Source organism: Flavobacterium piscisymbiosum, assembly GCF_020905295.1.
GTDB lineage: Bacteria > Bacteroidota > Bacteroidia > Flavobacteriales > Flavobacteriaceae > Flavobacterium > Flavobacterium piscisymbiosum.
This window is the reverse complement of record NZ_JAJJMM010000001.1, coordinates 1,902,558-1,960,228: the sequence shown is the minus strand read 5'-3', so window position 1 is coordinate 1,960,228 and position 57,671 is coordinate 1,902,558. Positions and strand designations below refer to the sequence as shown.

43 protein-coding genes (2 of these 43 cut by a window edge) are annotated in these 57,671 nt (G+C 34.3%); 23 read left to right on the top strand and 20 right to left on the bottom strand.

Going from position 1 to position 57,671, the window contains the following annotated elements:
- The 5 genes from LNP81_RS08700 to LNP81_RS08680 all read left to right on the top strand — a co-directional run.
- Positions 1-49, top strand: the 3' end of a protein-coding gene (locus tag LNP81_RS08700) for a GNAT family N-acetyltransferase (RefSeq protein WP_230035059.1). It extends 416 nt beyond the left edge of the window; only the last 49 of its 465 coding nucleotides appear in the window; its start codon lies off the left edge, out of view; it ends in the stop codon at positions 47-49.
- Between the two features lie 510 nt (positions 50-559).
- The gene (locus tag LNP81_RS08695; RefSeq protein ID WP_230035056.1) at positions 560-1,411 is read left to right on the top strand and encodes a bifunctional helix-turn-helix domain-containing protein/methylated-DNA--[protein]-cysteine S-methyltransferase; all 852 of its coding nucleotides are present in this window, start codon (positions 560-562) and stop codon (positions 1,409-1,411) included.
- Between the two features lie 166 nt (positions 1,412-1,577).
- Positions 1,578-2,291 (top strand): 2OG-Fe(II) oxygenase, encoded by a 714-nt coding sequence (locus LNP81_RS08690; protein ID WP_230035055.1) that lies wholly within the window; start codon positions 1,578-1,580, stop codon positions 2,289-2,291.
- A gap of 215 nt (positions 2,292-2,506) precedes the next feature.
- Positions 2,507-2,752, top strand: a complete 246-nt coding sequence (locus LNP81_RS08685) for an Ada metal-binding domain-containing protein (protein WP_230035053.1) — start codon at positions 2,507-2,509, stop codon at positions 2,750-2,752.
- The gene (locus LNP81_RS08680) at positions 2,739-3,350 is read left to right on the top strand and encodes an alpha-ketoglutarate-dependent dioxygenase AlkB family protein (RefSeq protein WP_230035051.1); all 612 of its coding nucleotides are present in this window, start codon (positions 2,739-2,741) and stop codon (positions 3,348-3,350) included. Before LNP81_RS08685 ends, LNP81_RS08680 begins: the two co-directional genes overlap by 14 nt.
- A gap of 73 nt (positions 3,351-3,423) precedes the next feature.
- Here the strand turns inward: LNP81_RS08680 and LNP81_RS08675 are convergent, their stop codons facing one another.
- Positions 3,424-4,179 (bottom strand): NUDIX hydrolase, encoded by a 756-nt coding sequence (locus LNP81_RS08675; RefSeq protein WP_230035049.1) that lies wholly within the window; start codon positions 4,177-4,179, stop codon positions 3,424-3,426.
- Positions 4,180-4,564: 385 nt separating this feature from the next.
- Here LNP81_RS08675 and LNP81_RS08670 point away from each other — a divergent pair, with 385 nt between their 5' ends.
- Both LNP81_RS08670 and LNP81_RS08665 read left to right on the top strand, forming a co-directional pair.
- On the top strand, positions 4,565-4,783 hold the full coding sequence (locus tag LNP81_RS08670) for a hypothetical protein (protein ID WP_230035047.1): 219 nt from the start codon (positions 4,565-4,567) through the stop codon (positions 4,781-4,783).
- Positions 4,784-5,142: 359 nt separating this feature from the next.
- Positions 5,143-7,164: a DUF3857 domain-containing protein gene (locus LNP81_RS08665; protein WP_230035045.1), complete on the top strand. Its 2,022-nt coding sequence runs from the start codon at positions 5,143-5,145 to the stop codon at positions 7,162-7,164.
- Positions 7,165-7,218: 54 nt separating this feature from the next.
- Here LNP81_RS08665 and LNP81_RS08660 read toward each other — a convergent pair whose 3' ends face one another.
- The 9 genes from LNP81_RS08660 to LNP81_RS08620 all read right to left on the bottom strand — a co-directional run bounded on the left by LNP81_RS08660 (position 7,219) and on the right by LNP81_RS08620 (position 22,254).
- Positions 7,219-9,444, bottom strand: coding sequence for a glycoside hydrolase family 3 N-terminal domain-containing protein (locus LNP81_RS08660; RefSeq protein WP_230035043.1), 2,226 nt, complete (start codon positions 9,442-9,444; stop codon positions 7,219-7,221).
- 89 nt (positions 9,445-9,533) lie between these two features.
- A complete protein-coding gene (locus tag LNP81_RS08655; protein ID WP_230035041.1) occupies positions 9,534-10,955 on the bottom strand; it encodes a glycoside hydrolase family 30 protein in 1,422 nt (473 codons plus the stop codon).
- Positions 10,956-10,957: 2 nt separating this feature from the next.
- Positions 10,958-11,797 carry an endonuclease/exonuclease/phosphatase family protein gene (locus LNP81_RS08650; RefSeq protein ID WP_230035039.1) on the bottom strand — a complete coding sequence of 280 codons (840 nt, stop codon included), beginning with the start codon at positions 11,795-11,797 and terminating at the stop codon, positions 10,958-10,960.
- A gap of 199 nt (positions 11,798-11,996) precedes the next feature.
- Positions 11,997-13,466: a glycoside hydrolase family 30 protein gene (locus LNP81_RS08645; RefSeq protein ID WP_230035037.1), complete on the bottom strand. Its 1,470-nt coding sequence runs from the start codon at positions 13,464-13,466 to the stop codon at positions 11,997-11,999.
- Between the two features lie 22 nt (positions 13,467-13,488).
- Positions 13,489-14,958, bottom strand: coding sequence for a glycoside hydrolase family 30 protein (locus LNP81_RS08640; RefSeq protein ID WP_230035035.1), 1,470 nt, complete (start codon positions 14,956-14,958; stop codon positions 13,489-13,491).
- 89 nt (positions 14,959-15,047) lie between these two features.
- Positions 15,048-16,502, bottom strand: a complete 1,455-nt coding sequence (locus tag LNP81_RS08635; RefSeq protein ID WP_230035033.1) for a glycoside hydrolase family 30 protein — start codon at positions 16,500-16,502, stop codon at positions 15,048-15,050.
- Positions 16,503-16,651: 149 nt separating this feature from the next.
- Positions 16,652-17,545, bottom strand: a complete 894-nt coding sequence (locus tag LNP81_RS08630; protein ID WP_230035031.1) for a hypothetical protein — start codon at positions 17,543-17,545, stop codon at positions 16,652-16,654.
- Between the two features lie 11 nt (positions 17,546-17,556).
- The gene (locus LNP81_RS08625) at positions 17,557-19,077 is read right to left on the bottom strand and encodes a RagB/SusD family nutrient uptake outer membrane protein (protein WP_230035030.1); all 1,521 of its coding nucleotides are present in this window, start codon (positions 19,075-19,077) and stop codon (positions 17,557-17,559) included.
- A 15-nt stretch (positions 19,078-19,092) separates the two neighbouring features.
- On the bottom strand, positions 19,093-22,254 hold the full coding sequence (locus LNP81_RS08620) for a SusC/RagA family TonB-linked outer membrane protein (RefSeq protein ID WP_230035029.1): 3,162 nt from the start codon (positions 22,252-22,254) through the stop codon (positions 19,093-19,095).
- 345 nt (positions 22,255-22,599) lie between these two features.
- On the opposite strand from LNP81_RS08620, the gene LNP81_RS08615 reads away from it, so the two are divergent.
- A complete protein-coding gene (locus LNP81_RS08615; RefSeq protein WP_230035028.1) occupies positions 22,600-25,470 on the top strand; it encodes a triple tyrosine motif-containing protein in 2,871 nt (956 codons plus the stop codon).
- A 34-nt stretch (positions 25,471-25,504) separates the two neighbouring features.
- Here LNP81_RS08615 and LNP81_RS08610 read toward each other — a convergent pair whose 3' ends face one another.
- Entirely contained in the window at positions 25,505-26,788 is a 1,284-nt protein-coding gene (locus LNP81_RS08610; protein WP_230035027.1) for a UDP-N-acetylmuramoyl-tripeptide--D-alanyl-D-alanine ligase, read from the bottom strand.
- 108 nt (positions 26,789-26,896) lie between these two features.
- Complete coding sequence (gldJ, locus tag LNP81_RS08605; RefSeq protein ID WP_230040890.1) at positions 26,897-28,582, bottom strand: gliding motility lipoprotein GldJ; 1,686 nt, start codon at positions 28,580-28,582, stop codon at positions 26,897-26,899.
- A 213-nt stretch (positions 28,583-28,795) separates the two neighbouring features.
- Here gldJ and porU point away from each other — a divergent pair, with 213 nt between their 5' ends.
- The 8 genes from porU to LNP81_RS08565 all read left to right on the top strand — a co-directional run bounded on the left by porU (position 28,796) and on the right by LNP81_RS08565 (position 41,029).
- Positions 28,796-32,635 (top strand): type IX secretion system sortase PorU, encoded by a 3,840-nt coding sequence (gene porU, locus LNP81_RS08600; RefSeq protein WP_230035026.1) that lies wholly within the window; start codon positions 28,796-28,798, stop codon positions 32,633-32,635.
- Between the two features lie 40 nt (positions 32,636-32,675).
- A complete protein-coding gene (gene porV / locus LNP81_RS08595; RefSeq protein WP_230035025.1) occupies positions 32,676-33,881 on the top strand; it encodes a type IX secretion system outer membrane channel protein PorV in 1,206 nt (401 codons plus the stop codon).
- A gap of 77 nt (positions 33,882-33,958) precedes the next feature.
- The gene (gene cdd / locus LNP81_RS08590; RefSeq protein ID WP_230035024.1) at positions 33,959-34,441 is read left to right on the top strand and encodes a cytidine deaminase; all 483 of its coding nucleotides are present in this window, start codon (positions 33,959-33,961) and stop codon (positions 34,439-34,441) included.
- Positions 34,442-34,599: 158 nt separating this feature from the next.
- Complete coding sequence (pdhA, locus tag LNP81_RS08585; RefSeq protein WP_056190513.1) at positions 34,600-35,598, top strand: pyruvate dehydrogenase (acetyl-transferring) E1 component subunit alpha; 999 nt, start codon at positions 34,600-34,602, stop codon at positions 35,596-35,598.
- Positions 35,599-35,604: 6 nt separating this feature from the next.
- Positions 35,605-37,257, top strand: coding sequence for a dihydrolipoyl dehydrogenase family protein (locus tag LNP81_RS08580; RefSeq protein ID WP_230035023.1), 1,653 nt, complete (start codon positions 35,605-35,607; stop codon positions 37,255-37,257).
- A 137-nt stretch (positions 37,258-37,394) separates the two neighbouring features.
- Complete coding sequence (locus LNP81_RS08575; protein ID WP_230035020.1) at positions 37,395-39,242, top strand: hydrolase/aminopeptidase; 1,848 nt, start codon at positions 37,395-37,397, stop codon at positions 39,240-39,242.
- A gap of 275 nt (positions 39,243-39,517) precedes the next feature.
- The gene (locus LNP81_RS08570; protein WP_230035018.1) at positions 39,518-40,069 is read left to right on the top strand and encodes a carboxymuconolactone decarboxylase family protein; all 552 of its coding nucleotides are present in this window, start codon (positions 39,518-39,520) and stop codon (positions 40,067-40,069) included.
- Between the two features lie 81 nt (positions 40,070-40,150).
- On the top strand, positions 40,151-41,029 hold the full coding sequence (locus LNP81_RS08565; RefSeq protein WP_230035016.1) for a helix-turn-helix domain-containing protein: 879 nt from the start codon (positions 40,151-40,153) through the stop codon (positions 41,027-41,029).
- Here LNP81_RS08565 and LNP81_RS08560 read toward each other — a convergent pair.
- Complete coding sequence (locus LNP81_RS08560; RefSeq protein ID WP_230035013.1) at positions 41,026-42,270, bottom strand: glycosyltransferase family 4 protein; 1,245 nt, start codon at positions 42,268-42,270, stop codon at positions 41,026-41,028. The two genes, LNP81_RS08565 and LNP81_RS08560, sit on opposite strands and share 4 nt — an antisense overlap.
- Positions 42,271-42,385: 115 nt before the next feature.
- Here LNP81_RS08560 and LNP81_RS08555 point away from each other — a divergent pair, with 115 nt between their 5' ends.
- The 3 genes from LNP81_RS08555 (at position 42,386) to LNP81_RS08545 (ending at position 46,423) form a co-directional block, all read left to right on the top strand.
- Positions 42,386-42,967 carry a MiaE family protein gene (locus tag LNP81_RS08555; protein WP_213295077.1) on the top strand — a complete coding sequence of 194 codons (582 nt, stop codon included), beginning with the start codon at positions 42,386-42,388 and terminating at the stop codon, positions 42,965-42,967.
- 54 nt (positions 42,968-43,021) lie between these two features.
- Positions 43,022-45,784 (top strand): AsmA-like C-terminal region-containing protein, encoded by a 2,763-nt coding sequence (locus LNP81_RS08550; RefSeq protein WP_230035011.1) that lies wholly within the window; start codon positions 43,022-43,024, stop codon positions 45,782-45,784.
- A gap of 69 nt (positions 45,785-45,853) precedes the next feature.
- Positions 45,854-46,423 (top strand): ClbS/DfsB family four-helix bundle protein, encoded by a 570-nt coding sequence (locus LNP81_RS08545; RefSeq protein ID WP_305070234.1) that lies wholly within the window; start codon positions 45,854-45,856, stop codon positions 46,421-46,423.
- A 2-nt stretch (positions 46,424-46,425) separates the two neighbouring features.
- On the opposite strand, the gene LNP81_RS08540 is transcribed toward LNP81_RS08545, so the two are convergent.
- From LNP81_RS08540 to rplU, 3 genes are all read right to left on the bottom strand, one after another.
- Positions 46,426-47,712: a hypothetical protein gene (locus LNP81_RS08540; protein WP_230035009.1), complete on the bottom strand. Its 1,287-nt coding sequence runs from the start codon at positions 47,710-47,712 to the stop codon at positions 46,426-46,428.
- A gap of 220 nt (positions 47,713-47,932) precedes the next feature.
- A complete protein-coding gene (gene rpmA / locus LNP81_RS08535; protein ID WP_017497241.1) occupies positions 47,933-48,193 on the bottom strand; it encodes a 50S ribosomal protein L27 in 261 nt (86 codons plus the stop codon).
- A gap of 24 nt (positions 48,194-48,217) precedes the next feature.
- A complete protein-coding gene (gene rplU, locus LNP81_RS08530) occupies positions 48,218-48,661 on the bottom strand; it encodes a 50S ribosomal protein L21 (protein WP_194615983.1) in 444 nt (147 codons plus the stop codon).
- Positions 48,662-48,934: 273 nt separating this feature from the next.
- Between rplU and LNP81_RS08525 the strand changes: the two genes are divergently transcribed.
- The 3 genes from LNP81_RS08525 (at position 48,935) to LNP81_RS08515 (ending at position 53,804) form a co-directional block, all read left to right on the top strand.
- Positions 48,935-50,257: a M16 family metallopeptidase gene (locus LNP81_RS08525; protein WP_173969774.1), complete on the top strand. Its 1,323-nt coding sequence runs from the start codon at positions 48,935-48,937 to the stop codon at positions 50,255-50,257.
- Positions 50,258-50,269: 12 nt separating this feature from the next.
- Complete coding sequence (locus tag LNP81_RS08520) at positions 50,270-52,318, top strand: M16 family metallopeptidase (protein ID WP_230035007.1); 2,049 nt, start codon at positions 50,270-50,272, stop codon at positions 52,316-52,318.
- Positions 52,319-52,829: 511 nt separating this feature from the next.
- Positions 52,830-53,804: an IS110 family RNA-guided transposase gene (locus tag LNP81_RS08515; protein ID WP_230033283.1), complete on the top strand. Its 975-nt coding sequence runs from the start codon at positions 52,830-52,832 to the stop codon at positions 53,802-53,804.
- Between the two features lie 156 nt (positions 53,805-53,960).
- On the opposite strand, the gene LNP81_RS08510 is transcribed toward LNP81_RS08515, so the two are convergent.
- Positions 53,961-54,827: a DMT family transporter gene (locus tag LNP81_RS08510; RefSeq protein WP_230035005.1), complete on the bottom strand. Its 867-nt coding sequence runs from the start codon at positions 54,825-54,827 to the stop codon at positions 53,961-53,963.
- A gap of 103 nt (positions 54,828-54,930) precedes the next feature.
- Between LNP81_RS08510 and LNP81_RS08505 the strand changes: the two genes are divergently transcribed.
- The gene (locus LNP81_RS08505; protein WP_230035003.1) at positions 54,931-55,308 is read left to right on the top strand and encodes a heavy-metal-associated domain-containing protein; all 378 of its coding nucleotides are present in this window, start codon (positions 54,931-54,933) and stop codon (positions 55,306-55,308) included.
- A gap of 115 nt (positions 55,309-55,423) precedes the next feature.
- Here the strand turns inward: LNP81_RS08505 and gldD are convergent, their stop codons facing one another.
- The 3 genes in view from gldD to LNP81_RS08490 are tightly spaced (at most 23 nt apart) and all read right to left on the bottom strand, a layout consistent with a single transcriptional unit that may run on beyond the window.
- The gene (gene gldD / locus LNP81_RS08500) at positions 55,424-55,984 is read right to left on the bottom strand and encodes a gliding motility lipoprotein GldD (protein WP_230035001.1); all 561 of its coding nucleotides are present in this window, start codon (positions 55,982-55,984) and stop codon (positions 55,424-55,426) included.
- Positions 55,985-57,280, bottom strand: coding sequence for a gliding motility-associated protein GldE (locus tag LNP81_RS08495; protein WP_230034999.1), 1,296 nt, complete (start codon positions 57,278-57,280; stop codon positions 55,985-55,987).
- 23 nt (positions 57,281-57,303) lie between these two features.
- Positions 57,304-57,671, bottom strand: the 3' portion of a protein-coding gene (locus LNP81_RS08490; RefSeq protein ID WP_213295037.1) for a single-stranded DNA-binding protein. The gene runs 73 nt beyond the window's last position; only the last 368 of its 441 coding nucleotides appear in the window; its start codon lies beyond the right edge, outside the window — the gene reads right to left on this strand; its stop codon occupies positions 57,304-57,306.

Sequence of the window (57,671 nt, the reverse complement as noted above, 5' to 3'; positions counted from 1 at the left end):
ATTAGGTGTTGAGCTTATCAATTACAAAATGGAGAAAAGTTTGAAGTAGCTGTATAATCTCTCGCAAAGTCACGAAGTCGCAAAGTTTTAATTTTAAAGTTTAAGTTTAAGTTTAAGTTTAAGCCAATCTTTGTCGAGCTACTTTGCGTTCCTTCGACTTCGCTCAGGATGACAAAGAAAAAAACTTTGCGGCTGCGCTCCCGATAACCATCGGGATTGCGAGCAAAAAAACATAGCGGTCTTTGCGTAAACCTTTGCGCCCTTTGCGGTTAAAAAAAAAGATGACAATACTATGAAAAAAACTTTGCGACTTCGCGACTTTGCGAGCAAAAAAAACATAGCGTTCTTTGCGTAAACCTTTGCGACCTTTGCGGTTAAAAAAACAAAGATGACAATACTACGAAAAAAACTTTGCGACTTCGCGACTTTGCGAGCAAAAAAAACATAGCGTTCTTTGCGTAACCTTTGCGGCCATTGCGGTTAAAAAAAAAAGACAGCAAGTTTCGGATTTTATACCCGCAAAAACCGCTCGATATTTGCATTATAAAATTGAACGAAAATGAACACACAGGAAAACATCAATTATAATCGAATAGCCGATGCGATCGATTATATCAAAACAAACTTTAAGGAACAACCCAACTTAGATGAGGTTGCCGAAAAAGTGCATTTAAGTCCGTTTCACTTTCAGCGCTTGTTTACCGAATGGGCAGGAACAAGTCCGAAGAAATTTTTGCAATATATTAGTGTCGAACACGCCAAGAAAATCCTAAAAGAAAATAATAAAGCTACTTTATCTGATGCCGCTTTTGACACCGGATTATCAGGAACCAGCCGTTTGCATGATTTGTTTGTAAACATCGAAGGAATGACGCCGGCAGAATATAAAAATGGTGGCAAAAACCTTGAAATTAATTTCAGTTTTGCCGAAAGTCCGTTTGGGAATATTATTGTGGCGTCGACCAATAAAGGTGTTTGCTTTATGGCTTTCGCCGAAGATGAAGAAACCGGATTTGAAAATTTAAAACACAAATTCCCAAATGCAGCATTCTCCCGAAAACTCGATTTGTCACAACAAAATGCTTTGTTTATTTTTCAAAACGACTGGAGCAAATTATCCGAAATCAAACTGCATTTAAAAGGAACTGACTTTCAACTGAAAGTTTGGGAAACTTTACTTAAAATTCCAATGGGACAACTTTCGACTTATGGAACAATCGCACAACAAATCGAGAAACCAAATGCTTCTCGTGCTGTTGGAACTGCCATTGGGAGCAATCCTGTAGCCTTTTTAATTCCGTGTCATCGAGTGATTCAATCCTCAGGAACCTTCGGCGGTTATATGTGGGGAAATACGCGCAAAACGGCTATTATTGGTTGGGAAGGCGCGCAGGCAAACCTAATAATCTAAGATTACACAACACATATCCGAAGAGACGCACTGCAGTGCGTCTAAGATCACGTATTTCTGCGAAAATCTTTGTCGACAATCTTTGCGTAGACGCACTGCTGTGCGTCTCTACAATAAAAATGTGAAGATATGTGATCAATCCTATTTAATTCATTTAAACTTACTTATGCAAAATATACAATCAAAAATTGCGTCTCTTAATTGGGAAAGCATTACCGAATCTATGCATGAAAATGGGTTCGCCATTATTCCGAATGTACTAGATAACGAGCAATGTGAAGATTTAAAATTCGATTATGATAATCCCTCTTTATACCGAAAAACAGTCGTTATGGAACGTTATCGGTTTGGTTTGGGCGAATATAAATACTTTAATTATCCGTTGCCGGTTTTAATTCAAAACATTCGTACATCGATTTATCCTAAACTTGCACCAATCGCAAATACCTGGATGAAAGTTTTAAATATAAACACCAGTTTTCCTGAAACTCACGAAAAATTACTGGAACAATGTCATGCCAACAATCAGCTAAAAGCGACTGTTTTGATTTTAAAATATGGCAAAAGTGGTTTTAATACCTTACATCAGGATTTATATGGCGATGTTTATTTTCCTATTCAAATAGTAATTTTTCTCAACGAACCTGATGAAGATTTTACCGGTGGCGAATTTGTTTTAACACAGCAAACACCAAGGGCACAATCGAAAGTTATTGTTCTGAAACCTAAAAAAGGAGATGTATTGGTTTTTACAACTAATTTCAAACCTGTAAAAGGTACAAAAGGTTATTATCGTGTGAATATGAAACATGGCGTGAGCGAAATTCATTCTGGTGAGCGACATACGCTGGGGATTATTTTTCATGATGCGTTAAATTGAAGGTGCAGAGGTGCAGAGGTTTCAACACACAGTATATCTGTAGAGACGCACAGCAGTGCGTCTACGCAACGATTATCTACTCCAATATGATATTTTCACGCAGATTTAGCAGATATGGCAGATTTTAAAATCATTTTATTTAATCTGTAGCAAAAAACATACGTTGTGGGAGACGCACTGCTGTGCGCCTCTACGATAAAAAATGCGGTAAAAATATGACACAACACAATAAAATTTCAGATTCAAATCTTCGAAATAAAATTAAAAATGCGGAAATTTGCTTTGGTGGAAACCAAAAATTAAAAATCTACGGAACTTTAAAATGTTCGTCAGGAAAAAGAATGAAACGAGAAAATCGGGTTTTCTTTTTATCTGAAAATGAAGCCAGGCAAAATGGCTTCAGACCTTGCGGACATTGCATGAAAACCGAATATCAAAACTGGAAAAATGGACTTATTTAATCCCGAAACTGACGAAACGACGAACCTGCTTCCTAAAGACGGAACCGTAAATTACTATGGCAAATTATTTTCCAGAGAAGAATCGAATCGTTACTTGGATCTACTTTTGAATACTATTGAATGGAAAAATGACGAAGCAATTATCTTCGGAAAATTAATTCTTACGAAGCGAAAAGTTGCCTGGTACGGCGATTCGGGTTTTGAATATACGTATTCGAATACCACCAAAAAAGCGCTTCCCTGGACAAAGGAACTGCTGGAATTAAAAGCAGTTATTGAACAAGAAACAGGCGAAACCTTCAACTCTTGCCTGCTTAATTTATATCATTCCGGCGATGAAGGAATGGCGTGGCACAGCGATGCCGAAAAAGATTTAAAAAAGAATGGCGCCATTGGTTCGGTAAGTTTTGGTGCCGAAAGAAAGTTTGCTTTTAAACATAAAGAAACCAAAGAAACCGTTTCTTTAATTCTGGAACATGGCAGCTTATTGGTGATGAAAGATGAAACCCAAACGCATTGGCTACACAGATTACCGCCAACTAAAACAACATCAAAACCTCGTGTAAATTTGACTTTTAGAACGATTGTCTCACAATAGCAATTTATTGAACCATTAAGAGATTAAGGAAAATTAAGCTTTTAATAGTAAAAAAAAAACTTTAGCATTATTTTTACCAGCCCTGATTCAATCCGTTTTTAAGGACTTCTTCGTACTTGTCTTTATCAAAATTATATAGATTTGGTGCTTTGTGTGCTACATTACTTTTCTTTTCATCGAGTTTATTTAAGATTCCGATGTTGTTAATTTTACGCAGAAAGTTCCTTCTGTCCAGTTTTTTATCCAAAATCGTTTCATACAATTTTTGCAGCTCCGGCATCGTGAATTTTTCTGGTAATAAATTGTAACCTATCGGCATTAGATTCAATTCGATTCTAAGTGTGTTTAATGCTTTATCGAGAATTGCTGCATGATCTAAAATAAGTTCGGGCACTTCTTTATGATCAATCCATTCTATAACTTCTTCTTTATTGACAGATTTAGGAATTGTTTTTAAAAAATCGACAAGGGCATAATACCCAATGGTAACAAAACGCTGCGTGAGCCATTTTCCCTTTGCTTCTTCGATCTTTAAATATTCTAAAACTTCTTTGCTAAAATGCTGATCGTTGCGTTTTATTTTTCCAAAAGTGGCAAATTGTCTCAAAAATATACCTTCTACTCCGGTTCTTTCGTTTAAAACTGTCACTGCTGCAGTATCAATATCCTGATCGATTGGGATAAAACCGCCAGGTAATGACCACTTATTACTATGCGGAATTTTAATCAATAAAACCTTGAGCTGATTGTCGTGAAAACCAAAAATCACACAATCTATCGAAAGTCCGGGTTGATAATTTTGATTATTTTCTATAATGTCTTTTAACATCTAATTTTAATTAATTACAACTTTCATTTTTCGATTATACTGCAATTTAAAGCATTTTTATAAAACCGAAGCATTTTTCTTAAATCACATCCCTTTTTTATCACAAAATTCATTCTAAAAAAGGAAGTGTTAAAATCACAATTTTTATTTAAAAATAAAAAAACAGATTAAAAAAATAAGTACATTGCGTCATAATAACACATTATATAATTATTATGTGTTTTTTCAATAAAAAATCATCTTAAAAACAGGTAACATATTAATTAACAGTTTTTAATATCTTTTTTATTGTAACAAAAATTGAAATAGATAGTCTACTTAAGTATAGAAAAATAATGATTAAAATATGAGCATTCCAAATCTAGAAAACCTGAACAAGAAGTTTATGAAGAGAGTATATTCTTCTTTTGGATTAGTATCAAAAAATGATCTACTCGAAGCTTCTATAAAATATAGTGAGGAACAGGAAAGAATTTTCAACCAAATGATTATTGAAACCGAAGCAAAAGATAAAAAAGCAAAACGCGAAGCTTTTGATAAAGCATTATTGGCATCCTATAAAGGAATTGGCGCTATGGATTTTATAAATACTGTTTTAAAATAATTCCTAAATTCTAATCATCAGCACTTTTTCAGTACATGATCCTTTTAAAATCACAAATTAAAATATATGAACCTTGCTAAAAAGCGAGGTTTTTTCTTTTTATACAAAGCTCTCTGCATTAAAATATTATGTAGCTCAGTGGCTTTTTTTCATTTCAAATTAAAATTTAATAGTAATAAAAAATGACATTTTTTTTCAATTTCAATTGTCAATGTCAATAAAATGACGCAATTTTATTAAGAAAAATTAAACTAATTAATTTTAACAATCATTAAGTATTTCAAAATCGCATATTTTTGTGAGTTACAAAAGCATAAGATTATACTTGTATTAATTATTAAGATATTAAAAAAACATCGATGGAAAATCTTATTCAGTCAGAGAATTACAAAATTCAAAAACCAGCAGAATGGGCTACTAATATTAATGACAATCAACTTATTGAATACATTAAAGAATCAGATTTTGCAAGCAAACAAATAGATGAAGGTCGTGATTACTGCTATTTTTTAGATAAAATTTATTACACTAACGACGAAGAAAATAGTGAATATGCTTGTGTAGCTTATACACTAAATGAACCTGCAAATCTTGAAAATGCATCGGTAATGGATGTCGTGGTCGAAGAAAATGAAACTTATATCATACACAGAATAAGCGTTTTAAGAGAAGGCGTTTTGGTTGATAAAATCGCTGATACAAAAATTAAAGTTCTGGACAGCGAAAACCAAAGTGACGGCGGTGTTTTAAGCAGCAATAAAAAAATAAATATTACCATAAAAGATTTGCGCCTTTATGATGTTCTTATAATGGAGGATTCTCGTGTAAAGATATTTACAGAACGTGACTTTTTACGTAAAGAATTCTCTAAGTTTGTATGGGTTAGCCCAAGCACTTACTGGGCTTACGGAAGTTATAATTTTTCTTTTATCAATGATCGCAAGAAAAGAATTGCTTACAAAAAAACGTTCTTTAGAGATGAAGACGGAAATGTATTGCCTCCTGAAATTAATTACTTAGAAAAAGGGCAAAAATTTACGATCGAAAGAGAAAACTACATCAATTTTGTAGATAGTAATCGCGAAATTGCTCCTTTTATAGATTTTGCAACTGATAGTAACTGGATCGACTTGTCTAATTATATTTCTCCTTTATATGAGGAGGTTTATGCTAAATCTTCTCTACAGGAATTTGCTCCTAATCTGGTCGAAAAACTGGATGCCATTAACAACAAAGATGAACAATTGCAGTTTGCGATAGATTATGTGCAAAATCATGTTTACTATGTTTTTAATGCAGATGAAATGAACGGTCACAAACCGCAGGAACCGTCTATCACGTATCAAAACAAACAGGGAGATTGTAAGGCAAAATGTGTTTTACTAAAAGTGATTTTAGATTATATCAAGGTAGATTCGTCTGTAGTTTTGGTTAATTTTAATACAGATCATTACCTGAAATATTACTTGCCATCTTTATTGACTTTTAATCATGTAATTGTAAAAATCGATTATAAGGCTGAAACGTATTTTATTGATGCTACAAGTCGTGATGAATTTGGATTGATTGAAAATCGCGGTTTTATTTACTTCATGCATTATCTGGAGGTAAAACCAAATCAGGATTTACAAATAAAAAAATCGCATAAATTTCCTTATTATGGTATTAATGAAAAAGCTGATTTTAATGTTCAAAAAAACACTGGACAACTTTCGTTAACCACCACTTACAAAGGAAATCGTGCTAATTATATGCGTAAGTATTTTAAGAATACTAACAAAAGAGAAATCATTGACAGCTGGAATAATTTCTTCTTTTATACTTTGAACTATAACAATGACCGAAACGGCACGGATGTTCGAAATATATTTAAAGATGCTACAATTGAAACGCTGAGCGATGATAAAAAACTGAACGAATATACCATTCAGTACAAGGCGAATGTTGAAGATCCGTATTATACAGATGCACAAAAAAATCGTTTCTTAATGTATTTTGATCGAAATGTGATTAAAAATAATGCCCGTGACTTTTTGCATACCGATATTGCTTTCTGGCATAATTTTGATAACGAAAAATACGAAATCAACCTTTACACAGATCAAAGAATAGATGTAGAAGAGAAATTTACGACACAGGAAAGCACGATTAAAAATCCGTATTTTGATTATACCAGCCGTAAAAAAGTAACAAAAAATGGTGCTACAATAAATATAGATTTTACACCATTGGTGAATTTAGAAATTCCGCAAGCAGATTTTGAAGAATTTAGAAATGCGCATCATGAAGTTGCAGACAGCAATTTCGGACTGGGAATCGATATTATAGAACAAGGCTTTATGAATTTGATGAAATTTAATTTCAAGAAATTGGTGAAATAATTATAATAAAAACGGGCTTCAAATGAAGCCCGTTTTTATTTATAGATGAATTTCTTAAAGCAATTCAAAATTAGATTTTAGTTTGATATCTGCTGATGAAGCTCCAATCATTACTTCAAAATCTCCTGCTTCTGCAATAAATTCTAATTTATCATTATAGAAAGAAAGTTTCTCTTTGTCGATTGTAAATTCTATTGTTTTAGATTCCCCTGCATTTAATTTTACTTTTTGAAAATCTCTTAATTCTAAAATTGGTCTCACCACTGAGCCAAATTTATCTTTTAGATACAATTGTACTACTTCTTCTCCAGATACTTTTCCAACATTCGATAATTGAAAAGAAACTTTAATGGTTTCATTATTTTTCATTTTAGTCGAAGATAATTTCAAATCAGAATAATTGAATTTAGTATAACTCAAACCATATCCAAAAGGAAATTTAGGAGAGTTTTTAAGATCGATATAGGCTGAAACATAATTTTTTGAATCTTCGTCTTTTGCCGGTCTTCCTGTGCTATAGTGATTATAGTAAATTGGAATCTGCCCTACTTCTCTCGGGAAAGTCATTGGCAATTTTCCAGACGGATTATAATCTCCAAATAAAACATTCGCAATTGCGTTTCCTGCTTCTGTACCTAACCACCATGTGTATACAATTGCCGGAACGTTATCTGCAGTCCAATTAAAAATTAATGGTCTTCCTGCATTTACCAAAACTACAACTGGTTTTCCGGTAGCCTGAATCGCTTTTACTAAATCTTCCTGAACACCTGGTAAATGAATATCGCTTCGGCTTTTTGCTTCACCGCTCATATCGCGTTTTTCTCCTATACTTAAAATAACGACATCGGCTTGTTTGGCAGTGGCAACAGCTTCGGCAAAACCGTCTTTGTTGTCTCCGTCAACTTCACAACCTTTTGCGTAAAGCAACTTGGTATTTTTACCTACTTTATTTTGTAAACCGTCCCATTGCGAAACGATCCATTTATTGTAATCAACTTCAGGTAATTCTACAGACCAGAATCCCATGTTTTCTTTGTATTCTTTTACCATTGGCCCTATGAAAGCGATTGTTTTCAGGTTTTTAGAAAGTGGTAAAGTTTCGTTTTCATTTTTTAATAAAACAATACTTTTTTGTGCTACATCAAGAGCAGCTTTTCTGTGTTCCGGATTGTTCAACGCTTTATCGGCTCTTTTTTGATCTGAATATTTGTAAGGATCTTCAAATAATCCTAATTCGAATTTCTTGCGAAGAATTCTCTTTACAGCATCATCGATTAATTCAACAGGCACTTTTCCTTCTTTAACCAAATCAGCCAAATGATACCTGTAAGCATTACTTTCCATATCCATATCGCTTCCGGCTGTAATCGCAGAAAGTGCTGCTGCTTTAAGATCTTTAGAATATCCGTGTGCTACCATTTCTCCAATCGAGCCCCAGTCTGAAACTACGAATCCCTGAAAATTCCATTTTCCTTTTAAGATATCGCGTTGCAAATGTGCATTTCCTGTAGCAGGAATTCCGTTTAAGTCATTGAATGAATTCATAAAAGTTGCCGCACCTGCATCAAGAGCTGCTTTGAATGGCGGTAAATACGTTTCCCACAACATTCTTTCGCTCATATCTACTGAGTTGTAATCTCTTCCGCCAACAGCTGCTCCGTAAGCCGCAAAGTGTTTTACACAAGCCATAACCGAGTTTAAATCTCCCAGTTTATTTCCCTGAAAACCTTTTACTCTTGCATAAGCGATTTTAGATCCCAGGTACGTATCTTCTCCGGCACCTTCCATGACACGTCCCCAACGAGGATCACGGCTAATATCGACCATTGGTGCAAATGTCCAGTGGATTCCGCTTGCTGCAGCTTCTGTAGCAGCAACTCTTGCCGCCAGTTCAATTGCTGTTAAGTCCCAACTTGCAGCCTCGGCTAACGGAATTGGGAAAGTAGTTTTGTAACCGTGAATAACGTCCTGACCAAATAACAACGGAATTTTAAGACGTGATTGCATTGCCAGTTCCTGATATTGTCTGGTATATTTTGTACCCACAATATTTAGCATAGAACCTACAATACCTGCTTTTATCTCAGCTTGTTTGTTAGGATTAATAGTAATTGGTCCCGTTGCAGAATTATCCCCTGTATACTGATTAAGCTGACCAATTTTTTCTTCGATGGTCATTTTTTTCAATAGAGCATTAACTTTCTGATCTATTGTTTCTTGTTGTGCCATCGCAAAAACCGATACCATCAACAAGGCAAATGTGGTTAATTTTTTCATACTAATTTAATATATGCTTTTTAATGGAATCGCCATTCTTTATTCCTTTTTTATTTGGAGTCATGGCGATTTCATGAATTTAATTTTGATTACCAAACGTAAGTAGCCACAGCACCTGCGTTTAAGGTAGTTGAAATTTGTTTGTTATTGTATTTTATATTGAATGTTTCTGTTGTAGCTCCATCATTTTCTACAATTAAAACCGTTTGTCCTGATGGAGTTTTAAAAGCTACATTGTATAAATTTCCGGCAATATTACTTCCAATTCTTACTGATCCTTCAGGAACAAATTTTGATGCGTGACCAATAATATAATACCCTACTTCTCTTTTTATATTCTGAGCCTGATCGATCATCAGCGCTCCTTTACAAGTCGAACATCCGCCTGGAGTAAAAGGTTTGTAATACTCGTCATTTGCCAATCCCCATGATAGTGCATTTACACTCCAGTTACGCATAGAACCAATTACAACATTTTTTACACTCCATTTCAAATCAGATTCGAAACTACTTTTTGACCCTGTATATTGTTCGGTAAAATACAAATCTTTGTTTGGATATGCATCATGAACTGTAGATAATGCGCTGATATCTCCTTCGTATAAGTGAAATGCAGAACCGGCTACAAAAGGATTCGCTTTTGCATCTTTTAAAATCGTTAAAGGATATTCCGGTTTGTTGCAATTGTGATCGTAAATCACGATTTTGGTTTTGATTTTAGCTTTCGCGAAAGCGGGACCTAAATGATTCCCAATAAAATCTGCCTGTTGTTCTGCAAGCATTAATAAACTTGGGTTATTTCCCGGGTGCAATGGTTCGTTTTGAGGTGTAATCGCATCAATAACAATTCCGTGCGATTTCATTGCCTGAATATATTTTACAAAATATTCGGCATAAACCTGATAATATTTAGGCTGTAAACTTCCGCCTTTCGAGCTTCCGTTGTCTTTCATCCAAACCGGAGGTGACCACGGAGAACCCATAATTTTTATTTGAGGATTGATGGCTAAAATTTCTTTTAATAAAGGCACAACATCATTTAAATCAGGACCAAGATTAAATTTTTCCAGTTTTAAATCTGTTTCACCTTCCGGTAAATCATCATACGAAAAAACTTTTTCATTCAAATCAGAAGCTCCTATACTAATACGAAGATAACTCAACCCAATTGCATCTTCTTTTCTGGAAAACAATTCCTGAAGCAAAGCTTCTTTTTTTGCTTTATCCAGTTTTAAAATAGCCTGAGCACTTCCGCCTGTCAAAGAAAATCCAAAACCTTCGATGGTTTGAAATTTTTGAGAAGGATTTACTTCAATAGTTTGGTTTGAATTCGTTTCTGTATTAAAAACCAAATCATTTTGCTTTTGAAGTTTTAAAGACTCATCGGTTGTAGTGATCCACGATTCTGCTTTATTAGAAGTGGCTGAATTTTTTGAAGTTCCGCATTTTATCTGAACTGCAATAAGAGGCAGCAAAAGTAAAATTTGGAGTTTTTTGTTGATGTTTTTCATTTTTAATCTATTTCTATTAAGACAGGTAAATGATCCGAGGGATATTTTAAATCTTTAGAATCACTTAAAACTGCGTGTTTTTGAATTTTTAATCCACTGTTTTTTGAAACAAAAATATAATCGAGTAATAATGTTACCGGTTCGTTGTGTTTGAAATCGTTAAACGTTCCTGATGGTCCAAATGGTTTTTCTTTTGAAACATCTTTTGTATCATCCATTACTTTTTTAATTTCTGCAATTTGTTTTGTATCCGGTTCTGAATTGAAATCTCCCATTAAAAAAGCCGGGTATTTCTTTGTATTCAATTCGCTTATTTTTTTCAAAGCAAGCTGTACTCCTTTTATTCTTGCTTCTTCGCCCATGTGGTCCAGATGAAGATTAAAAACCCAAAATGTTTTTTTAGTTTTTAAATCTTTAAAAAGTCCATAGGTGCAAACTCTGTTACAAGCTGCATCCCAACCTCTTGAAACTACATTTGGAGTTTCTGATAACCAGAATGTATTAGACTGCTCTACTTTAAAGCGATCTTTTTTATAATAAATCGTACATGCCTCGCCTGTTCCTCCTTCTTCTCGCCCTACTCCAAATTTGTTATAATTTGGCAAAACCAATGCAATATCTGTTACCTGATTTGGTGTTGCTTCCTGAACTCCAAAAACATCCGGGCTATAAAATTGAATTTGCGAAGCAAAATAATCTTTTCGATTTGGCCATGCATTTTCTCCATCAGAAGCAACATCTAAACGGATGTTGTAGGTCATGATTTTTAAATTTTGACCATAAAATGATCCGCTTACAAAAAGTAGGAATACTACTAAAATAATTTTGTTTATCTTTTTCATCTTTAAAAAAATTTAGTCGGTAAAGCTAATGTTTCTCTAGCCTTAAAGAAAAAAACTTATTTAAAAGTTATGTTAATAATATAGCTGCAAATAGTTAATATTAAATATATCATCGTTGTTTGCTTAAAATATTTTTATTTTAAAATTCTTACAAAAAATTTTCCTTTTCTGTTTCCGGATAAACCTTTTGGGGTTTAAATTATTTCCAGGTATAAGTGGCTACAGATCCAGCTTGCAAAGAAGTAGTCACCCATTTATTGTCGAACTTGATATTAAATATTTCTGCTCCCGACCCATCATTTTCAACAATTAAAACTTTAGAACCTGAGGGCGTAATAAATGCTACATTTTGTAAATTTCCGCTAATATTACTTGCAATTCGTATTGATCCCGCCGGAACAAATTTAGAGGCATGTGCAATAATATAATAAGCTACATTACGCTGAAAAGATTCACTTGATGTTACTGTCAACGCTCCTTTGCAAGTACTACAACCGCCTGTTGTGTGAGGTCCAAAATCTCCGTTATTGGCCAAATTCCACTCTAGCGCATTCCTGCTCCAGTTGCGCATTGAACCAATAATTACATTTTTAAGATGCCATTTTAAATCACCTCCAAAATCTCCTGTTGAAGAAGTCCATTGTTCTGTGAAATAAATATTTTTATCCGGATATGCATTATACACATTTGAAAGTGCACTGATATCTCCGGCATATAAATGAAAAGCTGAACCATCAACAAAAGGGTTTGCTGCCGGATCTGCTAAAATTGTTTTTGGGTACTCTGGCTTATCACAATTATGATCGTATGCAATAATTTTTGCGGTAATATTCGCTGCTTTAAATGCTGGGCCTAAGTTATTTTTAATGAAATTGGTTTGCTCTAATGCTGACATTTCCATACTTGGATTATTTCCGCCGTGAAGGGGTTCGTTTTGAGGCGTTACGGCATCAATAACAATTCCTTCAGCTTTCATTTGCTGAATGTATTTTACAAAATATTTTGCGTAAACATCATAATATTGAGTTTGCAATCTTCCGCCAATAAAACTGTCTTTATCTTTCATCCAAAGTGGAGCTGACCAAGGCGTTGCTAAAATTAAGATCTTAGGATTAATGACTAATATCTCTTTCACTAGAGCAATTACTGTTTTATCTTTATCTAAACTAAATTTTGCAAGATCTAAATCGCTACTTCCTGTTGCAAGATCATCATAAGTAAAAGGAGATGCGCTAAGATCAGAAGCTCCAATACTGATCCTGATGTAGTTTACTCCTATTGAATTTTCTCCAGAACCAAAAAGTTCCTGCAAAAGTGCGCTTTTCTTTGTTGCTGTTAATTGATTGATTACATCAACACTTCCGCCGGTTAAAGTGTATCCAAAACCATCTACAGTTTGATACTTTTGAGATGCATTAACTTCAATATTTGCATAAGAGTTACTAGTTGTACCAAATCCTAAAACTCCGGTTTGTTTTGCTAATAGTGCACTTTGGTCTCCTTTTGTAAGCCAGAAATCAACATCGTTTGTTACCACTACCGGAGGATTTACTACCGGAGGATTTACCACTGGGTCGACAACATCACTCGATGAAGAGCATTTTGCCTGAGCAAATACGATCATCGCAAAAAACATTATTTTCGGGATGTTTTTAAAATTTAGTTTCATTTTTATAGTTTTAGTTGGGCAGCTAGTTTAATACAATTGTTTGTAAAGCATGTGCCGGGATAGTTATAGTGTTTTGCAAATCGTGGTTTTTTAGGGTATAAACAATCTCCTTATCTGATTGGTTCATGACAACTGTAATTACTTTGCCATCAGAATTTTTAAATGAAGTGCTTATTAAATTTTTGTCGCTTATTGTTTGAATTACTCTTTTTGCACCGGGACGAATAAATTTTGAGAAATGCCCAATATAATAATACATTGGTGTGTAGATTAACTCATCTTTTGTGGTATCGGCATGAATGGGTGCAAAACAAAAATTACCAACATGGTTTGGTCCTCCTTTTTGGTCTAAAAGAATGTTCCAGTCTGTCCAGGCAACGGTTCCGTTATTAAAATCGTTGATCATATTAAGGCCGTATCTTTCTGCATTTCCCCAGAACTGAAATTTAGTCGCATCAAATTTTTCGATACAGCCTTCTGTAAATATTAGATTTTTGTCAGGAAAAGCTTTGTGAACTTCGGCAACTGATTCAAATTTTGGTGTACCGCCGTTCCAGGTTTCGTACCAGTGAAATCCAATTCCCCAGGCATATTTCGATACTTCAGGATCAGAGAAAACAAGATTGGCTCTTGTGGTTAGCATATCACCACGATTATGATCCCAAATGATCACTTTTTTAGTACCAAGTCCTTCTTTTTCTAAAGTGGGTCCAAGAAAATTTTTCAGGAAATCTCTTTCTGCTTCGGGAGTATAAATACACGATTCCCAACGTTGTTTTGCCATTGGCTCGTTCTGGATCGTTAATCCCCAAACCGGAATTCCTTCTTTTTCATAAGCTTTTATAAACTTAGCATAATAATTTGCCCATGATTGTGCAAATTCAGGCAATAAAACGCCGCCGTGCAAAATGTCATTATTGTCTTTCATAAAAGCTGGGGGACTCCATGGGCTAACAAATAAAGTTAATTTCCCGCCGGCTGTTTCAATTGCTTTTTTAATGAGTGGAATTCTGTATTTTCTATCGTGATCGATATTGAAGGTTTTGAGTTCTTTGTCACCTTCCTGGACATAAGTATAACTGTCGCTGCTAAAATCGCAACTGTGAATGTTTGTTCTGGCAAGGGAATACCCTATTCCTTTATTCTTATCGTAGTAAGCGCTAAGAAATTCTTGTTGTTTTTTTGGTGATAGTTTGGCAAAAACCTCCGCACTTGCATCAGTTATAGCGCCACCAATTCCCAAAAAAGTCTGGTCTGTTTTATCAGGATCTAATTGTATAGAAACTGTTGAATTTGTTTGTTGTGAAGTTGGTTTTGAAATTAAATTATTAGATAATGATAATCTCAAATTTGTATTTTCGGCAGTAGTATAAACCTCTATTTTTTTATTTTTTTTGGATGTATGAGCATTTTGTCCAACAACGTTTGATGAAGAACAAATTAATTGTAGAACTGCTATTGGAACTATTAAAATTCTATTGATGATTTTCATAGTATTTTCAAAAAAAGATTTAATTTAAAATTAAAAATTGAGGGCTAATTTGGATGATTCAAATTAACCCTCTTTCTACTAACAAAACATTAATACACAAGCGTTTGTATTGCATGTGCAGGAATTTTAACTACTGCTTGTTCATCTCCTATAATCAATTTATAGTCCAATGCTTTATCTGTTTGGTTCATGACAACTGTGACCATTGTACCATCAGCATTCAAAAATGATGTACTTAACAAAGCACTTCTGCTTACTGCAGAACTTACTCTTTTTGCATTTAGGCGAATGAATTTTGAAAAATGCCCAATATAATAATATGACGGAGTGTAAATTAACTCTCCTGTTCTTGTATCAGCATGAATTGGCGCAAAGCAAAAATTACCCACATGGTTTGGTCCGCCGTTTTGATCTAAAAGAATGTTCCAGTCTGTCCATCCGGCAGTTCCATTATTAAAATCATTAATCATAGAGATTCCGTATCTTTCTCCGTTACCCCAAAATTGATATTTTGCAGCATCAAATTTTTCGACACAACCTTCTGTAAACATTAAACCTTTGTCAGGATATGCTTCGTTTACTTTTGCAACGTTATCAAACATTGATGCTCCTCCAGACCAGTTTTCGTACCAGTGAAATCCCATTCCCCAAACATATTTTGAAGCTTCCGGATCAGAGTAAATTACGTTTGCTCTGTAATTCATTAAATCACGATTATGATCCCAGGCGATGATTTTTACATTGCCCAGTTTCTCTTTTTTTAATGTTGGTCCAAGGAAGTTTTTTATAAAATCTCTTTCGTTTTCTGCTGTATAAATACAAGATTCCCAAGTTTGAACCGCCATTGGTTCATTTTGAGTAGAAGTACCCCAAATTGGAATTCCTTCTTTTTCATAAGCTTTTATAAATTTGGCATAAAAGTTTGCCCAGGTTTGATAATATTCCGGTAGTAATGATCCTCCTTTTAGAACATTTCCGTTACTTTTCATAAAAGCATTTGGAGACCAAGGTGCCACATACGTCATTAATTTACCGCCTGCAGTCTGGATGGCTTGCTTAATCAACGGAATACGAAATTGTCTGTCGTGATCAATAGTAAACGTTTTTAAATCTTTATCTCCTTCTTCGATATAAGAATAGCTTCCACTGCTAAAATCAGAACTTTGTATCGTGGTTCTTAGCAATGAATAGCCTATACCTTTTTGTTTGTCGTAGTAGGCGTTTAAAAATTCTGTTTGTTTTTCTTTTGAAAGTTTAGCAAATATTTCGGCACTCGCATCTGTAATAGCTCCTCCAATCCCTATAAAAGTCTGAAACTTCTTTGCAGGTTCTACAAAAACAGAGCTCTCTATTTCCAGAGGTTGCTTAGCTGCTGTAAAAGTGAGATGATCTGTAGATGTTAATCTTAAATTTGAATTTTCGGCTGTGGTATAAACCGTGATCTTTTTTCCATTGGTTGTAAACTCTTTTTTTGTTTTGGGTTGTTGGGCAAAAGCCGCTAACGAAAACAAAAAACATAGCGCTTTTAAACTATTTTTTTTCATTCTTTTCTAATTTTTTAAATTCTAAATTGAAACTCTTTGGTGAACTCTTCTTCACTAAAAAACTTTCTGGCAGCTTACGGATTTAAAAAATAGCCCATACTCATATTGATTATGGGCTATTTACAACCAAACTTAAACTTAACTTAAACTTATTTTCCTCTAAACTCTACTTCTGTAATTTTGATTCCGGTTGGAGTAAATTTATTACCACCGCTTTTAATTACTAAATAGACTTTACCACTTTCTGTAAATTTCACAACATTACTTACCTGATCGTCTGTAGCACTGTTTTTTACACATCCTACAGCTGATAGTTTTCCATCAAATGCTTCTTTTCCACAACCATCTTCAGAGCTTAACCCCATAACTTTGTTGTCTGTATAGTCAACTCCAGAAGTTGGAACTGTTTTTCCTGCATATACTTCAAACCAAAAATCTGCAGATCCGCTTGTTGCAGATACAACCATATCGATTATATATTCTTTATCTTTTACAACATCTATTTCCTGATAGATTGCTTCCTGATTCGAAGTATCTCCGCTTACATTTATAGTTGCAAATCCAGGAGTAAATGTCCATGAAGCTAATCCATTAGTATTAAGGTGTAAGTTTGTCCATTGCGCCTGATCAGCAGCATTTAAGAAGCTTGTTCCTTTTACTAAATTTCCTCTGTCAGGATCATTTGCAGCAACAATAATTTCTTTTGTTGCAGTATTAGTTTTTCCACCACTTCCTACAGCGGTATGTATTACTGCATATGTTCCTTTATCTGGTAAAAAAACCTCCAGCTCCATTTTTCCGTAAAACTCAGCTTTACCTACTTTCCAGTAAGAGTTCAGCACATCTTTTGTCCCGGATACTAATAAATAGGTATTATTTTTTCCTGCTACAGGAGTAATTGTAAATGAAGGATCGACATTTGCGTTTTCTAATCCGTTGCCTTCACCAGCTGTATCAGGTTCACAACTTACTATTATCGAACCTAATGCTGCCATAGCGACCATTAGGTATATGCTCTTTTTAAAAATTATATTTAAACTCATATGATTTTTATTTAATTGTTATAATTAGGGTTTTGAACAATTTTAGTGTTTTCTAATTCTTTGAAAGGAATTGGCCAAATTTCATTTTTACCTGCCTGGAAACCTTTAGATGCCAATGCAGCAGCAGCTTTACCTGTTCTTACTAAATCGAACCAACGGTGTCCTTCTCCAGCTAATTCTTTTCTTCTTTCTAATGCAATTGCATCCAAAGAAACCGGAATTGATCCTAAACCTACACGTGCTCTTACAGCATCAAATAATGCTTGTGCTCTTGATCCTGTACCGCCTAATGCTTCAGCTTCCATTAAATAAGTATCTGCCAAACGAATTGCGTACACATCTTGCTTATAATTTAAAGCTGTTGCTCCACTTCCTGTAGAAGTATCTGAGTTTAAAGGCATGAATTTTTTAAGGAAATATCCTGTATCATCATAGTTAGGTGCCCATTTTGCTTGTCCAGCTGCTTTCAATGCTTTCATATCAAGAATAGTAGCATCAAAACGAGGATCTCCTTTTAGAACATCATACAAACTTTGTCTTACGGTATTAAAACTCCATCCCGAAACATAATCCGGTGCAGTTGAACCATTAGTTCTATTGTATCCTCTAGGTCCTACCATGATACAAACAGAGTTTCCTTCATCTTTTCCATTACCCCAAAAATCCCAATTGGCATTACTTTTATCCGTGTGAACGATTTCAATAATAGCTTCTGAGTTAAATTTGTTACTTACTTTCCATAAATCAGCAAAATTAGCTACCAATTTATATCCGTACATACTTGTACCACCTGGAGTACCATTTACATCAGCAAATTGTGCTGCTGATAATGCGTTTTTTCCTTCGTATAAATACACTTTTCCTAGCAATGCTTTTGCTGCTCCCTGAGATAAACGACCAGCTTCGTCTGTCATATTTGTAATTATAACAGGTAAGCCCGGAATCGCTTCTTGCAAATCTTTTTCAACTTGTGCATATACCGCTTCTGGAGTCGACTGAACTACATTAAAAGTCTCTGAAGTTTTAATTGGCTGCAAGATTAACGGTATATTTCTGAAAGTACGAAGTAATTCAAAATAATAGTAAGCACGTAATGCTTTGGTTTCAGCTGTAAATCTTACTTTCTTAGCTTCATCCATAGGTACTGCCGGCAATTTTTCAAGCAATACGTTTGCTCTAAAAATTCCCTGATAAAAATCTCCCCAAAAACTACCTGGAATTGTAGACTGGCTAAGCGAATAATCAGCAAATGCGTGTATTCCCGCACCATCTGTAGCACCACCACCAGCTGCATTAAAATCATCTGAACCTGCGTTCATCATACAGATCATATTTTCAAAACCTTTAGACTGTTTACCAATTATATCATAAACAGCTACCAATCCTGCATAAGCCTGGCTTTCATTCTGGTAATAGTTGGACTCTAGTGAAGTTCCTTTCGGTTCTACGGTCAAAAAATCCTCACTGCACGAAAGGGCAGTAAATAGTGCTCCGCAAACAACAAGTGAATATTTTATATTTTTTAGTTTCATGATTCTTGTTTTTTATTAAAATTGTAAATTAACTCCCAACATGAAAGTTCTAGCCTGAGGATAAATACCTCTGTCTATACCCATTACATTTCCTGTGTTACTACTCGCTCCAATTTCAGGATCATATCCGGTATATTTAGTAAAAGTGAATAAATTCTCTCCTGTTAAATACACTCTTGTTTTATCTAAACCTATTTGACTAATTGTTTTAGTTGGCAATGAATATCCAAGCTGAATTGTTTTAATTCTTACGTAATCTCCTTTTTCAAGATAGAAATCAGAAGGATTATTAAAGTTTTTGTTTGTATCATCAGATGTTAATCTTGGATAAGTATTAGATGTACCTTCTCCTGTCCAGCGGCCTAAAGCTTTAGTCTGGTAGTTAGAGTTATCGATATCTAATCTACGTAACCCCTGGAAGATTTTGTTTCCTGCCGCTCCCTGAGTAAAAATCATTAAATCGAAGTTTTTGTAATCTAAATTAACTGTAAATCCAAAAGTATATTTTGGTATTGGGCTACCAAGATATGTTCTGTCATCTGAATTAATCTGACCATCTCCATTTATGTCTGTCCAACGGAAATCTCCTGGTTTAGCACCTGGCTGGATTAATCCTCCTGAAGCATTTTTATAAGCGTTGATTTCATTTTGATTTTGGAAAATACCTGCAGTTTTAAATCCGTAGAAAGATCCATAAGGTTGTCCTACTTGCGTTCTTGTAATGTCATAAGTCATTGCTTTAAATTGTTCTCCTGTTGAAAGGAAATTAACGCCGCGTCCTAAAAACGTTACTTCGTTTTTCAAATAAGATACGTTTCCGCTTAAACCAATGTTTACTTGTCCTAATTTTTTGCGCCATCCTAATTCTAAATCGATACCTTTATTTTGCATATCAGCAACGTTTCCGGTAGGATTTCCTGAACCAACATAACCTGGCAATACGATTTCTTGTAGAATTCCTGTAGTTTTCTTAACGTACCAGTCAAAAGATAAATTGAAATCAGAAAAAATAGTTGCATCAAAACCAATATTGGTTTGGCTTGTTTCTTCCCATTTTAAATCTGGATTTGAAGGTGCATTAGGGCTATTACCAATAGTTACAGATCCAGACGTACCAATTGTATAGTTACGACCGTCTCCAACAGTTGCCAAATATTTGAAATCTCCAATATTATCATTACCAGTTACACCGTAACCTCCTCTGAACTTTAATTGGTTTACTACTTTATTCTCAATCCAAAATGCTTCTTTTGAAGGTACCCATCCTAATGAGAACGAAGGGAATGTCCCGTATTTATTGTTTGATCCAAATCTTGAAGATCCATCTCTACGAATAATACCTGTTAATAAGTATTTTTCTTTAAAATCATAAGTCAATCTTGAGAATAATGAAGTTACTCTGTGCTCATTTCCTGTAGTTGCTGTAGCATTTATTTGATCTTTTGGAAGGTCAAAATTAAAAGATGCATCTTTATAACTGTCCACTGGCAAATTAGTATAAGTAATTGTAGTACCACTATTTCTATTGTCTACATACGCTCCCTGACCTACTAAAACGCTAAAATTATGATCACCTATACTTTTTGTATAAGAAGCAACATTTTCAATATTCCATCCAAAACCTTGGTTTGTATTTCTTGAAAGATTGTTTAATTGTGTAATATTTGTTGAGTTTAAATAAGCAACCGGTGTGAAGTTTTCAAAACCCCAATATGCTAATTTACCTCCTACAGTAGTTCTGAATTTTAGTCCTTTTATTGGCTCAATTTCTAAGTAAGCATTTCCAACGAAGTTATCTGCCCAGTTGTAATTTCCTAATCTTGTTTGTGTATAAGCTAATGGATTAGACATTTCCTGAGTCACAATAGTCGAAACTCCATAAGGATTACCGTTAGCATCTCTTAAAATTCCTTTACCACGACCATCAATACCTACTGAATAAGGTGGATTTGAAGCCATATTAGCATCGGTCACAATAGCAGGAGTAATTGGATCTAAGTTGATTGCAGAACTTAATGGTCCTCCAAATTCGCTGTTTGTATTTCCTAATCCTACTGTTTTCTCTCTCGAAAAACCTAAAGTCTGACCAAAAGTCATCCACTTAGTTATTTTATGAGTAGAGTTTAAACGAATGTTTTTTCTGTTGTAATGAGAAATATCTGTTGTCACAATACCTTCCTGATCCAAAAGACCGAAAGACACATAAAAAGTAGATACATCATTTCCTCCTGATAAACTTAATTCTTGACCAATACGTGCTGCACTGTCATTGAAAATCTCTGATTGCCAATTTGTACCTGTTCCATATGAACTTGGGGTATTAAACGGCAATGCGAAAGTATCTGTTGCATTTTTCTTAACATATCCGTTTGCATACTTTTCATTTTGTAAAGCTGCATATTGAGTTGCATTTAAAAGATCTAATTTTCTTGCCGGGCCAGAAAAACCAGTATAACCATTATAGCTCACGCTCATTTTACCTGATTTTCCTTTTTTGGTAGTAACAATAATTACCCCTGCTGCTGCTCTTGCACCATAAATCGCTTGAGAAGCGGCATCTTTTAACACCTCCATAGATGCGATATCAGACTGGTTTAAGTAACCTATTCCTCCTGCATCAACCACTACACCATCTACTACCCATAACGGATCATTGTTTCCTAATGTAGTTATACCACGCACACGAATGGTGGATGAAGCTCCTGGTTGCCCTGAACTTGCTGCAACTGTAACTCCAGAAACCCTTCCTTGCAATGTTTGCTCAATTCTTGTTATTGGTAAGTTTTCGATATCCTGAGCTCTTACCTTAGAAATAGCTCCTGTAACAACCGTTTTCTTTTGAGTACCATATCCAACAACAACAACCTCATTTAGTGATTGTGATTCCGGTTTTAATTGAATCGACAATTTTGTTCTTCCGTTTATAGCTTCAGTAACTGTAGCATAACCTATAAAAGTAACCGTCAAAACACCATTTGAAGGAACTTGCAGTTGGAATTTTCCATCAAAATCGGATGCAGTTGACTTTGTAGTACCTTTTAATAGGATTGTTGCACCTGGAACTGGCATTCCACTTTCATCATTTATTATTCCACTTACTGTGACATCCTGGGCCACAGCTATAACCGAGAATAACAAAGACGAAACACAAAAAATAAGTAATTTTGTTAATTTCATTTTTCTAAAAATTTTGGTTAATTAATTAGTAATTTGATGCAATAATAATGTTAATTTTTTACTATCAGCAACTAAATTTCACTACAAAAACACATCAAACTAAATTTTAATACATTACAAAAACACATCATTTTTAATTTAACATATTGATTTACAAATATTTAATAATTAATTTTATGATGTTATCAAAATGTTAATTATAAAAATAAACACTACACTAATATAAGAATGCTTATTTTTATAAAAAAAACGCTCTTCTACATCGTGATAGTAGAGAAAAAACAAACCCAAATAACTAAAAAACAAACACTTAACCACTAAGAATTTAAAAAAACGGAAAAATTTATGAAATTGATAAAATCATATTTTATTATTACTTTTTTTACATTATTCACAATTACATTTTTCGGACAGGTAAAAAACATTGGCCTTCCAGACGTAAGAAATTACAAACGAAACGAATATAAAGGAGGAACACAAAACTGGAATATTGGCCAGGATAAAAACGGAAACCTATATTTTGCAAATAATAACGGGCTATTACAATTCGACGGATCTTCCTGGCGAAAATATCCTTTACCTAATTTAACTTCTGTACGATGTTTAAAGATTGATAACTCAGGAAAAATCTTTGTTGGAGGATATAATGAATTTGGTTTTTTTAAACCTGATAATAAAGGAAAACTAGAATACACTTCTCTGTCTAAAAAGGTAGATAAGAACAAAATCAAAATCATCGATTTTATCTGGAAAATCCATTCTTTAAACAATGAGACTATTTTTCAATCTTTCGCAAGGGCTTATATCTTAAAAAACGGAAAACTATCGATCTTAAAAGCTCCTAAAAGATTTCAATTTTCATTTGTAGTAAATAATAAACTTTATTTTCAGGATGTCGAAAAAGGAATCCTAGAATATCGAAATGGTAAGCTATACACTTTACCCAACACCAGCGTCCTAAACAATACCGAGATATGGGGAATGTATGCTTTAGCAAAAGACAAAATCCTTATAATTACATTAGAAAAAGGATTATTCACCTATGAAAATAATACCATTAAGCCCTGGGAAACTGAGGCAAATAATTTCGTCAAAAAAAACAACTCATTAGGAGGTGTTACAATAAACAAAAACTTTATTGTTTTAAACTCAGTACTGGATGGCGTTGTCATTTGCGATTTTAATGGAAAAATCATTCAGCATGTAAACCGAAAAAAAGGACTGCAAAACAACACCGTCCTAACTTCTTTCATAGACAATAAAAACAATTTGTGGCTGGGACTGGATAATGGTATAGCATATTTAAACGAAAGCTCTCCATTTACCTACTTCGGATTTAGTTATGATATTAGTACCGTATACGCGTCTGCAATTCATCAGGGCAATCTTTACGTAGCAACAAATCAAGGTGTTTTTTACCACGTCTGGAACAATCGTTTTAAGGAAGATGTTTTTAAACTTGTTGAAGGAACCACTGCACAATCATGGAATGTTCAGGTAATCGACAATGAACTTATTTGCTCTAACAACAGAGGGGCATTATCTATACAAGGCGGAAAAGTGACACGTATCATAGATTCTAAAGGATACTTTGGTTTTAAAAGCATGCCAAATCATCCGGGCTTTTTTATTGGTTCTAATTACGACGGATTTGCTATTTTTCAAAAAACAGGAAATGGATTGGTATTTAAAAATCAAATCTTAGGTTTTGACAAATCATCTAATAGTTTTGAGCTCGATGAATCTTATTTATGGCTAAAAAAGGATGAATCTATCTATAAGATGCAACTAAGTAATGATTTGACAAGATTTATCTCCATCAAAAAGATAAACCAATTAACACCGAAATACAAAAACATTGGCAGCCTTCAAAAAATCGACAGCAAAATTTATTTCCAGACTAATAATCATTTTTACAAATTCTCAAAAGAACAGGATTTGTTTTATGAAGACAAAAAACTGTCGGAATTATTCAAAAATATTCCAGTAATAAATGCCCTAAGCGAAGATTCACAATCAAATTTATGGTATGCATTTGATGAATCTTTAGGAGTATTAATGAAAGAAAACCATCATTATAAAAATGTTGTTGCGCCGTTCTCTAACTTAACCGGTAATTTGGTAAATAGTTATTTATCAGTAAACACAATCGATTCAAAAAATATTTTCATCGGATTAACGGACGGGCTGGCACATTACGACTCTGAACTCTTAAACAACTTTGTAACCAAACCCAAAGCATTCATTAGAAGCTTTTCATTTCCGGGAGACACAATCGTTCTGGGGAACAATCAAAGTAAAACAGAAAACATTCGCATACCCTACTCTTCCAATCATGTACGCTTTACGTTTTCATCTCCTACCTATGAAAATCTCGAGAATGTACAATTCTCTTATCAGTTAGAACCATTCGACGAAAAATGGAGTAACTGGTCTACCATTTCTATTAAGGAATACACCAATTTAAGAGAAGGTGAATATAAAATGAAGGTAAAAGTCAGAAACAGTTACGGAATTCAATCTGAACCTGCAATACTTTCTTTTATAGTTTCTCCTCCATGGTACAGACACTTTTTAGCTTTTATGTTTTATTTTATATTTATCATAATAGCTGTCTACTTAATTTCAAGCAGGGTTAAAATGAAAATTCGTAAAAATAAATACTACGAAACTATCGAACAACGAAGACTGTATCTTGAAAAAGAATCAAAAATAAGACAGGAACAATTTGATCTTGAAAAAGAAATCGAAAAACTTAAAAGTGACAAACTTCAGATCAAGATTTTAGCAAAAGACAAAGAACTGGTAAACAATTCCTTGCAAGTAGTAAAGAAAAACAAAATACTAAACGGAATCATTCACAAACTAAAAGAAATTGATGTTGACGCACTTGACGATTCAACAAAATTTCAAGTGAGTAAATTGAATAAAAGCATTGTAAAAGAAGTAAACACAGACAAAAGCTGGAAAGATCTCGAAAAGCATATCAAAAACGTTCATTTTGAATTCTTGAAAAGATTAAAAGAGAAATACCCAACAATTTCGCCACGAGAACTCGATTTATCTACTTATTTATTAATGAATATGTCGACAAAAGAAATAGCCGAGATCATGAATATTTCAACGGGAGGAGTTGAGTTAGCCCGATACAGGTTAAGAAAAAAACTTGGTTTAAATAAAAAAGAAAACCTAATTGGTTTTTTAATGAGTATCTAAAAAAAAGCCATCAGTCGCAAACTGATGGTTTTTTTTATTTAATATATTCTAGTGTGCGTTCTAATGCCATTCCTCTGGATCCTTTTACGAGAATCGTATTTTCATCAAAATGCATTGTTTTAAGATGCTCTACAAAATCATCAAAAGTCTCAAAAAACTGAATATTATCTTTAGCTACCTTGTTTTCATAAAATGATTTACCAATCAGGTAACAAATAAATTTATCCTGATCTAATAACGAATCTACAAGTAATTTATGTTCTTGCTGACTCTCATCTCCCAACTCAAACATATCACCCAAAATCATTACTTTATTTTGATTTTCGAGTTGTAAAAAATTAGTTATTGCAACTGCCATACTACTAGGATTAGCATTATAAGCATCAAGAATTATCTGATTAGAACCAATTCTTAATAATTGTGATCTATTATTCTCCGGTATATAAGTTTCTATAGCTTGTTTTATATCCTGATCTTCTACTTTAAAATAATTACCTATAGCAACTGCCGCATTGATATTATTAGCATTGTAAAGCCCAATTAAATGCGACTCTACACTAAAATTATCATAATCTATGACTACAAAAGGATTGGCTTTGATGCTTTTAATTTTTAAATCAGCAGCGGCATTATTTCCAAAAGTAAATGATTTTATTCCCGCAGATTTTTCGATCTGGATAGGATCTTCAAGATTCACAAAAACCAATTTATCGTTTTTCGCAAGATATTGATACATTTCACTCTTACCTTCAATTACACCTTGAACTCCACCAAAACCCTCAAGATGCGCTTTCCCAAAATTGGTAATATAACCATAGTCCGGCTGGGCGATTTCGCATAAAAATTCAATTTCTTTTTTATGGTTTGCTCCCATTTCAACAATACCAATTTCGGTTTCTTTTGCGAAAGACAGCAAAGTCAAAGGAACACCAATATGATTGTTTAAATTCCCGACTGTCGCTTTGGTTTTGTATTTCTTAGCAATAACAACATTAATCAATTCTTTAGTTGTCGTTTTACCATTACTCCCTGTTAATGCTATTATAGGCAATTTGAGATAAGCGCGGTGAAATTTTGCCAGTTCCTGCAAGGTTTCTAAGCTGTTTTCGACAAGAATTGTTCTTTGATCAATAACATACGAAGCATTGTCAACAACAACAAACAAAGCTCCTAATTCCAGTGCTTTTGCAGCAAAAGTATTAGCATCAAAATTTTCGCCTTTGATAGCAAAAAACATAGAATCTTTTTCAATTTTTCTTGTATCAATTGAAACCGATTTACATTGCAAAAACAAGTTATGAATGTCCTGAATATTCATTTAAAAAATATTTACATATTATAAAATAGGCCATAAAAAAATTCCAAATTCCAAAAGCTGAATAATTCAGTTGGAATTTGGAATTTTTTTTATTTAATTTTCTAGAATTTAGTTTCTAGGCGATTTTCTTTTTTCAGCTTTTGCACCTACTCTAGACATAGCACATCTAAATCCGATGTAATCTGTTGCCATATCCTGAGGGAAATATCTTCTTTGAGCAGGATCTAACCAATATGCTCTGTCTCTCCAAGAACCACCTTTGTAAACTCTTACGTTATCATCGATTAATGTAGTACGTTTACTAGAGTTGTCATACTTTCTAACCATTTGACCTAAACTGTCTGTTGTTACATTATGCTTAGGAGAGTTGTACATTGACTGATCAGCTTTTGCTCCTGACTCAGGATCACCAAAGTCAAAATATTTAGATGATTGTTTATCACCATCTCTATAGTTGATGTTATCACTTGTACTGAAATTTTGTCTCAAGTAAGTTTCATTTTCATCAACAGGAACCTGAGCAATTTCTCCTGGTAGGTTTGTAGCTACTTTTTTACCGTTGCTTAAAGTTTTGTATTGAATATTATCTTTAGTGATAATTTCAATTTTACCATCTTTACCAATTTTGTTTTTAGCATATTGATTTCCTCTAAAGTAGTTAAAATCATTCGCTTCATTATCAATAATAGGTCTGTAAACATCGGCAACCCATTCGGCTACGTTTCCAGCCATATCGTATAATCCAAAATCGTTAGGCGCATAGCTTTTTACAGCATTTGTAATATCTGCACCATCATCAGACCAACCTGCAATTCCACCGTAATCACCGTTTCCTTGTTTAAAGTTAGCCAATTGATCTCCTTTGTTTTTACGTTTGTTAGAACGTGTATAATCTCCGGACCAAGGATATTTCTTTTGTCCTTTATATATATTGTATTCTCTTTGTCCAACATCAGCTGCAGCCGCATATTCCCATTCTGCCTCTGTAGGAAGTCTGTATTCTGGCAATATAATACCTGAAGAACGTTGTGCGTACACATTTTTTTCTTCTGGAACTACACCATCTTTTCCTGCTTTAGGTCTTCTTCCGTTTGGATTTTTCTTTAAAACAATCTCTTCGCTACCACCACGTGCAGTACTAGGAGACATTAAGTATGCCTCTGTGTTAAATGAATTATCAGCAGTAACATCGTTTGTTTTAGCACCTTTTTGAAGGAAACCATTTTTCTCTAAAACTGCTTCGTTTACACGGTCAGTTCTCCATTTAGCAAACTCAACAGCCTGAATCCAGTTAACACCAACTACTGGGTAGTTTGCATAAGATGGATGTCTCAAGTAGTTATTAGTCATCGTTTCGTTGTATCCTAAACGATTTCTCCATACTAATGTATCAGGAGATGCTCCTTCGTAAATATTTTTGTAATTTTCTTCTGTTGGAGGGAAAACTTTCTTTAACCACTCCAGGTATTCTAAGTACATACCATTGGTAACCTCTGTTTCATCCATGTAGAATGACTGAACGTGCTGTTGAGTAGGTGTGTTATTCCAATCGTGCATAACATCATCTTGTACTTTACCCATAGTAAATGTACCTCCTTCAACAAAAACTAAACCAGGACCAGCCTGTTGTTTTTTTCCTGCATTTCTGGCAGCAGTTCCATTCTGACTATCTACATCCCAACCAGTTGCTCTGGAAGCTTGACTGGAACTCGATTTTTTGCTACAACTAGCCGTGCCCAACATCAATACCATTGACATCATTAATTGCAAGACTACAATTTTGTTTACTTTCATACTCATTCTTAGGTGATAAATTTAGGTGCTGCAATATAATAATTAACATTTAATTAGCAACATCTGTTCTAATAATTTTATTTAGCTGTTTTTTACCAGAAAATAACCTATAGTTACGAACGCAAAAATATACTTTTTATTATTTACTATAACATGAAATACTATATTTTTACTTACTAAAATATTTTTAACTTAAAACCGATTTATCGCGTAATGAAACAAGCCCTATTCTTATATCTTTTTTTGATTCCGTTCATCTCATTTTCTCAGGTAAATGGGAGCTTTACGCTAGATTGGCAAAATAAAAAAGAGATGAGTTTTGGCGAATCAAAAATAAAAATCCCATACTTTTCAGGAGGCAGTTTTAGATACGATACTACTAAAAAAAACATAACCTTGCTACTTAACCTGAAAGAATCAGGTTCTGCAAACAATAATTCGGTACAAATCACAAACATTATATACGAATCTGTTTCAACTAACGAATTAGGTGACTTATCTCTTGAAAACATTCCCGAAAAACCAAATGAAACGTTAAAAACAACTAACTCCAGAGATCAAAAGCAAACTTTCCTTTCCTTATCACCTATAATAAAAGAAGGAAACAGCTACAAACGAATAAGATCATTTTCTTATTCTATAAGTAATAGCTCGACATCAACAAATAGCAATTCTTCTACTTTTCAAAAATCAAACTTGGTTTACAATTCAGTTTTGGCTTCCGGAGGCTGGTATCGTTTTTATATCGAAAAATCTGGCGTTTATAAAATTTCAAAATCTTTTTTGCAAAGTCTTGGTTTTGACCCGTCAAAAGTTGACCCAAGAAGAATTAAAATTTATGGAAACGGAGGAAAAATGCTTCCCTTGTCCAACAGCACGTACTATCCAGACGATTTAACAGAAAATGCTATTCAGATTACAGGAGAAAGTGACGGCGTTTTCAACAACGAAGATTACATTCTTTTTTATGGTGAAGGAGTAGAAAACTGGAGCACCGAAAGCCAGACCAACCTAAATCTATACAGTACAAAGTCGTATTATTATGTTACCGTAGCCGGAAGCGACGGAAAACGCATTCAGAATTTCAATCCGCCAACAGGAAACAGCACTTTAGAACTAAATACTTTTGACGACTATCAATTTCATGAAATCGACAAAACAAATATTGCTCATCTCGGTCGCCAATGGTTTGGAGAAGCATTTGACATTAACCAGGAACAGGAATTCGAATTCAACTTTCCAAATCTTGAAACTTCAATACCTGTAAAAATAGAATTAAATGCAGCTTCGGCAGCTTTTACTCCTACTTCATTTGCTGTTGCTGCCAACGGACAAAATATTGGCACAATTAATTTTCAGGCATTAGTTTCTAATTCTGAACTAAAATTTTACACCCAAAAATTAGCTTCTAATAGTTCATTTACCGGAACAGAAAACATAAAAATAAAACTTACCTATAATAATAATGGTGTTCCGGGATCAAAAGGCTACTTGGATTACATCAATTTAATTGCCAAAAGAAAATTAATAGGCATTGGCAAACAATTTAAATTTCAATACGATCTCGCAGGTGCAACAGGAGGAATTGTAAATTACACTATAAGCAATGCTGCAGGTATTACTCAAATTTGGGATATCACAGACCTATATAATGTATCAAAAACTGATAACTCAAATCAAGCCTCTTTTAGTTTTAAAGCCAATTTGCGAGAAATTAGAAAATACATCGCCATTGATCCTGCTGATTACTATACTCCTTTAAAAGAAAACCAATCAAAAATTGTCAATCAAAACTTAAAAGGAACATTATTTAAAAATGTCCAAAACAGCTTTCAGGATATTGACTATGTAATTGTTACTCCTAAGTTTTTAGTTTCTCAAGCCGAAAAACTAGCGAATTTTCACAGAACATATTCTAATTTAAATGTAAAAGTAATCGCCTTAGAGAATATCTATCAGGAATTTTCTTCAGGAAAACAAGATATCGCGGCCATTAGAAATTGCATCAGATACATTTACGACAACGCATCATCTTCAGATAAAAAAATAAAATACCTGAATTTATTCGGAGATGCTTCCTTCGATTATAAAGACAGAATTACAAATAACAATAACATTGTACCTATATATCAATCCGTAATTAGCAACTCGACCGGAGAAGCTTCATTTGCATCTGATGATTTTTACGGTTTAATGGACAATAATGAAGGAGTAGTGGTTTCGCCTTTTGGCGGAATTGACATTGCTGTTGGCAGAATGTTAGTATCAGATAATGCACAAGCAGGCGAAATGGTCAATAAAGTTTTAGAATACCATGACGTTAAATCATACGGAAATTGGCGAAATAATATCGTTATGGTGAGCGATGATTCTGATCAGACTTCAGATGCAACATTACAATTTCATCAAAACAATCTGGCTGACAACATCTCCACCCAGAAACCTTTTTTGAATGTTGACAAAATCATTCTGGATGCGTACACTCAGGAAGCTTCCGCCGGCGGATCAAGATATCCTAAAGCCAGAACCGATTTATTTAATGCTTTCGAAAAAGGCGCTTTAATTTTTAATTATTTAGGCCACGGTGGCGAAGATGGACTGGCAAGCGAACGTATCTGGGAAAAATCAGACGGACAAAATCTAAACAATCAATACAAATATCCTTTATTTATAACCATTACTTGTGAATTTTCAAGATTCGATGATCCAACAAGGCCAACAGCAGGAGAATATACTTTTTGGAATCCAAGAGGAGGGGCAATTTCTATGCTCACCACCATTCGCGCCATTGGACAATTTAATGCAGAAGATTTTAATGACAGCCTTAGCAAAAACCTGCTTTCGTACGGGTCTAATCAATATACAAGCATTGCCGAGGCACTCCGAATTTCTAAAAACGAGAACCCAAGTTCGGCAAGTAATGTTATTTTTTATATTGGAGACCCTGCTTTAATGTTAGCCGTTCCTAAACCGCGAATTAATTTAACAAAAGTAAACGATGTTGTGATTTCGCAATCAATTCCGGATTTTAAATCTTTGGCAAAAATTAAAATTTCAGGTGAGATTACCGATGAAAATAACAATCTTCTAAGCAATTATAATGGTGAATTAGCCACTGCAATTTTCGACAAATTAATTACAACAACAACCTTAAATAATGATGGTTATAGTCCTGCAATGTCATTTAAAATACTGGGAGAAACAATCTTTAGAGGAAATGCATCCGTAACCAATGGACAGTTCGAATTTAGCTTTGTTGTACCAAGAGATATACGCGTTCCGGTTGATTACGGCCGAATTAGTTTTTATTCGAAAAAAAATCAGGCTTTAGAAAACCAAACCGGCTACAATACCACCATTAAAATAGGAGGTATAAATGAAAATGCACCTCAGGACAATATAAGTCCAAAAGTTAAGTTATATATGAACGACGAAACTTTTGTATCTGGCGGAATTACAAACGAATCGCCATTTTTACTGGCGTTTCTGGAGGATGAAAATGGTATAAATACAGCAAGCGGAATCGGGCATGACATTGTAGCAATTCTGGACGGAGACGTTAGTAATCCCTATATCCTGAATGATTATTATCAAACCAAATTAGACGATTATACGAACGGAAATTTACGTTTCCCTTTAAGAAATTTAGCTCCGGGAATGCACACTATAAGCTTTACCGCATGGGATGTTTACAACAATCCGGTTACAAGCGAAATACAATTTGTAGTTGTTGGAGATGAATCACTAACACTAAGTCACGTTCTTAATTACCCTAATCCTTTTTCTACATATACCCAGTTTTGGTTTTCTCATAACAGACCCTACGAACCCTTAGACGTTCAGGTTCAGGTAATGACCATTACAGGAAAAGTAGTCTGGACAAAAAACCAGATTGTAACCACAGAAGGTTTTTTATCAAGAGAAATTACCTGGGACGGAAAAGACGATTTTGGTGACCGGATAGGAAAAGGTGTTTATATTTATAAACTGACCGTAAGATCTAATTTAACAAATAAAAAAGCAGAAAAATACGAAAAGCTTGTCATCTTATAATAATATATATATTTGTATCATAAATACATTAAGTCCCTAAATGAAAAAAATATCACTACTCTTAATTTGTTCTTTTATTCTTTTTAAAGCACAGGCCCAGGAAAATCGTCCTATTACAACAGGTGTTCCTTTTTTATTAGTTGCAGCAGATGCCAGAGCAGCCGGTTTGGCGGATCAGGGTGTAGCCACATCAGCAGATGCGTTCTCCCAACAATGGAATCCTGCAAAATATGCTTTCTCAATAGATAAGCAAGGTTTTTCTATTAGTTACACTCCTTATTTAACAGACTTAGCCAATGACATTTCATTAGGCCAGGTAACGTACTACAACAAAATCAACGAACGAAGTGCCTTTGCAGGAAGTCTTCGCTATTTTGGTTTTGGAGATATTGAGTTAAGAACAACCGGAGATCCAAGTGAAGCTGCCAGAATAGTATCACCAAACGAATTCGCCTTAGACGGATCTTATTCATTGAAATTAAGCGAAACATTCTCGATGGCAGTTGCAGCAAGATTCATCAATTCAAATCTAAAAATTGCCTCAGAAGATGTAGATGCTTCTGCAGCCAGTACTTTTGCAGTTGATATCGCGGGGTTCTACCAATCTGAAGAAATTGCTTATTCTGACTTTAACGGACGATGGAGAGCAGGTTTCAACATGCAAAACCTTGGCCAGAAAATAAGCTACGACAATGATGACTTAAGCTCAAACTTTTTACCGGCAAATTTAAGAGTTGGTGGTGGTTTTGATTTTATTCTGGACGACTATAATAAAGTTGGACTGAGTGTCGAATTTACCAAACTTTTAGTACCCACTCCTCCAGGACCAGGAACTCCGGTAGATTTAAACGGAGATGGAGATTATAATGATCCGGGAGAAATTTCTCAGGAACAGGCAAATGCTACCAATTACAAGAACTATAATGACATAGGTTGGGTTTCGGGAATTTTTAAATCATTTGGAGATGCTCCGGGTGGTTTTAGCGAAGAACTAAAAGAGATCACTTATAGTGTTGCAGGAGAATATACGTATCAGGATGCTTTTTCGATGAGAGCAGGATATTATCACCAAAGCCCGCAAAAAGGAGGCGTTCAGTTTTTCTCTTTAGGAGCAGGTTTCAAATATAATGTAGTAAAACTTGACGTTTCTTACTTATTTTCGGCATCTAAAATCAAAAATCCTTTAGAAAATACACTTCGCTTTTCTTTAACCTTTAACTTTGGCGACAAATACGAAGTTTATTAAACGAATAAAACAATAAAAATAACAACAATCCAAATTTCTATTCTTAGAGATTTGGATTTTTTTTCCCATAAAAAGAAATGAAAGAAATAAGCATAACATCATCTTTTACCGTTTACAATTCTCTGGAAGAACTTTCAAAAGACATACAGGACTTAATGAGCGAGGCTGTTGAAGTTCGAAAAAAAGCATATGCCCCCTATTCTCAATTTAGAGTTGGAGCAGCATTATTATTAGATAACGGAAAAATAGTTTTAGGTTCTAATCAGGAAAATGCAGCTTATCCATCGGGATTATGCGCAGAAAGAGTTGCCATTTTTTACGCAGGAAGCGCTTATCCTGATGCTAAAATCCTAAAAATAGCGATTACAGCAGCTTCAGATACGAATCAGACTACAGCACCAATTCCGCCGTGTGGTTCTTGCCGCCAATCTATTGCCGAATACGAAATTAGGCAAGACACACCTATAGAAATCTATTTTATGGGCGAAATTGGCGAAGTTTACAAATCTGCATCCCTTAAAAATTTGCTTCCTTTTATGTTTGATAAAAAGTTCTTGTAAAAAAAAGCCAAAAAGTCACGTTTAAATTTTACTTCTTAATAGGAATGTCTTATTTTTGCATCCCGACCTTTCGGGCGCAAATTTGTGGGAGGAAACTATTTTGCGTTATAGGCAACAATTGATAACACAAACAAACTTTAGCAAAAGAAAGAATTCAGATGAAAGAAGTTACAAAAGAAGTATATTTAAAGTGGTACGAAGACATGCTACTTTGGAGAAAGTTTGAAGACAAACTTGCAGCATTATACATTCAACAAAAAGTTAGAGGTTTTTTACACCTATATAATGGTCAGGAAGCTGTACTAGCAGGTGCCTTGCACGCTATGGACCTGACTAAAGATAAAATGATTACTGCTTACAGAAACCACGTACAGCCAATTGGTATGGGAGTTGATCCTAGACGAGTAATGGCTGAACTTTTAGGAAAAGCAACAGGAACTTCTAAAGGTATGGGAGGTTCTATGCACATTTTCTCTAAAGAGCACCGTTTTTACGGAGGACACGGAATCGTAGGTGGACAAATCCCGGTAGGAGCTGGTTTAGCTTTTGCTGATAAATATTTTGAAACTGGCGGAGTTACTATGACCTATTTTGGTGATGGTGCTGCAAGACAAGGTTCATTACACGAAGCTTTCAACATGGCTATGCTATGGAAATTGCCAGTTGTATTTATCGTTGAAAACAACGGTTATGCAATGGGAACTTCCGTTGAAAGAACTGCAAACCACACTGATATCTGGAAACTTGGTTTAGGATATGAAATGCCTTGCGGACCAGTTGACGGAATGAATCCTGTAAAAGTTGCTGAAGCAATGACAGAAGCTATCGACAGAGCTCGTCGTGGTGACGGACCAACTTTCCTTGAAATGAAAACATACCGTTACAGAGGACACTCTATGTCTGATGCACAATTGTACCGTTCTAAAGAAGAGGTTGAAGAATACAAAAAAATTGACCCTATTACTCAGGTTTTAGATGTAATTATGGATCAAAAGTATGCTACAGAAGAAGAAATTGAAGTAATTGACCAAAGAGTAAAAGATTTGGTTGAAGAATGTGTGAAATTCGCTGAAGAATCTCCATATCCTGAATTACAACAATTATACGATGTAGTATACGCACAAGAAGACTATCCATTCACACCTCATAAACTATAATATATTATGGCCATAAAAGTAACAATGCCTCGTTTGAGCGATACTATGACGGAAGGAACGGTAGCGACTTGGTTAAAAAAAGTAGGCGACAAAATTAGCGAAGGTGATATCCTTGCTGAAATTGAAACAGATAAAGCAACAATGGAATTTGAGTCTTTCAATGAAGGAACTCTTTTACATATCGGAATTCAGGCTGGAGAAACTGCTCCTGTTGATTCATTATTAGCAATCATTGGTAACGAAGGAGAAGATATTTCTGCTCTTTTAGCCGGTGGTGATGCACCTGCTGCTGCAGAAGCACCAAAAGCTGAAGCCGCTCCTGCTGCTGAAGCAAAAACAGAAACTGCTGCTCCTGCTGCAAAAGCTGCAACTGAATTACCAAAAGGTGTTATAGTTGTAACTATGCCACGTTTGAGTGATACAATGACTGAAGGAACTGTAGCAACCTGGTTGAAAAAAGTAGGTGATGCTGTTGCTGAAGGCGATATCCTTGCTGAAATTGAAACTGACAAAGCTACAATGGAGTTTGAGTCTTTCAATGAAGGAACATTATTATACATTGGTATTCAGGAAGGAAATACCGCACCTGTTGATAGTTTACTAGCTATTATAGGACCTGCAGGAACTGATATTTCTGGAATTGCTGACAATTATACTGCCGGAGGCGCTGCAACTGCAAGTGCTCCTGCAACTGAAGAAAAAGCTGCTCCTGCTGCTGAAAAAGCAACTGAAGCTGTAGCTGAAACTTCAAACGGAGGAAGAATTTTAGCTTCGCCATTAGCGAAGAAAATCGCTTCTGACAAAGGAATCCAACTAACTCAGGTTAAAGGTTCAGGAGAAAACGGACGTATCGTAAAAAGCGATATCGAAAACTTTACTCCAGCTGCACAAGCACAACCAGCTGCAACAGCAACTACTGCTGCACCAAAAGCTGACGCTGCTCCTGCTGCACCAAAAGTATTTGTTCCTGCCGGAGAAGTTTTCACCGAAGAGATCAAAAACTCTCAAATGCGTAAAATTATCGCAAAACGTCTTGCTGAATCATTATTTACCGCACCTCACTACAACTTAGTGATCGAAGTAAGCATGGATGACGCAATGGCTTCAAGAGCGACAATCAATACTGTTCCGGATACAAAAGTATCTTTCAACGATATGGTAATTAAAGCTTGTGCTTTAGCATTGAAAAAACATCCAAAAATTAACTCTCAATGGAAAGAAGATGCTATCATCATCAACCACCACGTTAATATTGGTGTTGCCGTAGCTGTTGAAGACGGATTAGTAGTTCCTGTATTGAAATTTACAGATGCTATGAGTTTATCTCAAATTGGAGCTTCAGTAAGAGATCTTGCAGGAAGAGCTAAAAACAAAAAACTTGGACCACAAGAAATGGAAGGAAGTACTTTTACAGTATCTAACCTTGGAATGTTTGGTATTACTGAATTCAATTCAATTATCAACCAGCCAAACTCTGCTATCCTTTCTGTAGGTGCAATTGTTGAGAAACCAGTAGTTAAAAACGGTCAGATTGTAGTAGGAAACACAATGATGTTATCATTAGCGTGTGACCACAGAACAATTGACGGTGCAACTGGCGCTCAGTTCTTACAAACATTAAAACAATACATCGAAAGCCCGGTTACAATGTTGGCATAATTTCGATGTTTATCCTAAGCGAAGTCGAAGGATCATCCTGAACCAAGCTTAAGGTTATTTATAATAAAATCCCGTTTTGTTTATTCAAAACGGGATTTTTTGTTTAATTTTCCTCCACTAATTCAATTCTTCATAAAATGAAAAAACTAATCCTTGCCACTTTATTCCTGACCGTAATTGCGTGTCAGAAAAAGGAACAAACAGAAAAAGCAACTGTTGTTACAGATGAACACAGTTATGCTAAACCAGAACTTGCTGTTGTAAAACATTTAGATCTCGACATAAAAGTTGATTTTGACACTCAGACCATCTCAGGAAAAGCATCATGGTTAATTGATAATATAAGCAAAGGAAATGAAATTATCTTTGACGAAAACACACTTAACATTAGAAAAGTAACTTTAGGCGATGACGAAAAAGAAACTAAATTCGAATTAGGAAAAGACGTGGAATTTCACGGAAAACCTCTTCATGTTACGATTGAACCCAATACAACTAAAGTAAATATTTACTACAGCACAACTAAAGAAGCTGTTGCCTTACAATGGCTTAAACCAGAACAAACAGCAGACAAAAAGAAACCTTTCCTTTTTTCTCAGGGAGAAAGCGTATGGTCACGTACCTGGATTCCTTGTCAGGATTCACCTGGAGTTCGTTTTACTTATAATGCAAAAGTTACCGTTCCTAAAGATTTACTAGCCGTAATGAGCGCCGTAAATCCTCAGAAGAAAAATGATACCGGAGTTTATACCTTTAAACAAGACAAAGCAATTCCTTCTTATTTAATGGCGATTGCTGTTGGAGATATCGAATTTCAATCTATCGACAACAGAACCGGAGTTTATGCAGAACCATCGATGCTAAAAAAATCGGCTTGGGAATTTGCCGAACTTGGAAAAATGGTTGTAGCTGCCGAAAAACTTTACGGACCTTACCGTTGGGGACGTTACGATGTCTTGGTTTTACCTCCAAGTTTTCCTTACGGAGGAATGGAAAATCCAAACCTAACCTTTTTAACTCCGGGAGTAATCGCAGGAGATCGTTCTTTAACTAGTTTATTAGCCCACGAATTAGGGCACAGCTGGAGCGGAAATCTGGTTACAAACGCTACGTGGGATGATATTTGGTTAAACGAAGGTTTCACTACTTATGTAGAACACCGTATTGGCGAAGCCATTTTTGGAAAGAAAGAATTTGAAATGCAAAATGTTATTACCCGCAAAGAATTAGTTGATAATGTAGCAGAATATGGGGAGACAAGCCCTGATACAAGATTAAAAGTAAGTCTTACAGGAAGAAATCCTGACGACGGAATCAGTATGATTCCTTATGTAAAAGGTTATGCTTTTTTAAGAGTAATCGAAAACACTGTTGGACGTGAGAAATTTGACGTATTTATTAAAAATTATTTCGACGCACACGCTTTCAAATCGATTACAACAGAAGATTTTATTAAATACTACAATGAAAATCTTATAAAGGGAGACAAAACACTGGCAGATAAAATAAAAGCAGAAGATTGGATTTACAAACCTGGAATTCCATCCAATATTACTCCGGTAAGCTCTGCTGATTTCGATGCTATAGATAAAATTCAAAAAAGCTGGAGAGAAACCGGACTTAAAGGATTAAGTCAAAAAATTACAACAACCAGCGAAAAACAGTATTTTATAGACCATCTTCCAACGGATATTACACCAAAAGAAATGGAAGCGATCGATGCGGAATTCAATTTTACAAAAGGTGGTAATTTCATCATCAAGCGTCAATGGTTTGTTCAGGCAATAATTCACCAATACAAAGCAGCGAATCCTGCGATTGAGCAATTTCTAGTTTCAATAAGCAGAACAGGATCTGTAATGATGCTTTATAAAGAAATGGTTAAAACCCCTGAAGGAAAAGCTTGGGCAAAACAAGTTTTTGACAAAGCAAAATCTGGTTATCACGCTACAACGATTCAGGCTATTGAAGGCGTTTTGAAATAGTTTTCAATTTTCAGTCGCAGTTTTCAGTCTCAGTTGACAGTTGCAGTTGACAGTTTGTGATTTTACAGTTAACATCCCCGATTATCAAATAGATAATTCGGGGATTTTTTTATCCCGTTGGTATTACAATCCGGAGACTCTTCAATTCAAAAAATAACCCCGGGAAAATTGTCCATCACATAGCGTAAATCCTCCATGTTCTACAATCTGTAATCGTCGCACCTTTGTAATGTCAAAAGACAACAACTAATAATTAACATAAAAAATTAAATAAAATGACACGATTAACAGCATTAAGCCCAGAAGAAGTAACAGGAAAAACTAAAGATTTATTCAACGCTGTACAAGCTAAATTAGGAGTTGTTCCTAACATGATGAGAACAATGGGAAATTCTCCGGCAGTTCTTGAAGGATATTTAAATTTAAGCGGTGCATTGAGCCACGGAAAACTAAGCTCAAAAACCGGAGAACTAATTGCTCTAACAGTTTCAGAAAGCAATTCATGTGAGTATTGTGTAGCTGCCCACACTTTTATTGGCGAAAAATTATTAAAAACCGACGCACAAGTTTTACACGATGCAAGAACAGGAAATTCTGCTGATGCAAAAACGGAAGCGATACTACAATTTGCTAAAACATTAATTAGTAAAAATGGTTTAGTAAACGATCAGGATGTAAATGCAATTAAAAACGCAGGAGTTTCAGACGCTGAACTTGCAGAAACTGTAGCACATGTTGCACTGAATGTTTTAACCAACTATTTTAACAATACTGCAAACACAGAAATTGATTTTCCGGCAGTTCCGGACTTAGCATTACAAAACTAATTTTTCAAACAAAAAACAATTTATAAAGATAGTTGTGAATTTATTTCATGACTATCTTTATATTTTAAAAAACATAAAATCATGAGCAATCAAAATGTTTTTACTTTAATCAATCCGCAAACCGGGAACCTTGCTTTTAAACTGCTTCCGTTTGATGACAATAGCCATTTTGATCATTTGCAGCGCAATAATTATTTCTCCTTGATTTGGGTTACCAAAGGAAAAGGCAAAGTAAAAGCTGATTTTGCCGAGCATCAGTTTGAAGAAAACTCACTCCTCGCCTTTTCACCGTATCAGCCTTTTATGCTTTGCGTAAGCGAACCTATCGAAGGAATTGCAATTCATTTTCATCCTGATTTTTACTGCATTCATTACCATCAGAAAGAAGTTTCGTGCAATGGTGTTTTATTCAACAATGTCTATCAGCCCCCTTTTACCATAATTACAGAAGAAGCGGCTTCGACTTTTAAAATGGTTTTGAATCAGATGAAAATTGAAATGCAAAATTCAGAACTGGCACAATATGAACTACTCATTTCGTATTTAAAGATATTTTTGATTACGGCTTCGAGACTCAAAAACATACAACTCGAAGAGATGAAATCGGTTCCGGATTCTAAAGAACCTTTTATTCTCCAAAATTTGAAAGATGCTATTGAACTGAATTTCAAGATCAAACATTCTGCAGGACATTATGCAGAAATGCTGAATATTTCGGCGAAAGCCTTAGCCAAATTATCTAAAAATTATTTCAATAAAACTCTGACCGATCTAATTGCCGAAAGAATTATAATCGAAGCGAAAAGAGAATTGTACATGACCAACAAAACGGTAAAAGAAATCGCTTATGAATTGGGTTATGACGACGAACATTATTTTAGCCGATTCTTTAAAACCAATGCCGATGTTTCGCCACAATTGTACCGCGAAACTGTAGGTTTTGGAAAAATGGCAGACTAATTTTTATTCTTGGCCTCGATCCATTTTGCCATATATTTGGTACTTTTTAAGGTGTGATGCTGCAACAAACTTCCCATAAAATTTTGCAGGCGATGACTTTCAGAATCATTCAGCAATGAATTGATCGCTGCTATTAATGCCGTAGAATATTTACTCAATTGATAGCATTCGTTGACGATAGCAACTCCATTTTTTTGAGCTTGTTTCCAAAGTTTTTCGTCGTGATACAATTCAATCGCCTTTTTTGCGAACAATTCAGTATCATCTGTAACAAAGCCATTCCATGATAAATTGGCATGCATCGCTTCAGAACCAATTGTTGTAGTTACACTTGGCGTTCCGCATTGCATAGCTTCCAATAATTTCCCTTTTAATCCGGCTCCAAATCGAATTGGCGCCAGAACAACTTTCGCATTTTTAACGATTTCATTAGCATCCGCAGCTCTTCCCATAATAAAAAAACCATTTTTAGGCTGATGCAATTGCAACACTTTTTGCGAAGGATACGCACCATAAACCTCTAAAACAGCTTCTGGAAATTGTTTTTTGATTAAAGGCCAAATGGTTTCTTTTAAATACTGAACGGTATTCCAATTGGGCTCATGCAGAAAATTTCCAATGAAAACAAAATTTCTACGTTCTTCAAACAAAGGCAATTTCAACAAATCAAATTCAGACATTTCATAAACCAAAAACGGTAAATAATACAATAAACCTGAATCGATTTTAAAAACATCTTTTAAGATTTTCATTTCAAATTCAGAAATAATAAAAGATAAATCACATCTTAAAATACTGGCAATTTCTCGCTTTGCCACTTCTTCAGACAATAAATCATGAAGTTCAAAAACTCTATTTTCTTTAAACGCTTTTTGCCTTGCCGTTCTTAAACAATGCAAATCTTCGGTATCTAATAAACGAATCGCTTTTGGGCAATTTTCAGATACCCGCCATCCAAATTGTTCTTCGATCATAAAACGATCAAACAAAACAACATCAGGATTTAATTCGATAATGAAATCATCAAAACTGGAATTATTCAGTTCAATTGACACTTTTTTTACGCCAGATTCAGATAAATCGACCATAAAATCGCTGTCTAAAGCCGGGCTTGCAAATGTAATCTCAAATCCGTTTTGCTTAAAAATAGAAATCAATTGCATCATTCTACCACCCGCTGCAGACGAATTTGGTTCAGGCCAAACAAAGCCAATGATTAAAAGTTTTTTTATCTGATTCATTTCAAAATATTTCAAGCTACAAAATAATGCTTTTTTTGAGCGCAATCATACGATATTTCCTGATTTTTAGTAATAAAAAACACTAATTTTGCAAGAACTAAAATGTCGGGAAATTATGTTAGGATTAAAATTAGCCACAGACCCTCGTTGGGTAAATATTGTAGAATCGAATATCGAAGAAATATTAACAGATCACGCTTGGTGCGAACAAAAAGCAGCTTCAAATGCCATTAGCTTAGTTACTTACAATTCTGAATTAGAAGAATTAGTTACCGAGATGCTTATAATTGCGAGAGAAGAATTAGAGCATTTGCAAATGGTACACGATATCATCAAAAAAAGAGGTTTGACTTTGGGCCGCGAAAGAAAAGATCATTATGTGAATGAACTTTTTAAATTCATGAAAAAAGACGGAAGCCGAAAAGATGCACTTTGTGATCGCTTATTATTTTCGGCCATGATCGAAGCCAGAAGCTGTGAACGTTTTAAAGTATTATCAGAAAATATTAAAGACGAAGAATTAGCTAAATTTTATCGCGATTTAATGATTTCTGAAGCCGGACATTACACCACTTTTCTAGGATTTGCCAGAAAATATACTGACAATATAGATATCGATAAACGCTGGAAAGAATGGATTGAATACGAAGGTTCTATTATTACCAATTACGGAAAAAGCGAAACCGTTCATGGATAATTTATCCTTTTTAATTTCTATTCATTTCTTACCTAATAAATACCACAATTGGTCATGTCAAAAAATAAAACGAAGTCTATTTTATTAAAAACGGCTAAATATCTGGGAATTACTTTTGTTGTTATTATTGGGCTATTATTCTTAACCCCAATTATTTTTGCCGATAAAATCAAAGAGCAAATCAAGAAAACGGCAAATGAAAAACTAAGTGCCGAATTGAACTATTCGGATGTTTCAGTTTCGTTTTTTCATCATTTTCCTTCGTTAACTTTAACTTTAAATGACCTAAGCCTTAACGGGTCAGCTCCGTATAAAAGTGAAAAATTCATCACCGCAAAAGAGGTTTCTTTTGGAATAAATGTAGCCAGTTTAGTTTTTAGTAAAGAAGTAAAAATTGATCAGATTTATTTATCTGATTCGTTTATTAATGTAAAAGTAAACGCAAAAGGAGAAGCAAATTACAATGTTTACAAATCATCAAGTCCATCAGACCCAAAAGACAGCGCTGACGCAGATGCATCGCTAAAACTAGAAAAAATCGAGATCCTCAACAGTAAAATAATTTACGATGACTTATCGACTAAAGTTCATTTTGATGCTTTTGGATTTGATTATTTAGGAAAAGGAGATTTAGCCCAAGATATTTTTGATTTGTATTCGAAAGCTAAAATCGAGAAATTAAATATTGTTTATGAAGGCGAACCGTATTTAATGAATAAAAAAATTGATGCGGATCTGATTACCAAAGTAAATGTAAACTCTTTGTCTTTCTTTTTTCAACAAAACAACTTAAAAATCAATCAGCTTTTGGTCGATTTTAAAGGGAAATTTGATTTTTTGAAAGATGGCTACAATATGGATTTTGTAATTAAATCCGACAATAGCGACTTATACGATGTATTTACAGCTTTTCCTCCAAAATATATTACATGGCTTTCTAAAACCGAATTAAAAGGAAAAACAAACTTACTTTTTACCTTAAAAGGAAATTATATTGCATCGCAAAAAATTGCTCCAGACCTTAATTTAGATGTAAAAATAGACAGCGGATTTGTAAATTATAACAAAAGTGCTTTTCCGGTTTCTAATTTAAATTTAGAAATAAAAACAAAGCTTCCGTCATTAAATCCGGATCTTGCTATTGTTGATGCTAAAAACTTATCTTTAAATATAAATCAAGATTACTTAAAATCTAAATTTTATATCGAAGGGATAAATACTCCCAATATCAATGCTGATTTTAAAGCCAAAATAGATCTTGAAAAATTAATAACAGCCCTGGGAATTCCTGATATTGTTTTAAAAGGAAGCTTAGCCGGAGACGTAAAAGCAAATGGAAAATTTGATCAGAAAAACAAACTTTTCCCCGTTACAAATGGTGTTATTGATTTGGAAAATGGTTATTTAAAAACTCCTTATTATCCAAATCCTATTACCAATATTACTATAAAATCTAAAATCAACAATCAAAAAGGAACTTTTGATGATTTGAAAGTGAGCTTAAAACCTACACAGTTTACCTTTGAAGGAAAACCTGTTTTTGTAGAAGCAGATTTGAGTAATTTCAACGATTTGACTTATGATATTAAAGCCAAAGGAGAACTTGATGTAAATAAAATCTATAAAGTTTTCTCTCAAAAAGGACTTGATTTAGATGGCTTTGTAAAAGCTGATTTAGTTTTGAAAGGCAAACAAAGTGATGCCGAAAAAGGAAACTACAGCAAGCTTCACAACAAAGGAACGCTTGAACTTAGAAATATTGGCATTACATCAGAATATTTGCCAAAAAAATTCATCATCAAAGAAGGTGTTTTTAAAATCAATCAGGATAAAATGTATTTTAATAATTTTCTGGCTGCTTACGGTCAGTCAGATTTTAAGATGAATGGATATTTGCAGAACGTTTTTAATTACGCAACCACCAATACAGGCGTTTTAAGAGGTTCTTTTAAGTCCACGTCACGATACATCAATGTTGACGAATTTATGTCGAGTACTCAGGCAAATACTTCTGTAACCCAAACAAAAACTGAAACCCCGGCTCCTGCTCAGACTGAAGCAAAACAAACGGGTGTTATCATAATTCCGACGAATTTGAATCTGATTTTTACTGCTCAGGCTCAAAAAGTGAATTTTGATAAATTAAACCTTCAAAATGCTACTGGAAACTTAAGCATGAACAAAGGTAAACTAAGCATGCAGAATACAGGTTTTAACTTAATTGGCTGCAATGTTGCTATGAATGCCAATTACCAGGCTGTTACTCCTCAAAAAGCAAATTTTGATTTTACTATTAAAGCGTCTGATTTTGATATCAAAAAAGCATACAACGAAATTGAAGTTTTCAGAAAAATGGCCAGCGCTGCCGAAAAAGCACAGGGAATTGTTTCGGTTGATTATCAATTAAAAGGCCGTTTAAACGGTAATATGGATCCTGTTTATCCATCACTTGTGGGTGGCGGAACGCTTTCTGTAAAAGATGTAAAGGTGCGAGGACTGAAAATGTTTAATGCGGTAAGCAAAGCAACAAGTTCTGAATCCATGCAAAATCCTGATCTTTCTAAGGTTGACATTAAAACCACAATCAAGAACAATATCATGACCGTAGAGCGCTTTAAATTTAAGTTTGCAGGCTTTAGACCAAGAATCGAAGGCACAACAAGTCTCGACGGAAAACTGAACTTAAAAATGCGTTTAGGCTTACCTCCTCTTGGTATATTCGGAATTCCATTGACGGTTACCGGAACTCAGAATAGTCCTAAAGTAAAACTAGGAAGAAAAACTGAGGATCTGGAAGAAACAAAAGATACTGAGTAATAGAATTTAAATTCCAGACTATAATCTTCTTAACCAAAACAGCATAGACCTTTGTCAAAATTTCAAACTTTGACAAAGGTTTTTTACTTTTTAGCTATATTTGATAAAGTTATATTCTATTACATTATGGCTGTTCCCGCAAACAAAGAAGAATTGCAAATCGCAATCAAAACCAATTACAACAAGCTCAAAAAAGAATTATCAGACATTCCTGCTGAGTTAACTACTATTCGAAATTTAGACGGACATGCAAAAGATACTGTAATGAGCATTAACAACCTTATTTCTTATTTGACAGGCTGGGGAGAATTAGTACTCAAGTGGAACATCAAAAAAGACAACAAAGAAACAGTAGATTTTCCTGAGACAGACTATAAATGGAATGAACTTGGAAAACTGGCACAAAAGTTTTATAAAGATTATGAAAAAGATGATTTTATAACTTTATGCAATAAATTACATAGTATAGTGCATAAAATCCTCTCTTTGATTGAACAAAAAACCAACGCTGAACTTTATGAAATTCCCTGGTATGAAAAATGGACATTGGGCAGAATGATACAGTTCAATACCGCTTCTCCCTACAATAATGCCAGAGCAAGAATCCGCAAATGGAAAAAAGAAAACAATCTTCTATAATTTTAACCAACAAAAACAAATTCAGAAACATATAAAAACCCTTTACCTAAAAGCCAAAGTAATGCAGCTAAACCTAACAATTTCCAGGCCCAGGCTCTTCCTTTTTTCCAGTCTGAGAAAAACGAAATAATTTCCATATATTTTATTATAATAAATATACTTGTTGCTATTAATGCAAACCAGATGATTTCATTTAAATGAATATGAAAACTATATAAAAAAATCAATACAAGAAAAAGAACGGTTACAAACTGCAAATAATAATAGTTTTTATAACTGTATCGATAGTTCATTTTTGAAGACAGTATCAGGAATGACAATAACAATAAACTTATTAGTGCCGCTATTATATTATAAAAAACAGAATTCCATTGCAATATAAGTATGCAGGTAATAACAAGCGCTATAACCGTACAAGCTGCAAGAGAATTTATACTTCTGGGTCTATAATCATTTTTATAAGGAAGCAAAACGGGGTATAAATATTTTTCTAATGAACGCCAGAATGGCAATGCATAAAATGCAGCAATTCCCGAGACAACAATTTCATAATTGTAAAAAACATCTGCAGGAACTTTATACAACACATATATAAGAGCCAATGTAATTATAACCGCCGGAAGACATATCGTTTTTATGGTTTCCCAGGGGTTTGTTCCCCAAAATTTATTTTCTATTTCAGAAACATATTTTTTAACCCAATATTCTTTCGTAAATAAAGCCGTAGACTGACTCCACAGCAAAAACAAACCTAAATGAATAATTACGGTTCTTACTACAAACTCATCAATAAGACATCCGCAAATTATACAAACGACTCCTGTTAAAAACAATTCGTAAGTTAACAAAACAGGCGAAAACAAAAACCTTAATAGAGGCGCAAAACCTCTAATTAATAAATCAATAAGCAATCCCCAATACTTTTTAAACAAGGCAACGAGAGCGCAAATGGCTATAAATGCAGATAAATAAAACATCCAGTTGGTCAGGAATTTTGTTTTCATCCAAAACTGAACTGCAGAATCTTTGGGCGGAGAATAAACTACATGAGAATTCGCAAAAATCTGCACCGCTAATTTATCTCTTGCAGCATCATCTAATTCCGGAAATTGATTTTTATTTTTTAACCAAAACTGATCCGTATTAAAACCATTCTTTTTAATAACCTCAAATTCATATAAAATCTTTTTTTGAGAATCATTTAAAGAAACAATTTCTTCACTAGCATGAATTTCTTTTGCAAACAGACTTGTACAAAAAAGAAATAAAAGGAAAAGTATTTTTTTCAAGGCTTATATAGATTAGTACAATCAAAAATACAAATAATACAGTCGAAAAAATTAAAATTCTAATTCAGATAATAAATTATATCTACTATTTCAACAAAGACTAACAGCTTTAGACAAAACAAAGTAAACTTAAATTTTCTTATATAACTTATATGGCGAAGTCATAAAAACAAAAAACCCGCTCTTTTCAGAACGGGTTTTGTAATAAGTAACCTAATGATTATGCTTCGAATGGAAGGATAGATACATAAGATTTGTTATCTTTTTTCTTTTGGAACTTAACAACTCCAGCTACTCTTGCGTGTAGTGTGTGATCTTTACTAATGTAAACGTTTTCACCTGGATTATGTTTTGAACCTCTTTGTCTAACGATGATGTTCCCAGCAATAGCAGCTTGTCCACCAAAAATCTTTACGCCTAAACGTTTTGATTCTGATTCTCTACCATTCTTCGAACTACCGACACCTTTCTTGTGAGCCATGACGTATGAGTTTAAATATTGTTATTATTCTTTAGTAGCTTCTTTTTTTGCTTTTGGAGCTGCTGCTTTTTTTGCTTTTGGAGCTGCTTCAACTTCAGTTGCCGGAGCATCTTCTGCTACAACCGCTTTTTTAGCCGCTGCTTTTTTAGTTCCACCTGCTGCAGTAATACCTTCAATTACAATTTGAGTAAGATATTGTCTGTGACCATTTCTCTTTTTGTAACCTTTTCTTCTTTTCTTTTTGAAAACGATTACTTTATCTCCTTTTAAGTGTTGTAACACTTTAGCTTCTACTGAAGCACCTTCTATAGCTGGGGCGCCTAAAGTTACGTTTCCGTTATCGTCTAATAAAAGAACTTTGTCAAATGAAACACTTGAACCTTCTTCGTTAGACAAACGGTTAACATAAACCTTTAAGTCTTTGCTTACTTTAAATTGTTGCCCTGCTATCTCTACGATTGCATACATACCAAATTGATTTATTGATTTTTAAGGTTGCAAATATACAATTAATAATTTACTGTGCAATCTCTTATTCTAAAAATATTTATTTCATTTTAAAGTCTGTTTTTCAAGGTGTTTCACAGCTAAAAAAGAAACATTTAGCCGTAAAATACTGTTAAAGTATCACCAAAACCAACCCTAACCCTTTATTCATAATTAAAAAAAGTTAATTTTGATGTAACGATAATCAACTCTTGGCTACCTACATATATAGGTAAATAAAAATTATTAATCTTTATGAAAAAATCAATAATGATGTTAAGTGCAGCACTAATGCTCGGCGGAGTGGCTCATGCTCAAAAGGTAGCTTTTGAAGAATACAATTTAGATAACGGCATGCATGTTATTTTGCACAACGATCCGTCGGCTCCCGTTGTAATCACCTCGGTAATGTACCACGTAGGATCAAAAGACGAGCGTCCGGACCGAACCGGTTTTGCGCATTTCTTTGAGCATTTATTATTTGAAGGAACACAAAATATAAAGCGCGGCGAGTGGATGAAAATCGTGACTGCGAATGGCGGAGTAAACAACGCCAACACTTCTGATGACAGAACATATTACTACGAAGTTTTCCCTTCAAACAGTTTAGAACTTGGTTTATGGATGGAATCAGAAAGATTGATGCACCCGATAATCAACAAGATTGGTGTTGAAACACAAAACGAAGTCGTAAAAGAAGAAAAAAGAATGCGTTACGACAATCAGCCTTACGGAAACATACTTCCGGAGGTTAAGAAAAACATGTTCAAAAATCATCCGTATCGCTGGACAACTATTGGCTCAATGAAAGATCTTGATGCAGCAACGCTGGAAGAATTTCAAGCTTTTAATAAAAAATTCTATACGCCAAACAATGCCGTTTTAGTTGTTGCCGGAGATTTTGACAAAGCAAAAACCAAAGAATGGATTCAGAAATATTTTGCTCCAATCCCAAGAGGTGAAGAAGTAAAAAAACAAACTTTTGTCGAAGAACCAATCAATCAGACTATAAAAGCAACTTATGAAGATCCGAATATTCAGATTCCGATGATTGTTGCTTCTTACAGAACGCCTTCGATGAAAACCAGAGATGCAAGAGTTTTAGATTTAATCTCTTCTTATTTAAGTGACGGAAAAAGCTCTAAATTGTACAAAAAAATAGTTGACGATAAAAAAATGGCGCTTCAAATTGGTGCTGTTGGTTTTAGTCAGGAAGATTACGGAATGTACATATTATACGGCTTACCAATGGCACCAAATACTACAGCCGATATCTTAAAAGAAATGGACGAGGAAATTGTAAAAATTCAAACCGACCTGATTTCTGAAAAAGACTATGAAAAATTACAGAATAAATTCGATAATAATTTTGTGAACGCCAATGCAAGCGTAGAAGGAATTGCAGAAAATCTGGCTTCTTATTATTTACTTTATGGAGATGTAAATTTAATCAATACCGAAATTGATATTTACCACTCTATTACAAGAGAAGAAATCAGAGAAGTGGCTAAAAAGTACTTAAACCCTAACCAGCGTTTAATTTTAGACTACGTTCCTTCAACTAAAGTTCAAAACTAAGCTTATCGAATCATGAAAAAAATACATACATTTTTAATCCTTTTATTCCTGACTGGAATTATGCAAGCACAAGATCGTCCACAACCAAAACCAGGCCCTTCGCCAGTAGTCAACATCAAAAAACCACAAACTTTTGTTTTGGCAAACGGCATGAAAGTTTTGGTGGTTGAAAACCATAAATTACCAAGAGTAAGCTTTAACTTAACTCTGGACAACGCCCCTTTTACCGAAGGAAACAAAAAAGGTGTTGATGAACTCACCAGCAGCTTAATTGGTAACGGAACAAAAAAAACAACCAAAGAAGCTTTTAACGAAGAAATTGATTTTTACGGAGCAAGCATCAACTTTTCATCAACAGGCGCTTATGCGAGTTCACTTTCTAAGTATTCAGGACGTGTTTTAGAGCTATTAGCCGAAGGTGCTTTACAACCTAATTTTACTACAACTGAATTTGATAAAGAAAAAGCAAAATTAATCGAAGGGCTTAAAGCCGATGAAAAAAGCGTTCCTGCAATTGCAAGTCGCGTTGTCGATGTTTTGGCCTTTGGAAAAAATCATCCTTCAGGAGAATTCCTCTCAGAAGAAACAGTAAAAAACGTGACACTTGAAGATGTTCAGGCAAATTATTCGACTTATTTTGTTCCAGAAAATGCTTATTTAGTAGTAATTGGTGACGTTAAATTTAAAGAAACAAAAGCAGCAGTTGAAAAACTTTTTGGCGGATGGAAAAAACAAATCGCACCAAAAAGCACTTATCCTAATCCGGAGAATGTTTCTCAGCTTCAAATAGATTTTGTAGATGTTCCAAATGCAGTACAATCTGAAATTTCATTGGTAAATACCGTGAATTTAAAAATGAGCGATCCTGATTTTTTCCCTGCTGTAATTGCCAATCAAATTTTAGGTGGAGATTTCAATAGCTATTTGAATATGAACTTACGCGAGCAACACGCCTGGACGTATGGCGCAAGCTCAAGCATTGGAAGCGGGAAATATGTAACCAAATTTAAAGCTTCATCTGCCGTTAGAAACACTGTTACAGATAGTGCTGTTGTTCAGTTTATAAAAGAAATTAAAAGAATCAGAACCGAAAGAGTTCCTCAGGAAGTTTTGAGAAATGTAAAAGCAGGATATATTGGCCGATTTGTAATGCAGGTTGAAAAACCACAAACTGTTGCCCGTTATGCTTTAAACATTGAAACAGAAAACCTTCCGGCTGATTTTTACGAAAAATACATTCAGACTATCAACAATGTTACGGCTGACGATATTTACCGTGTAGCCAACAAATATTTTCTATTAGACAATATGAGAATTGTAATTGCAGGAAAGGGTTCTGATGTAATTACTGGTTTAGAAAAACTTCAAATTCCGATTTTCTACTTCGATAAATACGGAAATCCTGTTGAAAAACCTGTAACTAAAAAAGAGGCCCCAGCCGGAATTACCGCAAAAACTGTTTTCGAAAATTACCTAAAAGCGATTGGTGGTGAAAAAACAGTTTCTGCTGTAAAAACTTTAGCTATGACGGGAACTACAACTGTTCCTCAGGCGCCGGGCCCTTTAACTTTTACTTCTAAATTAGATTCGAAAGGAAAAATGATGGTTTCGCTTGCTATGGGAACTATGAATTTAATGAAACAGGTTGTAAACGAAAAAGGCGCTTACATCGAACAACAAGGCCAACGCAAAAATCTTGAAGGTGCAGATCTTGCCGACATGAAAGCCAGCGCAGCTCCTTTTGAAGAATTACAATTACAAAAAAGAACAGACTTAAAAGTAGAAGGAATCGAACCTATAAACGGCAGCGATGCTTATGTAATAAAAGATGGCAAAACAACGTATTACTACGATGTAAAATCAGGCTTAAAAACAGCAAAAGGCAAAGTCCGCGAACAAGACGGAAAATCATCTTCTCAAATAACCAATTTCAACGATTACAGAGAAGTAAAAGGTATTAAAGTTCCTTTTAACCTAGTTCAGAATGTTGGTTTTGAATTGGATATTAAAATGTCTGAGATTAAGATAAACGAAGGAGTATCTGAGAAAGATTTTCTTTAAAGGTTCTGAGGTACTAAGTTGCTATCCCGAGGCTTCGGGACTAAGATTTCTAGAGGCTTTGTCAAAGTTTAAAAACTTTGACAAAGCTTTTTTTTATGCGCACTATTTCCATTCATTGCTTTGTCAGGCTGAGCGAAGTCGAAGCCCTTTTCCCTCCATCACAACCACAATTGTCAATTTCGCCGAAAGGAGACTCCAGCGATAGCGAACAGACAAAGTAAATCTTCGCAAGTAACTTGACAAAGATTGGATTTTCTTTGCGGAGTTACTTGCAGAGATCCCTCGTTCCTCCTTTAGATTTGCTTTTTGAAATTTAATTAAATTTATGATTGAGAAAGGAAGCAAAAGTAAACTATTCGTTCCTCTGAGTTTGTGACTCATATCTTGATTAAGACTTTCGCTTCCCTTTCATCAAAGACTCAGATAGAAATTTGGGCTAGAGACCCGTTATCAAGGAGTTGAGCTTATGATGAATTTCTCAAATCATTTGTTGAATCGTAAAAGCAAAGTTATGAAAAACATTATTATCGGCATTGATATCAGCAGTAAGACTTTGGATATCTGTATTAAAAATGAGACAGTAAGCTACTTTTCCATTGAAAATAAAGTACCTGTTATTAAACGTTTCTTCAAAAGCTACTCGGAAGAAAAGGTAATTATAGCTATGGAAAATACAGGCAGATATAATTGGAATCTGTTTGAAGTGCTTGAAAAATTTGATTTTAAAGTTTATGTAATATCAGCTTTACATATCAAAAAAAGTATAGGACTTGTTAGAGGTAAAAATGATAAAATTGATGCTCTTCGCATTTGTAATTTCATCGAAAAAAATCATCAGGAAAGCAGAGAATGGAAGCCATGTTCTTGTTCGATTAAAAAGATAAAAATACTATTAACCGAAAGAGCTTCAAGAATAAAGATTAAAAAGCAGCTAATAGTACAGCAGCATGATTACAAACTCATGAAAAGTATTGGCTTAGATAAACACCTAAAAGACTTAAATATTAAGCTTCTTAGAGATATTGACGTCCAAATTAAGATAATAGAAAATGATATTGAAAATATAATCCAAAACCAAGAGAGCCTTAATCAGAAACAGAAATTGATTAAATCTGTTCCTGGAGTAGGTCAGGTTTTATCATGGACATTGTTGTCAAAAACAGAAGGATTTACAACTATAACTGATCCTAGGAAAATGGCATGTTACAGCGGAGTAGTTCCTTTTGATTTTCAATCTGGAACATCATTAAAAAGAAGGCCTGGAGTATCAATGCTTGCTGATAAAAATCTAAAAACTATTCTGCATCTGGCAGCGATGAGTGCGGTCCGATCAGATAATGATTTAAAAACATACTACATTAGAAAAGTTGATGAAGGAAAGAATAAAATGAGCGTTTTAAACGCTGTGAGAAATAAAATAATCCATCGAGTTTTTGCGGTAATAAAAAACCAAATCCCTTATCAAAAAGATTTGGTTTTATCATAGAAATCGGGATGACAAACTATACGAAAATGTTGTCATAAAAATGAATATCCTAGCCCCGATAGAAGTGGAAATCCTTTTGTGTCCGCCGCGGCGGACACAAAAGATTGGAACGGATAGCGGGATTAGCTCCTGAAAAACAACCTTTTAAAGAAAAATTTACTTTTTGGCCGACAAATAAACCCCGATTAAAATAATAAACGCTCCAAAAAATTGAATTGGCGTTAGCATTTCGTTATCTAACAATCCCCAGAAGAAAGCTACTATTGGGATTAAATAGGTTACAGATGTTGCGAAGACCGGAGACGACATTTGTATCAATTTAAAAAACAAAACATTCGCAATTCCGGTTCCTAAAACTCCCAGAATCATTACAAAAAGAATAGAATGCTGGGTAACATCAAAACTTATTCTTTGTGTAATATCTGTAAAGCTTAAAATAATCAGAGCCGGTAAAAGCAAAACCGCAAAGTTTCCGGTTGTAATACTTACCGAATTCAGATCGGATAAATATTTCTTGATTAGATTGACATTGATAGCATAACAAAGCGTTGCAATCACAACCAAAATCACATAGTAATAATCTTGTCCCGGATGCGCGGATGCGCCACTTAGGATCAAAAGTAAGCAACCTACCAAACCAACAAAAACACCCAAAACTTGTCGTTTTTGAAATTGAATCCCGAAAATGATTATTCCCAGAACCAAAGTATTTAAAGGTGTAAGCGAATTTAAAATCGCAACAATCGAACTATCGACCTGAGTTTCGGCAATTGCAAAAAGAAAAGCCGGAGTAAAGGTTCCGAAAACAGAGGTTATGGCAACAAATTTCCATTGGCGGCGTGAAATTTTCTTTAGACTATTAAAGCCAAAAATCAACAGAAACAAAGCTGCGAAAATAATTCGGAATGAACCTACCTGAATCGCCGTTAAACCAACGAGACCTCTTTTTATTAAAATAAAAGAACTCCCCCAAATAAGCGAAAGAACAAATAAATAAGCCCACTTTAATTGCTTTGCATCCATAAATACCATTTTGATGCAAATTTGTAATAATTTTATGAACTGACCTCTTCCTTTTTATTAATTTTGCGAAGAATACAACTTATCAATTTAAAAATCATATATAATGAAATTTACAAAGATCATAGCCGCTTTCGCCATCGCGAGTTTAGTATTAGTAAGCTGCAAAAAAGAAGAAGATAAAAACCTGGCCAATATAAAACCCGTAAACACAGCCGTAAAAGAACACAAGGCGATTGCTGCTGAAAACGTACAAACAGCAAGTTTCGAAATCGAAGGAATGACTTGTGCTATGGGATGTGCCAAAACAATCGAAAAAGAATTATCTAATTTAGACGGCGTTGAAAAAGCTACAGTAGATTTCGATAAAAAAACAGCTACTGTTGTATTCGACAAAACAGTTCAAAACCAGAACAGCTTCACAAAAGTAGTTGAAGCAACCGGAGACGGAAAAACTTATAAAGTTTTAAATACTAAATCTTAAAATTTAAATTCCAAAAAATTTAAATTCCAAATCCCAACAACAGTTGGGACTTAATTTTACGACATAAAAAAAAGGGCGTTTATAAATTAAACGCCCTTTTTTTATATCTTCTTTTTTATTTCCACTTCAGGGTTTCCATAAGCCTTTGCATATCATTTTTGATATAACTCGCCGCCGGCATAATCGAATCAAAATTTGGTTTAGCATAAAAATAAACTGATCCTGTTATAAAATGCTTTGTACTGTCTGTCACGTAAAACTGAGAGTTTGTAGCTGCATTTCCGTCAACTTGATAAAACATTCCGTAAACCTTTTTTTGAGGGTTTAAATAAGGCTGTTCTAATATATCATCAGCTTTAATTACGTGTTCGTAAGTAAGTTTCTGAGCATCTTTAAGCAATTTCTCGATATTACCATTTACAGGTTTATACGTAAGGTAAATTGTTGCTTTCATTTTAGGATATGTAATTGCAAATCCGCAATCTTTTTCTCCTTTTATTACCGCTCCTTCGTTCATATCAAAGGCAAACGGGCAATTGTTTTCAAAACTAACATATTTTGCTTCGGGATAATCTAAACGAAGAAAACCTGATGGCTTAGGCACCACATCATCTTTACAACTTAAAACAGTCAATGCCAGTAAAATTGTTGCTATTGAAATTGTTTTTTTTAACATTTAATCTATTGTTACTTTTATTTGTTTAACACGCTTTTTATCAACTGCCTCTATAGTAAAGATGCAATTCTCAAAAGCTACTTTTTGATCTTTTTTAGGAAAATTACCTAAAACTTCTAAAATAAATCCCGCTAATGTTTCAGCTTCTCCTTTATGCGACTCAAAAATATCTTCATTAACATCAACGATTCTATAAAAATCTTTCATGTTTATTTTTCCTTCAAAAAGAAAATTCTTTTCATCGATTTGAGAGTAATTTAGGTTTTCATCATCGAACTCATCACTAATATCCCCTACTATCTCTTCAATAACATCCTCCAGAGACACTAATCCCGAAGTTCCGCCATATTCATCAACCACAATTGCCAAATGACTTTTAAGACTCTGAAAATCCTTCAGTAAATTATCCAGTTTTTTATTCTCAGGAACAAAAAAAGCTTCTCTTACCAACGAAGTCCAGTCGAACTCATCATTATCAATATGTGGCAATAAATCTTTAACAAACAAAACTCCTTCGATCTGATCGATATTATCTCGATAAACCGGAATTCTAGAAAATCCTTTTTCGATTATCTTAGGGCAAATTGTCGAAAATGATTCTGATATTTCTAATGCAAAAATATCAATCCTTGGGCTCATCACCTGTTTTGTATCTGTGTTTCCAAAAGAAACTATTCCTTCTAATATTTTCTGTTCTTCGCTTGATGTTCCTTCAGAATCTGTAAGTTCTAAAGCCTGCGAAAGCTGATTTATCGAAAAACTATTCTTTTGCTTACCCAATTTGTTGTGCAAATATAACGTAACACTACGCATAGGCAAACTTATTGGCGACAGCAATGTATCTAAAACAGCAATTGGATACGCAATGTGTTTGGCAAATTTTACATTATTTCTACTTGCATACACTTTTGGCAAGACCTCTCCAAATAACAAAATAAAGAATGTAACTACAATAATCTCCAAAATAAACTTAACTACAGGAGAACTTACATTAGCAAAAATATTTTGCCCCACAAAGGAGAACAAAATAACCACTCCAATATTAAAGAAGTTATTGGCTACTAATAAGGTGGCTAAAAGTTTTTTTGGTTTATCTAAAAGATTGGAAATAATTTTTCCTTTCGGATTATTTTCATTTATAGTTTCATCAATATCTTTTTGGGAAAGAGAAAAAAGCGCTACTTCGGCACCTGAAACAATTGCCGAAAGAAACAGCAAAATAAATATTCCGACAAAACCAATTATTAAATTGATGTCTAATGTGGTATTAAAAAATAAACTGGGCTCCGGGTCCAAACTTAAAAAGATTAGTTAAACAATCAAAAAGGTAAGTCGTTTATAGGCAAACCTTCATTTGTCGCATCAAAGTTAGTGTTTTTTGCTGGTTCTGGTTCCTGATGTGGTTTATGATTTCCTGTTTCTTTTTTGGTAGTCAAGAAAGTAAACTCAGTAACCTGAATTTCGGTGGTATATTTTGTAGTACCATCCTCAGCTTGCCACTGGCGTGATTTTATACGCCCTTCTATATAGATTTTATCTCCTTTAGAAAGGTATTTTTCGCAAATTTCGGCAGCTTTATTGCGCACAACCAGATTATGCCATTCTGTTGAAGTTATTTTTTCATTGGTCGTTTTATTGATATAAACCTCATTTGTAGCCAATTGAAAACGACCTATACAGTTTCCGC

Excerpts from the sequence above, each read along its gene's own strand:
- LNP81_RS08695 (WP_230035056.1), top strand. The coding sequence starts at position 560 with ATGAACACACAGGAAAACATCAATTATAATCGAATAGCCGATGCGATC.
- LNP81_RS08690 (WP_230035055.1), top strand. The coding sequence starts at position 1,578 with ATGCAAAATATACAATCAAAAATTGCGTCTCTTAATTGGGAAAGCATT.
- LNP81_RS08685 (WP_230035053.1), top strand. The coding sequence starts at position 2,507 with ATGACACAACACAATAAAATTTCAGATTCAAATCTTCGAAATAAAATT.
- LNP81_RS08680 (WP_230035051.1), top strand. The coding sequence starts at position 2,739 with ATGGACTTATTTAATCCCGAAACTGACGAAACGACGAACCTGCTTCCT.
- LNP81_RS08675 (WP_230035049.1), bottom strand. The coding sequence starts at position 4,179 with ATGTTAAAAGACATTATAGAAAATAATCAAAATTATCAACCCGGACTT.
- LNP81_RS08670 (WP_230035047.1), top strand. The coding sequence starts at position 4,565 with ATGAAGAGAGTATATTCTTCTTTTGGATTAGTATCAAAAAATGATCTA.
- LNP81_RS08665 (WP_230035045.1), top strand. The coding sequence starts at position 5,143 with ATGGAAAATCTTATTCAGTCAGAGAATTACAAAATTCAAAAACCAGCA.
- LNP81_RS08660 (WP_230035043.1), bottom strand. The coding sequence starts at position 9,444 with ATGAAAAAATTAACCACATTTGCCTTGTTGATGGTATCGGTTTTTGCG.
- LNP81_RS08655 (WP_230035041.1), bottom strand. The coding sequence starts at position 10,955 with ATGAAAAACATCAACAAAAAACTCCAAATTTTACTTTTGCTGCCTCTT.
- LNP81_RS08650 (WP_230035039.1), bottom strand. The coding sequence starts at position 11,797 with ATGAAAAAGATAAACAAAATTATTTTAGTAGTATTCCTACTTTTTGTA.
- LNP81_RS08645 (WP_230035037.1), bottom strand. The coding sequence starts at position 13,466 with ATGAAACTAAATTTTAAAAACATCCCGAAAATAATGTTTTTTGCGATG.
- LNP81_RS08640 (WP_230035035.1), bottom strand. The coding sequence starts at position 14,958 with ATGAAAATCATCAATAGAATTTTAATAGTTCCAATAGCAGTTCTACAA.
- LNP81_RS08635 (WP_230035033.1), bottom strand. The coding sequence starts at position 16,502 with ATGAAAAAAAATAGTTTAAAAGCGCTATGTTTTTTGTTTTCGTTAGCG.
- LNP81_RS08630 (WP_230035031.1), bottom strand. The coding sequence starts at position 17,545 with ATGAGTTTAAATATAATTTTTAAAAAGAGCATATACCTAATGGTCGCT.
- LNP81_RS08625 (WP_230035030.1), bottom strand. The coding sequence starts at position 19,077 with ATGAAACTAAAAAATATAAAATATTCACTTGTTGTTTGCGGAGCACTA.
- LNP81_RS08620 (WP_230035029.1), bottom strand. The coding sequence starts at position 22,254 with ATGAAATTAACAAAATTACTTATTTTTTGTGTTTCGTCTTTGTTATTC.
- LNP81_RS08615 (WP_230035028.1), top strand. The coding sequence starts at position 22,600 with ATGAAATTGATAAAATCATATTTTATTATTACTTTTTTTACATTATTC.
- LNP81_RS08610 (WP_230035027.1), bottom strand. The coding sequence starts at position 26,788 with ATGAATATTCAGGACATTCATAACTTGTTTTTGCAATGTAAATCGGTT.
- gldJ (WP_230040890.1), bottom strand. The coding sequence starts at position 28,582 with ATGAAAGTAAACAAAATTGTAGTCTTGCAATTAATGATGTCAATGGTA.
- porU (WP_230035026.1), top strand. The coding sequence starts at position 28,796 with ATGAAACAAGCCCTATTCTTATATCTTTTTTTGATTCCGTTCATCTCA.
- porV (WP_230035025.1), top strand. The coding sequence starts at position 32,676 with ATGAAAAAAATATCACTACTCTTAATTTGTTCTTTTATTCTTTTTAAA.
- cdd (WP_230035024.1), top strand. The coding sequence starts at position 33,959 with ATGAAAGAAATAAGCATAACATCATCTTTTACCGTTTACAATTCTCTG.
- pdhA (WP_056190513.1), top strand. The coding sequence starts at position 34,600 with ATGAAAGAAGTTACAAAAGAAGTATATTTAAAGTGGTACGAAGACATG.
- LNP81_RS08580 (WP_230035023.1), top strand. The coding sequence starts at position 35,605 with ATGGCCATAAAAGTAACAATGCCTCGTTTGAGCGATACTATGACGGAA.
- LNP81_RS08575 (WP_230035020.1), top strand. The coding sequence starts at position 37,395 with ATGAAAAAACTAATCCTTGCCACTTTATTCCTGACCGTAATTGCGTGT.
- LNP81_RS08570 (WP_230035018.1), top strand. The coding sequence starts at position 39,518 with ATGACACGATTAACAGCATTAAGCCCAGAAGAAGTAACAGGAAAAACT.
- LNP81_RS08565 (WP_230035016.1), top strand. The coding sequence starts at position 40,151 with ATGAGCAATCAAAATGTTTTTACTTTAATCAATCCGCAAACCGGGAAC.
- LNP81_RS08560 (WP_230035013.1), bottom strand. The coding sequence starts at position 42,270 with ATGAATCAGATAAAAAAACTTTTAATCATTGGCTTTGTTTGGCCTGAA.
- LNP81_RS08555 (WP_213295077.1), top strand. The coding sequence starts at position 42,386 with ATGTTAGGATTAAAATTAGCCACAGACCCTCGTTGGGTAAATATTGTA.
- LNP81_RS08550 (WP_230035011.1), top strand. The coding sequence starts at position 43,022 with ATGTCAAAAAATAAAACGAAGTCTATTTTATTAAAAACGGCTAAATAT.
- rpmA (WP_017497241.1), bottom strand. The coding sequence starts at position 48,193 with ATGGCTCACAAGAAAGGTGTCGGTAGTTCGAAGAATGGTAGAGAATCA.
- rplU (WP_194615983.1), bottom strand. The coding sequence starts at position 48,661 with ATGTATGCAATCGTAGAGATAGCAGGGCAACAATTTAAAGTAAGCAAA.
- LNP81_RS08525 (WP_173969774.1), top strand. The coding sequence starts at position 48,935 with ATGAAAAAATCAATAATGATGTTAAGTGCAGCACTAATGCTCGGCGGA.
- LNP81_RS08520 (WP_230035007.1), top strand. The coding sequence starts at position 50,270 with ATGAAAAAAATACATACATTTTTAATCCTTTTATTCCTGACTGGAATT.
- LNP81_RS08515 (WP_230033283.1), top strand. The coding sequence starts at position 52,830 with ATGAAAAACATTATTATCGGCATTGATATCAGCAGTAAGACTTTGGAT.
- LNP81_RS08510 (WP_230035005.1), bottom strand. The coding sequence starts at position 54,827 with ATGGATGCAAAGCAATTAAAGTGGGCTTATTTATTTGTTCTTTCGCTT.
- LNP81_RS08505 (WP_230035003.1), top strand. The coding sequence starts at position 54,931 with ATGAAATTTACAAAGATCATAGCCGCTTTCGCCATCGCGAGTTTAGTA.
- gldD (WP_230035001.1), bottom strand. The coding sequence starts at position 55,984 with ATGTTAAAAAAAACAATTTCAATAGCAACAATTTTACTGGCATTGACT.